The 56,467-nt window shown below is 68.8% G+C and carries 51 protein-coding genes (1 of these 51 cut by a window edge); 12 read left to right on the forward strand and 39 right to left on the reverse strand.

What is annotated here, in order from left to right; translation table 11 throughout:
• Positions 1-253: 253 nt before the first annotated feature.
• The 9 genes from JWQ81_RS07270 to JWQ81_RS07310 form a co-directional block, all read right to left on the reverse strand.
• Positions 254-1,420, reverse strand: coding sequence for an SGNH/GDSL hydrolase family protein (locus tag JWQ81_RS07270; protein WP_297538881.1), 1,167 nt, complete (start codon positions 1,418-1,420; stop codon positions 254-256).
• An 11-nt stretch (positions 1,421-1,431) separates the two neighbouring features.
• Positions 1,432-4,257 (reverse strand): hypothetical protein, encoded by a 2,826-nt coding sequence (locus JWQ81_RS07275; RefSeq protein ID WP_297538883.1) that lies wholly within the window; start codon positions 4,255-4,257, stop codon positions 1,432-1,434.
• A 108-nt stretch (positions 4,258-4,365) separates the two neighbouring features.
• Positions 4,366-5,271 (reverse strand): NUDIX domain-containing protein, encoded by a 906-nt coding sequence (locus tag JWQ81_RS07280; protein WP_297538885.1) that lies wholly within the window; start codon positions 5,269-5,271, stop codon positions 4,366-4,368.
• A 42-nt stretch (positions 5,272-5,313) separates the two neighbouring features.
• Positions 5,314-6,270 carry an ROK family protein gene (locus tag JWQ81_RS07285; protein ID WP_297539101.1) on the reverse strand — a complete coding sequence of 319 codons (957 nt, stop codon included), beginning with the start codon at positions 6,268-6,270 and terminating at the stop codon, positions 5,314-5,316.
• Between the two features lie 15 nt (positions 6,271-6,285).
• On the reverse strand, positions 6,286-6,768 hold the full coding sequence (locus JWQ81_RS07290) for a hypothetical protein (RefSeq protein WP_297538887.1): 483 nt from the start codon (positions 6,766-6,768) through the stop codon (positions 6,286-6,288).
• Positions 6,765-7,913: an ArsA family ATPase gene (locus tag JWQ81_RS07295; RefSeq protein ID WP_297538890.1), complete on the reverse strand. Its 1,149-nt coding sequence runs from the start codon at positions 7,911-7,913 to the stop codon at positions 6,765-6,767. Before JWQ81_RS07295 ends, JWQ81_RS07290 begins: the two co-directional genes overlap by 4 nt.
• A 3-nt stretch (positions 7,914-7,916) precedes the next feature.
• Positions 7,917-8,354, reverse strand: a complete 438-nt coding sequence (locus tag JWQ81_RS07300; protein WP_297538892.1) for an SRPBCC family protein — start codon at positions 8,352-8,354, stop codon at positions 7,917-7,919.
• 27 nt (positions 8,355-8,381) lie between these two features.
• Positions 8,382-9,170, reverse strand: coding sequence for a metallophosphoesterase (locus JWQ81_RS07305; RefSeq protein WP_297538894.1), 789 nt, complete (start codon positions 9,168-9,170; stop codon positions 8,382-8,384).
• Between the two features lie 10 nt (positions 9,171-9,180).
• The gene (locus JWQ81_RS07310) at positions 9,181-9,648 is read right to left on the reverse strand and encodes a polyketide cyclase / dehydrase and lipid transport (protein WP_297539103.1); all 468 of its coding nucleotides are present in this window, start codon (positions 9,646-9,648) and stop codon (positions 9,181-9,183) included.
• 73 nt (positions 9,649-9,721) lie between these two features.
• On the opposite strand from JWQ81_RS07310, the gene JWQ81_RS07315 reads away from it, so the two are divergent.
• Positions 9,722-11,530, forward strand: a complete 1,809-nt coding sequence (locus JWQ81_RS07315; RefSeq protein WP_297538896.1) for a long-chain fatty acid--CoA ligase — start codon at positions 9,722-9,724, stop codon at positions 11,528-11,530.
• Positions 11,531-11,533: 3 nt separating this feature from the next.
• On the opposite strand, the gene JWQ81_RS07320 is transcribed toward JWQ81_RS07315, so the two are convergent.
• The 15 genes from JWQ81_RS07320 to JWQ81_RS07390 all read right to left on the reverse strand — a co-directional run bounded on the left by JWQ81_RS07320 (position 11,534) and on the right by JWQ81_RS07390 (position 26,884).
• The gene (locus tag JWQ81_RS07320; RefSeq protein ID WP_297538898.1) at positions 11,534-12,640 is read right to left on the reverse strand and encodes an FAD-dependent monooxygenase; all 1,107 of its coding nucleotides are present in this window, start codon (positions 12,638-12,640) and stop codon (positions 11,534-11,536) included.
• 100 nt (positions 12,641-12,740) lie between these two features.
• Positions 12,741-13,712 carry a ferritin-like domain-containing protein gene (locus JWQ81_RS07325; RefSeq protein WP_297538900.1) on the reverse strand — a complete coding sequence of 324 codons (972 nt, stop codon included), beginning with the start codon at positions 13,710-13,712 and terminating at the stop codon, positions 12,741-12,743.
• Positions 13,713-13,802: 90 nt separating this feature from the next.
• Positions 13,803-15,044, reverse strand: coding sequence for an aminotransferase class I/II-fold pyridoxal phosphate-dependent enzyme (locus JWQ81_RS07330; RefSeq protein ID WP_297538902.1), 1,242 nt, complete (start codon positions 15,042-15,044; stop codon positions 13,803-13,805).
• Positions 15,045-15,386: 342 nt separating this feature from the next.
• A complete protein-coding gene (locus JWQ81_RS07335) occupies positions 15,387-15,896 on the reverse strand; it encodes a hypothetical protein (protein WP_297538903.1) in 510 nt (169 codons plus the stop codon).
• Positions 15,893-16,390, reverse strand: coding sequence for a hypothetical protein (locus JWQ81_RS07340; protein ID WP_297538905.1), 498 nt, complete (start codon positions 16,388-16,390; stop codon positions 15,893-15,895). The genes JWQ81_RS07335 and JWQ81_RS07340 overlap by 4 nt, the downstream gene beginning before the upstream one ends.
• On the reverse strand, positions 16,387-17,622 hold the full coding sequence (locus JWQ81_RS07345; RefSeq protein ID WP_297538907.1) for an MlaD family protein: 1,236 nt from the start codon (positions 17,620-17,622) through the stop codon (positions 16,387-16,389). Before JWQ81_RS07345 ends, JWQ81_RS07340 begins: the two co-directional genes overlap by 4 nt.
• On the reverse strand, positions 17,619-18,821 hold the full coding sequence (locus tag JWQ81_RS07350; RefSeq protein WP_297538909.1) for an MCE family protein: 1,203 nt from the start codon (positions 18,819-18,821) through the stop codon (positions 17,619-17,621). Before JWQ81_RS07350 ends, JWQ81_RS07345 begins: the two co-directional genes overlap by 4 nt.
• Positions 18,818-20,014, reverse strand: coding sequence for an MCE family protein (locus JWQ81_RS07355; RefSeq protein ID WP_297538911.1), 1,197 nt, complete (start codon positions 20,012-20,014; stop codon positions 18,818-18,820). The genes JWQ81_RS07350 and JWQ81_RS07355 overlap by 4 nt, the downstream gene beginning before the upstream one ends.
• Positions 20,011-21,042: an MCE family protein gene (locus JWQ81_RS07360; RefSeq protein ID WP_297538913.1), complete on the reverse strand. Its 1,032-nt coding sequence runs from the start codon at positions 21,040-21,042 to the stop codon at positions 20,011-20,013. The genes JWQ81_RS07355 and JWQ81_RS07360 overlap by 4 nt, the downstream gene beginning before the upstream one ends.
• Positions 21,039-22,088 carry an MlaD family protein gene (locus tag JWQ81_RS07365; RefSeq protein WP_297538915.1) on the reverse strand — a complete coding sequence of 350 codons (1,050 nt, stop codon included), beginning with the start codon at positions 22,086-22,088 and terminating at the stop codon, positions 21,039-21,041. Before JWQ81_RS07365 ends, JWQ81_RS07360 begins: the two co-directional genes overlap by 4 nt.
• Positions 22,085-23,425: an MCE family protein gene (locus JWQ81_RS07370; protein ID WP_297538917.1), complete on the reverse strand. Its 1,341-nt coding sequence runs from the start codon at positions 23,423-23,425 to the stop codon at positions 22,085-22,087. The genes JWQ81_RS07365 and JWQ81_RS07370 overlap by 4 nt, the downstream gene beginning before the upstream one ends.
• Positions 23,422-24,288, reverse strand: a complete 867-nt coding sequence (locus tag JWQ81_RS07375) for an ABC transporter permease (RefSeq protein ID WP_297538919.1) — start codon at positions 24,286-24,288, stop codon at positions 23,422-23,424. The genes JWQ81_RS07370 and JWQ81_RS07375 overlap by 4 nt, the downstream gene beginning before the upstream one ends.
• Positions 24,288-25,085, reverse strand: a complete 798-nt coding sequence (locus tag JWQ81_RS07380; protein ID WP_297538921.1) for an ABC transporter permease — start codon at positions 25,083-25,085, stop codon at positions 24,288-24,290. The genes JWQ81_RS07375 and JWQ81_RS07380 overlap by 1 nt, the downstream gene beginning before the upstream one ends.
• Before the next feature lie 107 nt (positions 25,086-25,192).
• A complete protein-coding gene (locus tag JWQ81_RS07385; RefSeq protein ID WP_297538923.1) occupies positions 25,193-25,972 on the reverse strand; it encodes a glucose 1-dehydrogenase in 780 nt (259 codons plus the stop codon).
• Positions 25,973-25,993: 21 nt separating this feature from the next.
• Complete coding sequence (locus tag JWQ81_RS07390; protein ID WP_297538925.1) at positions 25,994-26,884, reverse strand: 3-oxoacyl-ACP reductase; 891 nt, start codon at positions 26,882-26,884, stop codon at positions 25,994-25,996.
• 157 nt (positions 26,885-27,041) lie between these two features.
• Here JWQ81_RS07390 and JWQ81_RS07395 point away from each other — a divergent pair, with 157 nt between their 5' ends.
• Both JWQ81_RS07395 and JWQ81_RS07400 read left to right on the forward strand, forming a co-directional pair.
• Positions 27,042-28,223: an acyl-CoA dehydrogenase family protein gene (locus tag JWQ81_RS07395; RefSeq protein ID WP_297538927.1), complete on the forward strand. Its 1,182-nt coding sequence runs from the start codon at positions 27,042-27,044 to the stop codon at positions 28,221-28,223.
• Between the two features lie 9 nt (positions 28,224-28,232).
• Complete coding sequence (locus tag JWQ81_RS07400) at positions 28,233-29,315, forward strand: acyl-CoA dehydrogenase family protein (protein ID WP_297538929.1); 1,083 nt, start codon at positions 28,233-28,235, stop codon at positions 29,313-29,315.
• A 91-nt stretch (positions 29,316-29,406) separates the two neighbouring features.
• On the opposite strand, the gene JWQ81_RS07405 is transcribed toward JWQ81_RS07400, so the two are convergent.
• The 3 genes from JWQ81_RS07405 to JWQ81_RS07415 form a co-directional block, all read right to left on the reverse strand.
• Entirely contained in the window at positions 29,407-32,127 is a 2,721-nt protein-coding gene (locus JWQ81_RS07405) for a bifunctional GNAT family N-acetyltransferase/acetate--CoA ligase family protein (RefSeq protein WP_297538931.1), read from the reverse strand.
• A 2-nt stretch (positions 32,128-32,129) separates the two neighbouring features.
• Complete coding sequence (locus tag JWQ81_RS07410) at positions 32,130-33,302, reverse strand: acetoin utilization protein AcuC (RefSeq protein ID WP_297538933.1); 1,173 nt, start codon at positions 33,300-33,302, stop codon at positions 32,130-32,132.
• An 81-nt stretch (positions 33,303-33,383) separates the two neighbouring features.
• Complete coding sequence (locus JWQ81_RS07415; RefSeq protein ID WP_297538935.1) at positions 33,384-34,220, reverse strand: sulfurtransferase; 837 nt, start codon at positions 34,218-34,220, stop codon at positions 33,384-33,386.
• A 119-nt stretch (positions 34,221-34,339) separates the two neighbouring features.
• On the opposite strand from JWQ81_RS07415, the gene JWQ81_RS07420 reads away from it, so the two are divergent.
• From JWQ81_RS07420 to galE, 3 genes are all read left to right on the forward strand, one after another.
• Positions 34,340-35,065, forward strand: coding sequence for a metal-dependent transcriptional regulator (locus tag JWQ81_RS07420; protein ID WP_297538938.1), 726 nt, complete (start codon positions 34,340-34,342; stop codon positions 35,063-35,065).
• The gene (galK, locus tag JWQ81_RS07425) at positions 35,062-36,246 is read left to right on the forward strand and encodes a galactokinase (RefSeq protein WP_297538940.1); all 1,185 of its coding nucleotides are present in this window, start codon (positions 35,062-35,064) and stop codon (positions 36,244-36,246) included. The genes JWQ81_RS07420 and galK overlap by 4 nt, the downstream gene beginning before the upstream one ends.
• A gap of 135 nt (positions 36,247-36,381) precedes the next feature.
• Positions 36,382-37,374 carry a UDP-glucose 4-epimerase GalE gene (gene galE, locus JWQ81_RS07430; protein WP_297538942.1) on the forward strand — a complete coding sequence of 331 codons (993 nt, stop codon included), beginning with the start codon at positions 36,382-36,384 and terminating at the stop codon, positions 37,372-37,374.
• Here the strand turns inward: galE and JWQ81_RS07435 are convergent.
• Positions 37,343-38,416, reverse strand: a complete 1,074-nt coding sequence (locus JWQ81_RS07435) for a DUF4192 domain-containing protein (protein WP_297538944.1) — start codon at positions 38,414-38,416, stop codon at positions 37,343-37,345. The genes galE and JWQ81_RS07435 overlap by 32 nt on opposite strands.
• A gap of 257 nt (positions 38,417-38,673) precedes the next feature.
• Here JWQ81_RS07435 and JWQ81_RS07440 point away from each other — a divergent pair, with 257 nt between their 5' ends.
• Positions 38,674-39,810 (forward strand): sensor histidine kinase, encoded by a 1,137-nt coding sequence (locus tag JWQ81_RS07440; protein WP_297538946.1) that lies wholly within the window; start codon positions 38,674-38,676, stop codon positions 39,808-39,810.
• Positions 39,780-40,454, forward strand: coding sequence for a response regulator transcription factor (locus tag JWQ81_RS07445; RefSeq protein WP_297538948.1), 675 nt, complete (start codon positions 39,780-39,782; stop codon positions 40,452-40,454). The genes JWQ81_RS07440 and JWQ81_RS07445 overlap by 31 nt, the downstream gene beginning before the upstream one ends.
• A 91-nt stretch (positions 40,455-40,545) precedes the next feature.
• Here JWQ81_RS07445 and JWQ81_RS07450 read toward each other — a convergent pair whose 3' ends face one another.
• The 3 genes from JWQ81_RS07450 to JWQ81_RS07460 are packed head-to-tail and all read right to left on the reverse strand — an operon-like array spanning position 40,546 to position 43,009.
• Positions 40,546-40,974, reverse strand: a complete 429-nt coding sequence (locus JWQ81_RS07450) for a CBS domain-containing protein (RefSeq protein ID WP_297538950.1) — start codon at positions 40,972-40,974, stop codon at positions 40,546-40,548.
• Between the two features lie 44 nt (positions 40,975-41,018).
• On the reverse strand, positions 41,019-41,567 hold the full coding sequence (locus tag JWQ81_RS07455; protein ID WP_297538952.1) for a GNAT family N-acetyltransferase: 549 nt from the start codon (positions 41,565-41,567) through the stop codon (positions 41,019-41,021).
• Positions 41,568-41,581: 14 nt separating this feature from the next.
• On the reverse strand, positions 41,582-43,009 hold the full coding sequence (locus JWQ81_RS07460; protein ID WP_297538954.1) for a PLP-dependent aminotransferase family protein: 1,428 nt from the start codon (positions 43,007-43,009) through the stop codon (positions 41,582-41,584).
• An 82-nt stretch (positions 43,010-43,091) separates the two neighbouring features.
• Between JWQ81_RS07460 and JWQ81_RS07465 the strand changes: the two genes are divergently transcribed.
• Positions 43,092-43,676 (forward strand): TIGR03086 family metal-binding protein, encoded by a 585-nt coding sequence (locus JWQ81_RS07465; RefSeq protein ID WP_297538956.1) that lies wholly within the window; start codon positions 43,092-43,094, stop codon positions 43,674-43,676.
• On the opposite strand, the gene JWQ81_RS07470 is transcribed toward JWQ81_RS07465, so the two are convergent.
• Positions 43,669-44,676 carry a neutral zinc metallopeptidase gene (locus tag JWQ81_RS07470; RefSeq protein WP_297538958.1) on the reverse strand — a complete coding sequence of 336 codons (1,008 nt, stop codon included), beginning with the start codon at positions 44,674-44,676 and terminating at the stop codon, positions 43,669-43,671. The genes JWQ81_RS07465 and JWQ81_RS07470 overlap by 8 nt on opposite strands.
• Positions 44,677-44,840: 164 nt before the next feature.
• Between JWQ81_RS07470 and JWQ81_RS07475 the strand changes: the two genes are divergently transcribed.
• Positions 44,841-46,853 carry a prolyl oligopeptidase family serine peptidase gene (locus JWQ81_RS07475; protein WP_297538959.1) on the forward strand — a complete coding sequence of 671 codons (2,013 nt, stop codon included), beginning with the start codon at positions 44,841-44,843 and terminating at the stop codon, positions 46,851-46,853.
• 62 nt (positions 46,854-46,915) lie between these two features.
• On the opposite strand, the gene JWQ81_RS07480 is transcribed toward JWQ81_RS07475, so the two are convergent.
• On the reverse strand, positions 46,916-47,542 hold the full coding sequence (locus JWQ81_RS07480) for a maleylpyruvate isomerase family mycothiol-dependent enzyme (RefSeq protein ID WP_297538961.1): 627 nt from the start codon (positions 47,540-47,542) through the stop codon (positions 46,916-46,918).
• On the reverse strand, positions 47,539-48,204 hold the full coding sequence (locus tag JWQ81_RS07485; RefSeq protein WP_297538963.1) for a pyridoxal 5'-phosphate synthase: 666 nt from the start codon (positions 48,202-48,204) through the stop codon (positions 47,539-47,541). The genes JWQ81_RS07480 and JWQ81_RS07485 overlap by 4 nt, the downstream gene beginning before the upstream one ends.
• Positions 48,205-48,265: 61 nt before the next feature.
• Here JWQ81_RS07485 and JWQ81_RS07490 point away from each other — a divergent pair, with 61 nt between their 5' ends.
• Entirely contained in the window at positions 48,266-48,853 is a 588-nt protein-coding gene (locus tag JWQ81_RS07490; protein ID WP_297538965.1) for an ABATE domain-containing protein, read from the forward strand.
• A 57-nt stretch (positions 48,854-48,910) separates the two neighbouring features.
• Here JWQ81_RS07490 and JWQ81_RS07495 read toward each other — a convergent pair whose 3' ends face one another.
• From JWQ81_RS07495 to JWQ81_RS07505, 3 genes are all read right to left on the reverse strand, one after another.
• The gene (locus JWQ81_RS07495) at positions 48,911-51,724 is read right to left on the reverse strand and encodes a vitamin B12-dependent ribonucleotide reductase (RefSeq protein WP_297538967.1); all 2,814 of its coding nucleotides are present in this window, start codon (positions 51,722-51,724) and stop codon (positions 48,911-48,913) included.
• A gap of 34 nt (positions 51,725-51,758) precedes the next feature.
• Entirely contained in the window at positions 51,759-52,244 is a 486-nt protein-coding gene (gene nrdR / locus JWQ81_RS07500; RefSeq protein WP_297538969.1) for a transcriptional regulator NrdR, read from the reverse strand.
• Between the two features lie 285 nt (positions 52,245-52,529).
• Positions 52,530-53,066, reverse strand: a complete 537-nt coding sequence (locus JWQ81_RS07505) for a LysM peptidoglycan-binding domain-containing protein (protein WP_297538971.1) — start codon at positions 53,064-53,066, stop codon at positions 52,530-52,532.
• Between the two features lie 736 nt (positions 53,067-53,802).
• Between JWQ81_RS07505 and lexA the strand changes: the two genes are divergently transcribed.
• Positions 53,803-54,477, forward strand: coding sequence for a transcriptional repressor LexA (gene lexA / locus JWQ81_RS07510; protein ID WP_297539105.1), 675 nt, complete (start codon positions 53,803-53,805; stop codon positions 54,475-54,477).
• 25 nt (positions 54,478-54,502) lie between these two features.
• Here the strand turns inward: lexA and JWQ81_RS07515 are convergent, their stop codons facing one another.
• Entirely contained in the window at positions 54,503-55,510 is a 1,008-nt protein-coding gene (locus tag JWQ81_RS07515) for a hypothetical protein (protein WP_297538973.1), read from the reverse strand.
• 107 nt (positions 55,511-55,617) lie between these two features.
• Positions 55,618-56,467 carry the 3' portion of a GTPase HflX gene (hflX, locus tag JWQ81_RS07520; RefSeq protein ID WP_297538975.1) on the reverse strand. Its footprint extends 578 nt past the window's final position, so the window shows 850 of its 1,428 coding nt (coding positions 579-1,428); its start codon lies beyond the right edge, outside the window — the gene reads right to left on this strand; it ends in the stop codon at positions 55,618-55,620.

A 56,467-nucleotide genomic window follows, 5' to 3' on the forward strand; every position in this document is an offset into this window, starting at 1 on the left:
TGCTCTACCTGCTCAAACACCAACGCAACCGCGCGCTCACGCAGCTCACGAGGGTGCCTCGAAGACTTGGCCATAACTCCATCCTCACTCACACGATGGAGTCCCCGCCAAACCCGGGGCGGTTCAATACGACCGAAGAGCCCCATTTGTAGCGGCGGTAGCCCCTATTGAGGCTGCCAGGCGATGGCGTGTCATCACCACCATGGCATGCAAGAAGGGCCTTCCCCGCGCGGGGAAGGCCCTTCTTTCGGTTTCAGGGAAGGTCGACGGCGTTCGCGATCGCCTGGAGCCCCTCGGTGTTCGGATGCAGGTGATCACCGCTGTCGTAAGCGGGCAGGAAGCGGGTGGGGTCGGCAGGATCGTGGGTGGCGGTGTCCTGGTCGACCACGCCGTCGCAGCCGCTGCCCGGCCCGCGCACGAATGCGTTGTATACCTCCCGCTGCGTTTCTCCTTGCTGCGTCCAGTATCCGGCGCCCTGGTACGGGGTCAGGGTCGAACAGAGGAACTTGACGCCGGCCTGGTGAGCGCGGGTGATGAGGTGCCCGGCTGCCGCGATCAGCTGGTCCGCCGTCGGCGGGGGTGAGGTCGAGCCCAGGTCGTTGATCGGGTCGTCAGAGAAGATCACCCAACGCACGCCCGCTTGCGAAAGGACATCACGGTCGAAGCGGTTCAGCGCACTCTGACCGGCGCCGTCCACTAGCAGCCGGTTCCCGCTGATGCCCTCGTTGAGCACGCCGACCGTGCGCCCCTCCGACGCCAGGCGGGCGGTCAAATCATCCGGCCAGCGCCGGTTCGCGTCCGGTGACGACCCGACGCCGTCCGTCAGCGACGCGCCCAGTGCCACGACGGCGCCCTCGGCGACGGGATTCTGGACGTCGAGCCCGGCGAGGAAGTAGGACGAACCGTCGGTCCGCGCGTTCACCAGATCAGCGCTGCCGCTGCTGTCGCCTGACGCGACGTAGTTGGTCTGGTTCCCGAACTGGTGATAGGTCGTCGGGCCGGTCTCATCGGGCGTGTAGACGCTGACAGCGACGTCCGAACCCGCGGGCGCGGCGAAGTCCACCGGATCGCTGGTCGCCGTCCCACCGGCCGGAATGCTCACCGAACCCCCTCCGGAGAAGGTCACCGCGCGGTCCGTACCGGTGTCGATCGCGGAGCCCGAGGTCCGGCGCGCGATGTGCACGTCCTGAAGGTCCAGTGGCTGACCGCCGAAGGCGTTGGACAGCGTGATCCTGGCCGCGGAGCCCCCGACGCTGGTGTGCACGATCTCGCGGAGGGTCTGCTGGTCGAACGGTCCCCCGCCGCCCTGGGGCGCCGCCGCCCAAGTACCCGTCCATGGCGTATCCGCCTGAGCCGCGCCCGCGGCGACCAGCACCGACGCGAACACCGCACCGCAGAGGAAAAGACTTCGCCAAACCATGGTCAGCTCCTTCAGCCGGTAACGAGGTCGAATTCCTCCCAGGGGCCGATGGCGGTCCGGTTCGCGATGAGCGGAGCCGCGCCGGCGTTCTCGGCGGTGACGAAGTTGTTGTTCACCAAGGCTTTCAGGCTCACGCTGCCGTCGCCGTTGGTGACCAGCCGGAACTGCTCCCATGGGCCGACCGACGTCCGGTTGGCGATCAGCGATGCCGCGCCCGCGTTCTCCGCCGTCACGAACTGGTTGTTGGCATGCGCGCGCAGGGCGATCGCACCGTTGCCGGCGTCGACCTCGTCGAACTGCTGCGCGGTGCCGATGCTGGTTTGGTCCGCGATCAATGGCGACGCGCCCGCGGTGACGTAACGGCCGTTGGCGTGCGAACGAAGGCTGATCGCCGAGGAGGTCGAGGTCTGCTTGTCCAGTCCGATCGACGCGCTCCCCAGATGCCTGGCGGCCGTGGCCGGGGTGCCACCGACGGCCGCGAAGGGCAGCGCGTTCGACGGCGAGGACGTGCGCAACACGAGGTACGAAGCGCCTGCCTTGGCCGGGATGGTGAAGGTCGCGTTCGCTTGTGCCGCAAGCACAGTCGCCCCGGTCTTCCCGTCGACGACAGTCACGTTCTCGCCAGGCCACGGGGTGCGGACGGTGATCGGTGTGGCGGACCCGGACTCGATCGCGACGGTCACCGGAACTCCGCCGGTCACCTGGACGTGGACCTTCGAGTTGTGCTGGATGGGCACGGTTCCCTCGCCACTCCAGTCCGACGGCCACGCCGGCGCGACCCGAACCAGGCCGTCGTAGTCCTGCACGAGCGCCTCACTCACCGCACCGGCGAGGACACCGGATTGTTCGATGTAGGGCTGCGAGGCGGGTGCGCCGGTGAAACTGGCCAAGCCGGACGGGTAGGCCTGGTACTTCTGGATCGACGCGAGCATGGCCGCTTTGACGTCGCTCGCGAGGCCGAGCCGTGCTGCCTGTAGGGAATCCATCGACCAGTCGGCGGAGTTGACGAACCGGCGGGACTGGTAGGTCCGCTTGGCCAGATCGCTCAGCGGCCCGGTGTCGCCGATGAGCCCGTACGGCCAGACGGCCTCGAGGTCGAGGTTCTCACTGTTGTGCAAAGTCGCGGTCGGCTGCGTGGAGAGGCCGAACATGTCCTTGCCTGCCGCGTCGTCCGCCGCGGTCAGCAGCTGCGACTTCGTGGCGATGTCCGTGCGGGGCAGCGGCGGGATCTTCGGAATCGCGGCATTGAGCTGCGAAACGAGGTCCGGGTCGACGCCGAGGGTCTGCGCGGCCTTGACGACGATCGGGAACAGCGCCTGCCGCGCGACGATGTCGGTCACCGGGTCGGTGACATCCCACTGCGTCTCGTGCGCGTTGGACTTCGTGTGCAGGAGCCCGTCGGACCCGGAGGTTCCCGCGGACAGCAAGAATCGTGCGGCACCGCTCATCAGTGAGTAGCCGTCGCGGAGGGCGGACACGTTGTCCGTGTTCAGATATTCCTGCCAGATCCACGCCGCGATCTCGGCGCCGCTGGTGATGGTCAGCGAGTTGTACGACGGCGAGATGGTCGAGTCGCAGGAGGCGTTCGAGGCCGCGTCACCGCCGGCGTAGTAGCCGTTTCCGTTGAAGCGCATGGTTTCCGGAACGCAGAGTCCCTGCTTGCCCGGCATGTGCGCGGAGGTCCAGCTCCCGATGTTGCCGGTATTGCCTTCGTACAACCGGAAAACCGGGTCGTTCAGCGCCGGCACCCCGGCGTTCTGGTTCGCCTGGACCTGCATCCGCAGGTTCCAGAACCAGTAGCCCGCCGGATACCAGTCCTGGTGGTCCTGCGAGAACGTGAAGAGGTCGGCGACCCCGGCCTGCGAACCGGGCAGGGCGCCGCGACTCTGGGCAGCGGAGTCGTAGAGGTACAGCGTGCGCAGGTTTTCGACGTAGTCGCCGCTGCCGTCGGCCGAGGTGATCTTGATCAGCCCCGCGCCTGCCCAGTAGTTGTGCCACCAAGCCAAATGTGCCGCCGAGATGGCGGATGCCGGCTTGGTGACGTCGCCGTTGATCGTCGCGGTGGCCTTGGCGAGCGCGTCACCGCCGGTCCAGGTCGGCGCCACGGCCATGACCCGGAACGAACCGTCGGTGTTGGGCTGGAACGATACCTGCCCGGTCAGGCCGTCCGGGTTCGACGCGACGACCCCGCGTCCGCCCGCGGTCACTCCCGCGAGCGAGCCGAACGTCTGGCCCGACCCACCCGTCGCCGTGTTATCGGCCCACGTCTCGGCCAACGTCGCGACGCCGTTGGCGGCCGATGCCGACGGCGACCGGCCACTCCACAGCTTGACCTGCGCGGTCTGGGTGCTGTTCGGGTCCGCTCCCGTCACGTCGACGACCAGCTGGTCGGTGTCGGCGCGGAGGTACGCCGTGAGCGACATGCCGCCGCCGGACTCGCGCAACGTTCCGTCGTACGGGTCGAGGTAGCCGGCGAAGTCCGCGGCTGCGGTCAGCTTCGCGAGACCGGGGATGACCACCTGGCCGGGCGACTTGCGGTCGGGGAAGGTGTCGGTGCGGTTGAGCTGCGCGGTGAACCCGTTCGCCGCCCACACCGCGGCACCGAGGGTGCCGTTGCCCAGCGGCAGGGACTGCGTGGGATCGGCGTTCGCGCGGCCGAGCACGATGTCCGACCGCCGCACCACGCCGGCGGTGTCGACGGCGAACTGGCCGTTCTGCCACGCGGTGGTGCCGGTCGCGGCGGTCGCCGACGAGACCGAGGCAGCGCACACACCAGCCACGAGGGCAGTGGTGAGAAGGAGAATCCGCGCGCGGGAGGCTGGGATGCGTCGAGGCATGGGGTTCTCCTGGAGCTTCGTTGCTCTCGGCTGCTCGATCTTTAGTTCAGCTTGTGAACTAATACCAGGACAGTAGGGCTACGTCACCCCGGCGTCAAGGGTTGTTCGTTACCCGCCAACAGTTCCGGAGTCTCCGACAGCCCCAGCGTCAAGCATGGCCAGCAGGGCGCCCGGCCCGAGCGTGGCCGCACCCTCGGCGGCGACCCTGCCCCGCAGCTCCCGATCCGCCGTCACGACCACGATGTGGTCCCCCGGCTGCCGCACGCCGGCTGCCTTGACCACCTCGACGATCGCGGAATCGCCGTCCGCCTCGGCGGCGACGACTTCCACCCCGTCGACGGAGTCCGTACCGCGTGCCTGCCCCTCGACCACGAGCACGATCTTCGGCCACCATACCCAGTCGGCGCCGCCCGGAATCGACTGGTCGCCGCCGCGGACACCGGACAGCGCGAGCCCGGCGAGCCTGTCCCGAAGCCGCGCGGCGGCCCCGGCCCGGTCACGCCACCAGCCGTCCGGCCGCGATCCGACGACGTTCGCGCCGTCGACGACGAGGACCAGCTCACGACCGGCCTGGACACGCAGCGCGGGCCAAGCCGCGGCGAAGTCGTTGTGCAGCCGATACCCCGCGACGTCGTCCAGCGGCACCCACCGGAGTTCCGCGCTCTCCGCGTTGGCCACCTTCGCCTCCACCGGATGCGTGGTCGACGCGAGCACGGTGGTGTACCGCCAGTTCCCGTGGTCCACAACGGATTCCGCGATCGGCCGAACCAGTTCGGGAGCGACGGCGGCCTCTTCGAACGCTTCTCTGGTCGCCGCCTGCCGAGCGGTTTCCCCTGTTTCGACCGCACCACCCGGCAACGACCACGTGCCGCCGTGATGGACCCACCAGGACCGGCGTTGGAGCAGGATCCCCCGGCCGGGATCGCTGAGCAGCAGCCCGGCCGCGCCGTAGCGGCCCCAGTGGCGATGCCCGAGCTCGCAACGGACGAACACATTGCCGTTGTCGAGCACCATGCCTCCGACCCTACCCAGGAAAGCGCCTCCCCCGGGAACGTCTCAGCCGATGACGCCGACCTGCGTCTCGGCCGCCGCCTCTTCCATCGCCACCGCGGCCGCGCCGACGATCGCCGCGTCGACACCGAGCTGTGCGGTACGGATCCGGGCCAGTGGCCGGTGGCCGGCTCCGGTGATCATGCCGGTGTAGTGCTCGCGTGCCTCGTCGAGGAACAGCGGCGCCGACTCGGACACGCCACCGGCAATCACGATGACCTCGGGATCGAAGACGTCGGCCACCAGCGCGAGCCCTTCGCCGAGCCATTTCGCCAACTCGCCCATCGCGCGCAGCGCGACCGGGTCGCCGTCGCGCGCCGCTCCGGCGACGCGCCGGCCGGTGACCGATCCGGGGTCGCCGTGGGTCTCGCGCCGCAGGACGGTCGAGCGGCCGGGGTGGCGGGCGAGCATTTCGACGGCCGTCGCGGCCAGGGCGGTCCCGCTGCAGTAGCGCTCCCAGCAGCCGTACTTGCCACACGGGCAGGCCCGGCCACCGGGAACCACGGTCAGATGGCCGAGTTCGGGAGCGACCCCGTGCGCACCCCGGTAGATCGTGCCGTCGAGCAGCAGCCCGGCGCCGATCCCGGTGCCGACGGCGACCAGCACGGCGACCCCCGCACCACGCGCGGCACCGAAGCGGTGTTCGCCGACGGCTGCGGCGTTGGCGTCGTGCTCCAGGGTCACCGGAAGGCCGACACGCTTGGCGATGCGGTCCGCGACCGGCGCCGCCCGCCAGGGCAGATGCGGCGCGAACATCACCGAACGGCGGTCCGTCGCCACGAAACCGGCCACGGCGAGGCCCACGGCGGCGGCCTCGTGCCGGTTGCGCAGGTCCTCGATCACCCCGGCGATGGCGTCTTCCAGCGCCGCTTCGCCGCTCGGCGTACCGACCCTGGCCGTGTCCAGCAGCGTGCCCTGCTCGTCGACCACGCCGGCGCGCACGCTGGTTCCGCCGACGTCCACACCTATCGCGAGCACTCAATTCTCCTGATCGGGCTGCCACTCGGCGCGCTTGCGCACGGCGATGTGCTGCACTCGTACCGACGACGCCCGAGTGGGCGTCGGTTCATCCTGGCGTGCTCCTGACCTCGGCGCCGGATGGAAACCGGGCATGTGCACACCTTCTTCGGGCTCCCAGCGGTCCGCGAGCACGGCGCGCAGCAGCGCGATCAGCTGCGCCGCCTGCTCCAGCAGCCTCGCCACGAACTCCGGGGGTTCGCCCTTGGCCACCGCGACCAGCGCGCAGAGCGGGCACCAGCCGCACGCCCGCTCGCCGGTTTCTCCCGGCACGGGCACCGCGCGGGCGTCGGGACCGTGTCCGGCGGAAACCACCCCTTCGAGCCACGGGGCGGCTCGCTCGACGACCATCTCGACGAGCAGCCGGATCTCTTCGGTCAGGCTCGCGCCGTCGTAGCCGGCCCGCGGCTCTTCTTGTTCGCCTGGGGTGCCCTGTGCGGTCATCGGAGACCTCCATCAGGCGCCAACGACACGAGCAGGCCCTCGGCGTCGGATTCCGCGCCGGTGATGTGGCAGGACCGCAGGAGCGCCGGGAGCGCGATCAGCCGACGGAAGCCGTCGACCGTGATCGCCAAGTCGTCGTCGACCCTCGCGAGGTCCAACGGAGTGTCGCGGCCGAGCGGCAGCGCGACCCGCAGCCGGTAGCCGCCGTCGACCTCGGACACCTCGAGCAGCGGCGTGACGCCCTTGCCGCGGCCCACCAGGGGGTTTGCCCCGCCATAAAGCTCGTCCGCGATCTCGAGCAGCGCGGCGAGGCCGACCGGCTCGACCGCGCGGTGCTCGACCGGACGGACGACATCGGGCCCGAGCCCGGCGGCCGCGAGCTCGGCGAGCACTTCGTTCTGCTGGTTGCGGCGGGCGCGGAGCCAGGCCGCGGCCGAGCCGCGCCAGATCCCCGGCGCGGGCATCAGCCGGTTCGCGATCAGGCCGTCGACCTTGATCCCCCGCAGCGCCAGCGAGCTCAGCGTCCGGCGGGCTTCGGCGACGACCACCCGTTCCGGGGTCAGCACCAGCCGCACGGTGGTGATGGTGGGATCGGTCAGCAGGACGCGCAGGGATTCCAGGTGGGCACCGAGGCGCCGCACCGAGTCGGACACGCCGCCCCAGCGACGACCACGGCCGAACAGCTTGCCCAGATACCCCGACAGTGCCTCGGGCAGCGCGAGCAGGCGCAAGGTCTCGGCCGTCGGCCCGCAGTCGACGACCACGGTGTCCCACGGGCCGTTCTCGGCAAGCCGCTGGACCTCGGTGAGCGCGAGCACCTCGTCGACCCCGGGGAGCACGGTCAGTTCTTCGGCGTCGAGCGAGTCGATGCCGGCACCGGCGAACGCCGAACGCAGCTGCCCGCGCAGGTCCTGCCAGACGCTGTCGACGAGCGAACGCGAATCCACCTGGACCGCGTGCAGGCAGGTATCGACCTCGGTGGGCTCACCAGTCAGCAGCAGGCCGAACGCGTCGCCCAGCGAGTGCGCCGGGTCGGTGGACACGACGAGCGTCTTCCTGCCGCGACCGGCCACCGCGACGGCGGTGGCCGCGGCGAGCGTCGTCTTGCCGACGCCCCCTTTGCCGGTGAACAGCAGGATACGCATGGCTCAGGCGCTCTCGACCCGGCGCTTGAGCTCCTTCAGCGCGGTGTCCATGACCATCTTCTCCGCCTTGCGGCGCAGGAGCCCGATCATCGGCAGGGCGAGCTCGACGGACAAGGTGTAGGTGACCTTGGTACCGCTCGAGACCGTTTCGAGCTGGTAGCGGCCGTTCTGCGCCTTCTGCATCTGCCCCTTGACCAGGTGCCAGCTGACGCCGTGGCCGTCGGCATCCCAGTCGTACTCCAGGGTGTAGACGTCCTTGATCGGACCGGCGTCGAGGGTCAGCCGGACCTGCTTGGCGCGGCCGTCGTCGTTCTCGGCCAGTACCTCGGTCTCACGGACGGCTTTCGCCCACTCCGGGTAGGAAGGGAAGTCGGCGATCACCGCCATGACCCGCTCCGGCGACGCGTCGACCTCGATGGACTGCGTGGACTGCTCGGCCATGGAGGGAAGGGTAGCCGGAGGCGGTGCTCACCAGCGCAGCACGTAGGGCTGCCCCGTCTCCTTGAAGTGACCCACGTTACGACACTCGGTGCGGCCGATCCGGCGACGGCGGGATAACGGCTGGTGTACGTGCCCGAACACCGACCACCTCGGCTGCGCGGCGGTGATCGTCTCCAGCAGCGCCGGCGAGCCGATTTCGGACCGGCGGGCCACCACGTCGTAGGTCAGGTCGGGCACCGCGGGCGGGATGTGGCTGCACAGGACGTCCGGCGCCTTGAGACCGCTCACGGCCTCGTTGAACTCGGCGGAGGTCCGCAGATAGGGCCGCCAGACGCCGTTGCGGCGCGGGACCACGCCCTCGGGCAGCAGCGCGCCGCCGACGAAGCCGAACTTGAGGCCGCCGATGTCGACCGTCTCGCCGTCAACGATCCGGACGCCGTCACGGGCGAACCCCGGCCACAGCGCGGGGGCGTCGACATTGCCGGGGATGGCGAACGTCGGGGTGCTCAGTACGGAGAACAGCGTCGTGTACTGGTCGCGGATCGCTTCGTCGACGGCGGCGCCGGGGTCTTCCAGGCTGGCCCAGAGGGACCGGGAGAAGGCGATGGTCTCCTCCCGGGTGCCCTCGCGGCGCAGCTTCGCGAACACCCCGACCCGCTCCGCGCCGAACAAGGTGCCCATGATGCCGCGGTCGTGCTGGCGGTAGTCGACGAAATCGAGCAGGTCACCGAGCACGACCAGCGCGTCGGCGCCTTCGCCGGCATGGGCGAGCGCTTCGGCGTTCCCGTGTACGTCGGAGACGACATGTACTCGCAAGACCCGGCCCCTATTCCGCGGGCCGCGGCGGGATACCCGGTTCGCGGCCGTCTTCGAGGATTTCCTTGAGCCCGAGCGCCACGGCCTTGGCCGCCCGCGCCCGACGGTCGAACTCGTGCCGCAGCTCGCGCGGAGAGAGCGCGACCGGGGTGCCGGTCGAATCGGCCGGCGCCGCCCGCAGGAAGTAGTGCAGGATCGTGCCGTCGAGCATCGGCTCCAGCCAGACCTCCATGGTGCCCACCAGTGCGCCGCGAACTGTCCAGCGCAGGCCCTTCTCGCCGCGGTCGGTGTAGACCTCGAGGACCAGGTCGGGCCAGTATTTCGGCCACGAGCGAGGGTCGGCGTAGACCGCGGCGATCGTGCCTGGCGGTACCGCGATGAAGGTCTCGTCGACTATGTCCAGCGCGGAGGGCTCGGCGTTCGAAGCGGGCACGGCGAGCAGAATGTCATGCCCGCCCCACCAACCGGCGATCAGCATGGTCATACAGTGGATGGCAAGCTAAGTTGACTGGCGGGTAACACACTTTCCCGCGCTGAACTCGGAGGTCCACGTGCGCGAATACAGCGCTCCCGCCACTCGTCCGGTCTCCGACAAGGAGAACCTCGCCGACGTCGTGTGGGCTAATGCCGAGCGCTTCTCCGACGTCGTCAGCTTCCGGCGCCAGGTCGACGGCAGCTGGCTCGACGTGACGGCGAAGGACTTCGCCGACCAGGTACTCGCGATGGCCAAAGGCCTGGTCAGCGCCGGGGTCGAGGCGGGTGACCGGATCGGCCTGATGTCGAAGACCCGCTACGAGTGGACGCTCATCGACTTCGCGATCTGGGCCGTCGGCGGCGTCACCGTGCCGATCTACGAGACGTCATCGGCCGAGCAGGTGCACTGGATCCTGTCCGACTCCGCGGCCAAGGGCGTGTTCGTCGAGACCGACGGGCACCGGGCGAGCGTCGACGAGGTCCGCGACCGGCTCGACGTGCTCGAACACACCTGGCAGATCGAGCCCGGAGAGTCCGCCGGCACGCCGGCGATCGACGAGCTGACCAAGCTCGGCGCCGACGTCACCGACGACGAGCTGCACGCCCGGCGGCGTTCCGTCGCTTCGAGCGCGCTCGCCACGATCGTTTACACCTCCGGCACGACCGGGCGGCCGAAGGGCGTCGAGCTGACGCACCGGAACCTGCTCTCGGAGATCCGCGGCGCGGTCGAGGCGTTCCCGGAGCTGATGGAGCAGGGCAACTCGATGCTCGTCTTCCTCCCGCTCGCGCATGTCCTGGCCAGGGCGATCGCGGTGACGGCGTTCAGCAGCCGGGTCACCCTCGGGCACACCGCGGACGTGAAGAACCTGGTCCGCGACCTCGGCGCGTTCCGGCCGACGTTCGTCGTCGCCGTGCCGCGCGTGTTCGAGAAGGTCTACAACACCGCTAAGCAGACGGCCCACAGCACCGGGAAGGGCAAGATCTTCGACGCCGCCGAGGCCACGGCCGTCGCCTTCAGCGAGGCGCAGGACCACGGCGGTGCCGGGCTGGCGCTGACGGTCAAGCACACAGTGTTCGACAAGCTGGTCTACGGCAAGCTCCGTGCGGCCCTCGGCGGCCGCTGCATCGCCGCGGTGTCCGGCGGCGCGCCGCTCGGCGCCCGGCTGGCCCACTTCTTCCGCGGCATCGGCGTGCCGGTGTTCGAGGGCTATGGCCTGACCGAAACCTCGGCGGCGGCGAACGTCAACACCAAGGCGGCGTTCCGCGTCGGCACCGTCGGCAAGCCGGTCGCCGGGACGTCGGTCCGCATCGCCGACGACGGCGAGATCATGCTCAAGGGCGACGTCGTGTTCGGTGCCTACTTCAACAACGAAACGGCCACCAAAGAGTCGCTGACTGACGGCTGGTTCCACACCGGAGATATCGGGGAGCTCGACGACGAGGGCTTCCTGAAGATCACCGGCCGCAAGAAGGAGATCATCGTCACCGCCGGCGGCAAGAACGTCGCGCCGTCGGGCCTGGAGGACTCGCTCAAGGCGAGCCCGCTGGTCAGCCAGGCGATGGTCGTCGGGGACCAGCGCCCGTTCATCGGGGCGCTGATCACCATCGACGAGGAGTACTTCCCGAGCTGGAAGTCGCAGCACGGCAAGCCGGCGGACGCCACCGTCGCGGACCTCGCCATGGACGCGGATCTGCGCGCCGAAGTCCAGACCGCCGTCGACGAGGCGAACAAGGCCGTCTCGCACGCCGAGGCGATCAAGAAGTTCACCGTGTTGGCGAACGACTTCACCGAGCAGAGCGGCGAGATCACCCCAAGCCTGAAGCTCAAGCGCAACGTCGTGACGAAGAACTACTCCGACACCATCGACACGCTCTACAAGAAGTAACGCCTACGCCGTGACGGGCGCGTCCCAGTCGATGTGATGGTCGTAGAGCCAGGTGCGGTAGCCCTCGCCACCTTGGCCGGCTCCCGCCGAGACAATCCGTTCGACGCGCCCCCGTCGCAGGCGCTCGTACGCGGCGAAGGCGTCCGGGATCTTGGGTAGGTCGCGCAAGCACTGGGCGAGCACAACACTGTCCTCCAGCGCCATCGACGCACCTTGGACCGAAGCGGGCGAAGCGGCGTGTGCGGCGTCGCCGACCAACACCATCGACTCCGTCGACCAGACCTCCGTCGAAGGGATGTCGTAGGCCTGGCCGCCGTAGAGGTCGTCGGTCGCGCGCACGATCTGCGCGGCGGGCGTCCGGTCGCCCGCCAGCTGGTCGGCGGTCTGGTCGCGCCACTGGCTCGGCGTCATCGCGGCCAGTTCGGCGCGATCGCGTTCAGGCCAGGAAATCCGCGAGAACCAGTACGTCTGGCCGTCGGGATCAGTGGTGTAGCCGAAGGCCGCTCGCGAGCCCTGGATCATCCGGTACCGCTCGGGCGCCGCGGGGAACCCGGTGTCCCGGGTGTAGCCGTATACAACGTTGAGCCCGGTGTAGCGCGGACGCGGTGACTCGGGGTCGATCAGCCCGCGCACCGCGGAGTGGACGCCGTCGGCGCCGATCAGCAGATCGCCCGACGCCGTGCTGCCGTCTTCGAACTTCGCGACCACCCCGGAACCGGATTGGGTGACACGGACAAGCCGCTTTCCGTGCTCGAGCCCGATTCCCCGCCGCGCGGATTCGTCGTGCAGCGCGGCGTAAAGCTGCGCGCGCGTGACCGTGCGGGGGCTCGTGACGCCGTCATACCCGAAATCCCGCAGACCGACCGTCTCACCTTCGCCCGTGACAAGCTCGATTCCGTTGGCGGGGAAGGAATGCCGGATCACGCAGTCGTGCGCGTCGATGGCCCGCAGCGCGTCCATACCGTTGTGCATGATCGTCAGGAAGGCGCCGATGTCGGCCGCGCCAGTGGGGTACGCCTCGTAGATCACCGAGTCGATCCCGGCCCGGCGCAGCGCCATCGCCGTCACCGCCCCCGAGATCCCGCCACCGATGATCAAAGCCCGAGTCATCTTCCGACCTTATCGAGATCACCGTCCGGCCCGGCGGGTTTTGCGCCGCAACACCTCGCCGCCGACTCGCGAGCGCAAGTCGGCGGCGAGGTGCCGGTGGTCAGGCGCCGGCGCTGGTGTTGATGTCGCCGTTGACGCCATGTGGGAAGAATCCGCCCGAAGTCGCCTTCTTCGGGTTCAGGTACACGACGTTGAGCACCTGGCCGGCGCTGCGGCTGTAGGTGATGCCGTTGGCGTCGGTCGGCACGAGGTTGGCCTTGCCGTCCTTGACGACGCCCTGATCGTCGTCGCTCGGGCCGTCGAGGCTGTCGCGCGCCGCCGAAATCTTGACCGACGCGTCGCCCAGTTCACGCTCGAACAGCGCGCTGCGGACGATCCCAGCGTGGTAGGCCTCGACCGAGAGGATGCCGGCCGCGGCTTCCAGGTACGTCTTGTTCGTGATGAGCGGAGCCGCGCCCTTGTAGGCCGTCACACCGACGTCTTCGAAGATGAACGCGGCGAGCAGGAAGTTGTTCTCGTTCGCGTAGGGGTCGAACGTCTGGTGCTGGTTGATGAGCCCCGCTGCCCTGGCCGCCGCGGTGAAGCTGGTCTGGATGTCGATCTGCGGCTGTGCGACGGCCGCGCTCCCCAGCGCCGTCCGCAGGAACTTGACGTGCGCGAGCTCGTCACCGGCGATCTCCTGGGCGATCTGACGCAGGCCGCGGCTGCGGAACGGCACCCGCTTGCCGCCGGTGACCCCGCCGTGGAGCCCGGTGCCGGTGGTCAAGGAGCCCGAGAGGCCGCAGCCGTTGACTGCGTGCGAGTAGAACTGGGCCTCGAGATACTCGAGGTTGAGGGCGAAGTTCAGGACCGCCCCGTCACTCGGGGCACCGGCGTCCGCGGCGGCCCCGGTCGAGGCCGCGCTCTTGCGCTCCGCTGCCCCGGCCGACGGCGCGAGAACGCTGCCGCCGATGGTGGCCGCTCCGACTACGCCGAGACCAGCGAGACTGGCGCTCTTCAGGAAGCGGCGCCGGTCTGTGTCGTTCTCGGCACTTCGGCTGATCAGTTCCCGTACAAAAGGCTTTCCGAACACGAGTGGTTCCTCTCGTCTGATGCATGCGGTCGCCCGACATCAGTCATTCGGAACCACTCGTGCCCGGGGTTGGCCACGAACGGAGGAGGCTCAGCGGCTCGCGGCGGCGAGTCGCACACAGACGGTGAGACCGTGGATGGCGGCCTCGATCTCGGACAGCACCGGGAAGGTCGGGGCGATCCGGATGACTCGGTCCTCGGGGTCGTCGCCGTACGGGTGGGTGGCCCCGGCCGGGGTCAGCGCGATGCCCGCGGCCTTGGCCAGCCGGACGACCTCCTTGGCGCAGCCCGGGGGCACGGTCAGGCTGATGAAGTACCCGCCGGCGGGCTTCGTCCAGGAAACCAGGCCGGAGTCGCCGAGCTCCTCGGTGAGGATGCGGTCGACGGCGTCGAACTTCGGGCCGATCACGTCGCGGTGGGCGCGCATGTGGGCGCGGACGCCGGCTTCGTCCTTGAGGAACATGACGTGCCGGAGCTGGTTGGTCTTGTCGGGGCCGATCGTGCGTTTGGCGAGCAGGCCGAGGAACCACCGCACGTTGGTCTCCGACGCGCCGAGGAAACCGACGCCGCTGCCGGCCATGGTGATCTTCGACGTCGAGCCGAACACGAGAACCCGGTCCGCGTGGCCGTTCTCCGCGGCCAGCGCCAGCATGTCGGCGATCTCGACCTCTTCGTCGGTGAGGTGGTGCACGGCGTAGGCGTTGTCCCAGAAGATGCGGAAGTCCGGAGCGGCGGTGGGCATCGCCGCGAGCCGCCGAGTGGTCTCGTCGCTGTAGGAGACGCCGGTGGGGTTGCTGTACTTCGGCACGCACCAGATGCCCTTGATCGCCGGGTCCTCGGCGACGAGCCGCTCGACGACGTCCATGTCCGGACCGGTTTCGGTCATCGGCACGGGGATCAGCTCGACGCCGAAGCGCTCGGACAGCGCGAAGTGGCGGTCATACCCGGGCACCGGCGCGAGGAACGCGACGCGGGGCTCGTCGGCCCAGCGACGCTCGGCGCCCGGAACCGGGCTGAGCAGCGCCTGCACGAACGAGTCGTGCATGAGCTCGAGGCTAGAGTTCCCGGCGGCGATCAGCTGCTCGACCGGTACCTGGAGGAACCCGCTGAACAAGCGGCGCAGCTCGATGAGGCCCTGCAGGTTGCCGTAGTTGCGGATGTCCGCGCCGTCTTCGGACTTGAGGACGTCACCGGGCAGCTTCAGCATCTCCGACGCGAGATCGAGCTGGCGGGGCGACGGCTTGCCCCGCGTGATGTCCAGGGAAAGGCCGCGGCCGACCAGGGCCTCGTAGTCGAGGCGCGCGCGCTCGGTGTCAACTGAAAGAGACGTCATCACTCAACGCTAACTCCGTGACCCAGCGTAATCCTGCCGGGGCCGCCGTCGCCCGCGACCGTCGAACTCACGCGCGTGAACGTGGGACTCGCGCCGCCCCACGCGAGTCCCACGTTCACACCGGGCGAGTCCCCCGTTTACGTTGGCGAGTCCCACGTTCGCAACACCAGAAGCCTCAGCAGTCCCACCTGCGCCACCGGCACCACCTGCCCGACGAAAGTGGCCCTCGGATCCGCTCCGAGAACCCACGTCGGCCCCGGTCCTCGCTGTGGTAAGCCGGAACCCACCGCCTAACGTCCCCGCGGACGTCGAACTCGCGCCCCCGAACGTGGGACTCGCGGGTCAGAGGGGGATCAGAGTGGCGAGTTTCCAGCGGCCGTCGACGCGTTTCGCGGTGACGAGGAGTTGCGCGCCGGTCGAGTCGTGCTGGTTGCCGACGGTGTGCAAGGTCTGCTGGTCGAGGAACAGCAGCACGGTTGCCTGATCCCCGCTCAGCTCGCGGACGCCGATCGACCGGATGGTGGTCGTCCGCACGAGTTTTTCCGACGTCGACTGCTTTTCGGCCGCGGCGAGACTCGCGTGGTACGTCGTGGCGGCCGAGTCGACGAGTACGTCGGCGGCGGCGCGTTCGGTGCGGGCCAGATCGCTGTAGTCGTAGGAAAAAACGGCCTTCACCGCGGCGCCGACCTGGTCGGTGACCTCGCCGGTGGTGGCCGTGTCGACCAGTGCCGCGTTGGCCGTCGGGTCACCCGAAGTCAGCGCGTGCGCTTGGAATCCGAACCACACCGAGCAGCCGAGCGCGAGCACGACCACCCCTGTCAGCACCGACACGAGATCCACGCGCGGGCTCATGCCGTACCCGCCTGGACCGCGCTGACCTTCCAGCCGTCGACCGTCCGGTTGGTCTCGACGGTGAGCCGGCTCAGTTTCGACGCGGGCGCGCCGCCACCGGTGCTGACGCGGACAGTGAGCACGGCGATCAGCTCCGCGGTGCCGGCAGCGGAGTTCAACTGCGTCACGGCGGCCTGGTCAAGTGTCGCGGTGGCCACGGTCTTCGTGGTGTTCGCGCGGTCGAGCTGGCTCTGGCGGTCACCGCCGAGGTCCTTGCCCAGCTGCCCGGTCGTCACCTGGAGCCAGCGGTCCACGTCCTGCGGGCCGGTGCGGTAGTCGATCGTGTAGAGCACGACCAGTGCGTTCCCGGCAGCCGACAGCAATCCGTCACGGTCCCGGGCCACTGCCAGGCCGTCGTCGTGCGCCGCGCTCCACCACGACCAGCCGAACCAGGCCGCCAGGAGCACCGAAACCACCGCGGCGACGACCAGTCCCCTGCGCGCTGTCCCGGTCACCCCGGCAGCCCCAGCAACTTGCCGACACTGCCCGCCTGCGGCCCGCCCGAAGGCAGGTCCAACACGCCCGGAAGGCTCTGCCTCTCGGTCGCCGGAGCGGGCGCCGAAACCGGGATCGCCGGCGGCTTTCCCGCGTACGGCGCGTTTTGCGCGCCTCGGACGCCTGTCTGGCTGCCCGGCGGCTCCGCGCAGTACGCGTTGAGGTTGACCGGCGCCTCGGTGAGGTCGTTGGCCGGACGCTCTTTCGTGCCCTCGTAACCCTTCGTGCACGACGCCGGGTCGAAGAAGTTCAGCACCAGCCCCAGATGCCCGGTTCCATCAGGCGACGTCGTCGGCGCGAACGCCGAGATGATCGGGTACGCCACGAGCAGCTCTTCGATCGAGTCGGTCCGCACGGAGGTGATCTGCGCGGTGGTCAACAGGTTGGCCAGCACGATCCCGAGGTCCGAACCCGAGGTCGCGAGCACGTCGGTGACCTGGCGGCTCAGCTGCGGCGCCTCGTCGATGACCTGACGCAGATCCGGATCCGACGTCTTCAGCTGCGCCGCGATCGTCTTCAGCCCGGCCGACAACGACCTGATATTGTCCGACTGCCGCTGCTGGGTGTCGAGCACGACGCGCGCGTCGGCGAGAAGTCCCGTGGTCTGCGGCAAGAACTGCGTCGCCGTCGACGTCAATGACTGCGTGCTGTCCAGCAGCTGCCCGAGCGCGGGCCCCGAGCCTGCGAACGCGTCGTAGGCCTCGTCGACGACGGTCTGCAGCGACTGCGGGTGCACGCTGGACACGAGCTTGTCGAGGTTGCCGAGCACGGTGTCCGGGGACAGCGGGAGCGACGTCTTGCCGGCGTCGATCACCGAACCGTCGTGCAGGTACGGGCCGTTCTCGTTCTGCGGCAACAGGTCCACGAACTGCTCACCCACCGCCGACCGGTCGGACACCGCCGCGTTCGTGGCCGCCGGGATTTTCGGGGCGTTGGAATCGATGTCGAGCCCGACGTCGACGCCGCTCTTGGTGACGGTCATCGAGCGCACCCGGCCGACCGCGACGCCTCGGTAGTCGACCTCGGCGTTGACGAAGATGCCGCCTGACTCGGTCAGGTTCACCGTCACGACGTAACCGCGCGCGCCGAACAACCTGTCCAGCCCCGCGTACTTCCCGCCGGCGTAGCCCACCGACAGGACCGCGATCAGTACAAACAGCAGCAGCTGGACGCGGTGCTTGCGAGTGATCACTTGCCACCTCCCAGCAGCGTGCCCAGAATCCCGCCGACGGTGCCGAGCAAGCCGCCCGTCGCCGGGGTCTGCGGGTCAGGTGCCGTGGCCGTGGTCGGCAGGGGCAGGATCGGCGGCGCCGACCCGTTGGTCAGGCCGATCCCGCCCGGCGTGCCGGGTCCCTTCGGCAGCGAGATGATCGGCTGCGAGGAGTTGTTCAGGTTCTGCAGCAACGTGTCCAGGTCGAGGTCCACGGTCGCGTCGACGTTCGCGTAGTCGCCTTTGATCACATTCCCGGCGTAGTCGGGTAACGGGTAGGTCAGCAGGATCTGCAGCGCGTTCGGCAGGTTCTGGCCCGCCTCGACGAGTTTGTGCAGCGTCGGCCGCAACGCTGTCAGGTTCGCGACGAGCTGGTCGCGGCTCTTGTTCACCGTGTCCACCGCGACCCCGGAAAGCTTCGTCAGCGCCTGCAACATCGCGACGAGCTGGTCACGCTGATCGGTCAGCACCTTCAGCCCCGGCGCGAGCCCGTCGAGCGCGGTCGTGAGATTCCCGGTCTGCTTGACGAGCGTGCCGGACAGCTTGTCGAGCCCGTCGATCGCACGGAGGATCTCACCCTTCTGCCCGTCCAGTTCGGTGGCGATCCGGTCCACATGCGACAGCAGCGCGCGCACGTCGGCTTCGTTGCCGGACAACGCGTTGTTGAGTTCGCGGCTGATATTCCGCAGTTGCTCAACCCCGCCACCGTTGAGCAGCAGCGACAACGCGCCGAGCACTTCTTCGACCTCGGGGTTGCGGCTGGTCCTCGCCAGCGGGATGTTCGCGCCGGTCGCGAGCCGCCCGGTCGGCGGCGTGCCCACCGGCTGCTCAAGCTCGATGTACTTTTCGCCGAGCAGACTGGATTGGCGCAGGCCGGCGTCCGCGTTCGCGGGCAGCACGACGTCCCCGTTGACGAGCACGGTCACCAGCGCGGAGTGGGTGTCCGGCGCCAGATCGATCTTGTCCACCCGGCCCACGGCGACGTCGTTGACCTTGACACTCGCCTGCGGCACCAGGTCGAGGACGTCCGAGAACTGCGCGGTGAGCCGGATCGGATGGTTGCCGACGTCGGCGCCACCCGGTAGTGGAGTGTTGTACAGTCCCGAAAACCCGCTCCCGCTGCAGGCCGCGAGCAACATGACACCGGCGAGTACACCGGCGAGGCGCCGTTGGGAACTCATTTCCCACCGCCCGTGAGCTGGCTCAGCACGTTCACCAATGGCAGCGGCAACGGCGGCAGCTGTCCTTGCTGCAGCGAGGAAATCGTCTGCGGAATCGACGGCAGTTTCAACGCCCCGGCGAGCACCGGCGCCAGCTGCTTGCAGATGTCGGCCAGGGTCGCGGGGACCTGTTTGGGGGTGAACGCGCTGATCAGGCGGCAGACGGTCAGGATCGGCGGGTTGGTGATCTCATTGAGGTTGTCCCGCACGGCGATCGTGCCGGACGCGGCGTCGTAGGAGTTGATGAAGTTCGTCGCCCCGACCGGCGCGACGTCGAGCACCTCCGCGAGCGACGACCGCTGGTCCACCAGCACCTTCGTGATCCCGGCCAGCTTGTCCACATTGGACGCGAGGAGGTCCTTGTTCTCCGCGACGAAATCCTTGACCTCACCGAGCGAGCTCGCGAGCGACGACAGCGCCGCGCCGACGTCTCCGGAATCCGCCGCCAGGAACTTGCCGACGTCGGCCGCGCGGCCGTAGAACTCGTTGAGCTCGGCGTCGCTGTCGGCGAGGGCCTTGGTGAAGGTGTTGAGGTTGGTAACCGTGGCGAAGAGGTCGTCCTTGGAACCGTCGAGCGTCTTGGCCAGATCCGACAGCTGCGTGATGGTGTTGTTGATGTTCTTGCCGTTGCCGTCGAGGTTCGCCGCCGCGGTGTCGAGCACGCCGGACAGCGCGCCGTTCTTGTTCGCGCCGTCGGGCCCGAGGCTGGTCGAGAGCTTGTCCAGGCTGCTGTAGAGATCGTCGAGCTCGACCGGGGTCGCCGTGCGCGACTGCGGGATGACGGTGCCGGTCGCCATCACCGGGCCGACGTCGTAGGCCGGGGTCAGTTGCACGTACCGGTCGCTGACCAGGCTCGGCGCGACGACGACCGCGCCCGCGTCCGCCGGGATCTGGACGCCCTCGTCGACGGTCAGATCGACCCGCACGGCGGCGCCCTGCGGCTGGACCGACGTCACCTCACCGACCTTGACGCCCAGCACCCGCACGGACGAACCGGCGTAGAGACCGACGGTCTTGCCGAAGTACGCGCTGAGCTTGGTGCTCTTGTCCTCGTGGAACACGAAGTACAGCGCGCCGGTGAGCACCAAAGCCACCACACACGTGAACGCCACCCACGTGGCGACACTGCGTCCCGTTCGAGTCTGCATGCTCAATTCCCGCCCACCCCCTGGTTCGGCGCCGCGATGGGCGGCGTGCAGCCCTCGGGGTTGATCTGCAGCCCCAGCGCGGTGATCGACGGCGGCAGCAGCCCGCACAAGTAGCCTTCGAACCAGCGGCCGTTGCCGGTCGCGTTGGCGCCGACACGCGCGAACGGCGCCATCAGCTGCAGGCTGCGTTCGAGGTTGTCCTGGTTACGCTGCAACACATCGGTCACCTGCCCGAGCTTCTCCAAAGTCGGTTTGAGCTGCTGGCGGTTATCCGAGACCAGTCCGGTCAGTTGCGCGGACAACTGCTGCGCACCCTTCAGCAGCGTGCTGATCGCGTCCTTGCGGTTCTGCAACTCCCCGAGCAGCAGGTTCCCGTCGCTGATCACCTTCTGGAGCTGGGTGTCACGGGCGGCGAGCGTTTTCGACACCCCGCTGGTGTTGGCCAGCAGGTTCCGCAGCTGTTCGTCGCGGGACGAGACGGTTTTGGACAGCGACGACAAGCCGTTCAGCGCGTCCTTCATGTACTGCGGGCTGTCCTTCAAGCTGTCGGAGAGCACGGTGAAGCTCTGGGCGAGCTGCTGGGTGTTGATGTCACCGACCGTGGTCGACAGCTGCTGGAACGCGTCCTGCAGCTCGAACGGCGTGGTAGTGCGCTGCACCGGGATCGCGTTGTCCGGCTCCTGCGTGCCGGCGCCCTTCGGCACCAGCGAAAGGTACTTCTCGCCCAGCAGCGTCTTGATCTCGATCGACGCCGTGGTCGCGTCGCCGACGCGGACGTTCTTCACCCGGAACTTGACCAGCACCTTCTTGCCCGCCAGCGAAACACTGGTGACCTGCCCGACCTTGACCCCGGCGACCTCGACCTCGTTGTCCGCGGCCAGCCCGGCCGACTCGGCGAAGTACGCCGAGTACGCCGTACCGTTGCCGAACAGCGGCAGGTCGTTGGAGTAGTACGCGGTCAGCACGGCCAGCAGGATGAGCACCAGGGTCACCCCGCCGACAGCCGCCTGGTTGCGGTCTTTGAGACGCTTCATGGCCCGCACCTCGCAGGTTGCCGGGTGGTGGGCAAGGGAACGATCGGCACCTCGATGTTGAGCGAGGAGATGCCGATCCGGCCGGTGATCCCGCAGAGGTAGTAGTTGAACCAACTGCCGTAGCTCAGGGTCCTGGTGAACTTCTGCAGGTTGCCCGGAAGCACTTGAAGCAGGTGATCGATCAGCTGCTGGGAGTCGTCGAGGTTCGACGAGAGCGCCCCGAGCTGGCCGATGTCATCCTTGAGCGCCGGCCGCGCGTCCGCGAGCAGCCCGGACGTCGTGGTGGCCAGGTCACCGAGCGCGGACACGGCGTCGCCGATGGGTTTGCGTTCCTGCGCGAGCCCGGTCACCAGCTGCTGGGTCTGGTCGATCAAGCCCGACAGCTCCGGGGCGCGGCTGTTGACCGTGCCGAGCACCGAGTTGAGGTTGTCGATGACCCGGCCGATCACCTGGTCCTTGCCCGCGATCGCCGACGTGAGCGACGCGGTGTGGTCGAGCAGGCTCGAGATCGTGCCGCCTTCACCTTGGAAGACCTGGATGATCTCGTAGGACAGCTTGTTGACGTCGTCAGGGTTGAGCGCTTGGAAGAGCGGCTTGAACCCGTTGAACAGCACGGTCAAGTTGAGCGCCGGCTGCGTGTGGTTCGGCGGGATCGTGCCGCCTCCGGGCAGCGTCTTGCTGTCGCCGACATCGGTTCCGAGCGAGAGATAGCGCTGACCGACGAGGTTGCGGTACTTGATCGTCGCGGTGACCGACTCCGGCAGCTTGTACTGCGACTCGACGTCGAACCGCACGTCGGCGAGCGTCGCGTCAGTGTCGCCCGCCACCTCCGCCACCGAGATCGCCGAAACCTGACCGACCTTGACCCCGACGATCCGGACGTCGTCGCCGACCTTCAGCCCGGACGCGTCGGTGAAACGCGCGGTGTAGCCCGAGGTCGTGCCGAAGTTCGTGTTCGCGATCGTCGCGCCGAGCAACCCGGTGAGCACGATGGTGACCACGGCGAAGATGAGGATCTTGATCAGCGAAGGCAGGGTTTTGCTCATTTGAGGTCCACCTCCGCGCCGCGGTAGAGCGGTCCGACGAGCAGGCTGCTCCAGTTCGGCACGTCCGACGGCGCCACCCCGAGTGCCGGCGCGGTCAGCAGGTTGATCAGCTGCTGCTCACCCGGCGAGTTCACCAGCGACGGCGCGCCGCCCGTCGAGCCGCTGCCCGAAGCGATCGGGCCGGGCAAAGTTCCGTCGGGCGAACGCGGCGGCGCGGGCTTGGTCGACCCGTCCTTGATCGCGCCGTCCGGCGGATACTGCGGCCAGGTGCCTGGCTTGGGCACCTGCGGATAACACCGCGGACCGCGTTTGTCGTCGTACTTCGGCTCGTCGACCCCGGGCAGGTACTTACCGCGGCTGGAGGTGAACTCGATGGTCACGCGGCTGACGTCGGGATGCGCTGTGCCCTTGCCGAACGCCAGTTCGGCTGCGGGAACCGAGGCCGCGAGCTGCTGGAGCAGGCAGGGGTATTCCGGCGCGTACTTGGCGAGGACGTCGAGCGTGGGTTGGACGTCGGTGGTGAGCCCGATCAGGTTGTTCTCGTTGACCGCCAGGAAGCTGGTGAGGTCGACCGACGCGGTGGACACCGACGAGTACAGGTCGGCGAGCCCCTGTTTCTTGTCCACCAACGTCTTGCTCGTGGTCGTCAGGTCCGCGAGCGCGTCCAGCAGATCCGGCGCGGCCTTGGTGTAGGTGTCCGAAACGTTCGCGAGCCCGGTGATGTCGGCCTTGACGTCCGGCAGCGACGGGTCGAGCTTGCCGAGGTAGTCCGAGAGCCGCGCGAGGGTCTGGCCAAGCTGCGTGCCGCGCCCGTTCAAGGCTGTCGACACCGCGTTCAGCGTGCTCGACAGCTTCTGCGGCTGGACGGCCTGAAGCAGCGGCATGACGTCGTCGAGCACCTTCTCCAGCTCGATCGCGCTGCTGCTGCGGTCCTGTCCGATGACGTCCCCGGCGGCGATGTGGGCGGCGGACGGGTCCGGCGGGATCTGCAGGGCGACGTACCGCTCACCGAAAAGCGTCTTCGGCAGCAGGCGGGCGGAGACGTTGGCGGGGATGACGTCGATCTTGTCCGGATCGAGCGCGAGGTCGAGCGCCGCGTGGTCACCGTCGACCTCGATCGACCGCACCTCGCCGACGAGCACCCCGCGGACCTTGACGTCGGCGCCCTTGCGCATCTGGTTGCCGACGTGGTCGGTCTCCAGGCGCACCTGAGTGACCGGGGTGAAGTCCTTGTTGTAGATCGCGACAGTAGTCACGAAAAACAGCGCCGCGACGACCAGGAACACCAGCCCGAGCAGCTGGAAACGCAGGCGCCGCAGCAGGATCCGCCGGTTCATCCGGAGATCCTCACCGTCGTGGTCGCGCCCCAGATGGCGAGGCTGAGGAAGAAGTCGAGTACCGAGATCAGCACGATCGACGTCCGCACCGCGCGGCCCACCGCCACGCCGACCCCGGCGGGACCGCCTTCGGCCGTATAGCCGTAATAGCAGTGCGAAAGGATCACGAGAACGCTGAAGATGAGCACCTTCAGGAACGACCAGAGCACGTCTTCGGGCGGCAGGAACAGGTTGAAGTAGTGGTCGTAGGTGCCGGCCGACTGCCCGTACAGGAAGATCGTGATCTCGCGTGACGCCAGGTACGAAGACAGCAGCCCCACGGCGTAGAGCGGGATGACCGCGGCCACTCCGGCGATGACGCGGGTTGTCACCAGGTACGGCAGGCTCGGGATGGCCATCACCTCGAGCGCGTCGATCTCCTCGGAGATGCGCATCGCGCCGAGCTGCGCGGTGAACCCGCAGCCGACGGTCGCCGAAAGCGCCAACCCGGCCGAGAGCGGCGCGACCTCACGGGTGTTGAAGTAGGCCGAGATGAACCCGGTCAGCGCCGCCGTGCCGAGCTGGTTCAGCGCCGCGTACCCCTGCAGACCGACGATCAGCCCGGTGAACAACGTCATCCCGATCATCACGCCGAGCGTGCCGCCGATGACGGCCAGGCCACCGCTGCCGAAGATGACCTCGGTCAGCAGGCGCAGCACTTCCTTGCCGTAGCGGCGCATGGTCCGCGGTGCCCAGGCGAGCGCACGCGCGTAGAACCAGAGCTGCTCGCCGAGACCCTCGAGACTCGCCCCCGGACGCGCGATGATCTCCAGCGTCCGGTCGATGGACTGGACGGGCTCCTGGTCCTCGGCTAGTGCAGTCATTACAGCGCCTTGGCCGGGACGATCTGCAGGTAGATCGCCGTCAGCACGACGTTGATCAGGAACAGCAGCAGGAACGTGATCACCACGGCCTGGTTGACCGCGTCGCCGACGCCCTTCGGCCCGCCGGCCGGGTTGAGCCCGCGGAACGCCGCGACCACCCCCGCGACGAAGCCGTACAGCAGGGCCTTGATCTCACTGACCCACAGGTCCGGCAGCTGGGCTAGAGCGTTGAAGCTGGCGAGGTACGCGCCCGGGGTGCCGCCCTGCATGACGACGTTGAAGAAGTACCCGCCGAGCACCCCGACCACGCTGACCAAGCCGTTGAGCAGCACCGAAACCACGATCGCGGCGAGCACCCTGGGCACGATGAGCCGCTGGATGGGATTGACGCCGAGCACTTCCATCGCGTCGATCTCTTCGCGGATCTTGCGGGCGCCGATGTCCGCGCAAACGGCGCTTCCGCCCGCACCGGCCACCAGCAACGCCGTGATCAGCGGCGCGGCCTGCTGCACGATCGCGAGCGCGCTGGCCGCACCGGTGAACGACTGCGCGCCGATCTGCTCGGTCAGCGAACCCAGCTGCAGCGCGATGACCGCGCCGAACGGGATCGCCACCAGCGCCGTCGGCAGGATCGTCACACTCGCGAAGAACCACGACTGCTGGATCCATTCGCGGACCTGGAAGGGGCGTTTGAAGATCGCCCGCAAGACCTCCCAGGCAAGCGTCGACAGCCTGCCCACCTGGGTCAGTGCGGCGATTCCCGGGATTCGGAACGATCCGCTCTCCTCGCCGGCCACCACACCTCCGCGTCGTTTCGCCCCCAGTACCCCGACCGAGTCTTACGCATACCTCACAACCGCGTTCCGTTAGCGGTGTTCACTAACTACCCTTCGGCAGTGAGCCTTCAGAACTTGAGGGCGTGGGTGGCCGTGGCACCTCCGTCGGCGACGAATTCCGCTCCGGTGCAGTACGAGCTGTCGTCGCTGGCGAGGAACACGACCAGCTGCGCGATCTCCTCCGGCCGCCCGACTCGGCCGAGCGCGACCTTCTTCCCGGCCGGCGACAGATCGACGTCGTGCCCGCCCACGGCGTCGGAGACCATCTTCGTGTCGATCATGCCCGGGTGCACCGAGTTCACCCGGATGCCGCGCGCGCCCAGCTCCAGCGCGGCGACCTTGGTCATCCCGCGGATCGCGAACTTGCTCGCGGTGTAGGCGACGAGGTACGGCATGGCGGCCAGACCCTCCACAGAGGACACATTGACGATCGACCCGCCACCGGCGGCGGACAAGGGTTCAACGACCGAACGCATCCCAAGAAACGTACCAATCTGGTTTACCCGGATGACGCGCTCGTAGTCGGCGAGCGCGGTGTGGGCGAGTTCGGCGAAAAACAGGATCCCGGCATTGTTGACCAGCACGTCGAGTCGGCCGAACGTCTCCCCGACCTGCTTGACCGCGGCCGCCCAGTCGTCTTCGTCGGAAACGTCGAGATGCTGGTACACCACGGCGTCACCGAGTTCGGCGGAAAGCTGCTCGCCGCCGGCGTCGTCGATGTCCGCGATCATCACCCGCGCGCCCTCGCCGACGAACGCCCGCACGGCGGCTTCGCCCTGGCCGCGCGCGGCACCGGTGATCAGCGCGACCTTCCCGGCCAGCCGTCCCACTCGCACAGTGCGTGTCATGACTCTCCTATCACGCGACACTTAAGGGAGGGAAAGGATTTCCTGGCTGGCGAACATGCTTTGCGGATCGCGTCCGGCGAAGTACGCGCCGACACCCGTTTCGAGTTCTTCCGCTGTCCAAAAGCCGTTGACGGTGTCGAATCGCCGTTCGACCGACGGAGGCCGCAGGAGCGCGACCATGCCGCCGTGGACGACGAACACCTGGCCGTTGATCGCTTCCGCGGCCGGCGAAGCGAGGAACGTGACGAACGGCGCGACGTGACCAACGGACAGCGGGTCGACGCCTTCGGCCGGTGCGTCGCCGAAGACGTCCTCGGTCATCGCTGTCCTGGCGCGCGGGCAGATCGCGTTGGCTCGCACGCCGTATCGCGCAAGGCCTCGGGCGGTGGAAACGGTCAGGGCGGCGATGCCCGCCTTCGCGGCGGCGTAGTTGGGTTGGCCGGGCGAGCCGATCAGGAACGCCTCGGACGCGGTGTTGACCACCCGTCCGTACACCGGCGCGCCAGTCGCCTTGGCGTTGTTTCGCCAGTAGGCCGCCGCGCCGCGCGAAAGCAGGAAATGCCCGCGCAGGTGGACCTTCAGCACGAGGTCCCAGTCTTCGTCGGACATCCCGAACAGCATCTTGTCCCGCAGAACGCCGGCGTTGTTGACGAGGATGTCGAGCCCGCCGAAATGCTCGACAGCGGCGGCTATGAGCGCATCGGCTATGGAGCGCTCCGACACGTCCCCGGCCACGGCGAGCGCTTTGCCGCCGGCCGCTTCGATCTCGCTCACGACCGATGCGGTGTCCGCGACGTCGTTGACGACCAGGGCCGCTCCCGCTCCGGACAACGCGAGGGCCTCGGCGCGGCCGAGGCCCGCCGCGGCGCCAGTGACGATCGCGGTCCGGCCGTCCAGGCGGTTCACTCTCACACCGACTGCCTCCTCACTGGGGCTCGACCTCGTTGTCAGGGCAAGACTAGAATCTGTTCTCGTTCTTAACAAGGCCCAGATGAGCGGGCCTAGCCTTTTGCTATCCCGGCAGAGCCTGCTACAACTAGAACGAGTTCTATGACACGGGAGGTCGCGGATGCGGATCGACTACACGCCGGAACAGCAGGCGCTCCGCGAGGAACTGCGCACCTACTTCGCCAGGTTGATGACCCCGGAACGTCGTGAGGCGCTCGCCGGCGCGGGCGGCGAATACGGGGACGGCACGGTGTACAAGGAGATCGTCCGTGAGCTGGGGCGCGACGGCTGGCTCGCGATCGGCTGGCCCACCGAGCACGGCGGCCAAGCCAGGTCGACGCTCGACCAGCTCGTCTTCACCGACGAAGCCGCCGCCGCGGGCGTGCCCGTCCCGTTCCTGACGGTGAACACGATCGGGCCGACCATCATGCGGTTCGGAACCGAGGAACAGAAGGCGTTCTACCTGCCCAAGATCGCCGCGGGCGAGCTGCACTTCTCGATCGGCTACTCCGAGCCCGGGGCGGGCACGGATCTCGCGTCGCTGCGCACCCGCGCGATCCGCGACGGCGACGACTACGTGGTCAACGGCCAGAAGATGTGGACGAGCTTGATCGAATACGCCGACTACGTCTGGCTCGCCGTCCGCACCGACCCGGACGCGCGCAAGCACAAAGGGCTGTCGATGCTGATCGTGCCGACTTCGGCCGACGGATTCTCCTGGACCAAGGTGCGCACCGTGGCCGGCCCCGGCACCAGCGCGACCTACTACGACGACGTCCGCGTGCCCGTGACCTCCCGGATCGCCGACGAGAACGCGGGCTGGCCGCTGATCACCAACCAGCTCAACCACGAACGCGTCGCGCTGACTTCGGCCGCGCCGGTCCAGTCCGCGCTCGCCGAGGTCCGCGCGTGGGCGCAGACGACGAAACTGCCTGACGGCGGCCTGGTCGTCGACGCCGAATGGGTCCGCCTGCACCTCGCGCGGGTCCACACCAACGCCGAATACCTCAAGCTCCGGAACTGGAAGATCGCCTGGGCCGCCGCCCACGGCGAACTCGGACCGGCCGAGGCGTCCGCGTCGAAGGTGTTCGGCACGGAGACGGCGATCGAGTCCTACCGGCTGTTGATGGAGGTCCTCGGGGCCGGCGCGATCCTCCGGCAGGGCTCACCCGGCGCCCCCTTGCGCGGCCGGGTCGAGCGGCTCTACCGGTCGTCGCTGATCCTCACCTTCGGCGGCGGCGCCAACGAGGTCCAGCGCGACATCATCGCCGCCACCGCCCTCGGCCTGCCCGTCACCCGCTAGGAGTTGGTTGTGGACTTCTCGTTGACCGAAGCGCAGCACGATCTGGCCGAACTGACCCGCCGGATCCTGAGTGACCGCGTCACGCCCGAGTCGTTGGGTCCGTGCGGGGAGGGCGGATTCGACGCCGATCTGTGGTCGGGGCTGGCGAAGGCGGGGATCGTCGACGCCGCGCTGCCCGCGTCGGTCGGCGGTGGCGGGTTCGGGCTGCTGGAGCAATGCTCGGTGCTGATCGAGGTCGGCCGCGCGGTGGCCCCGGTCCCCTACCTGCCGTGCGTCACGATGGCGGCCGCCGCGGTCGCCGAGTTCGGCACGCCTGACCAGGTCGAGCGATGGGCCGTGCCTGCCGTGCGCGGGGAACTCGTGCTCACCGCGGCGCTGGCCGACGCGGGCGCGCCATGCGGGTTCGCGGCCGAACGCTCCGATACCGGCTGGCGGATTTCGGGCGCCCAAACCGCGGTCCTGTCCGGTGCGTTCGCGGGAGCGTTCCTCATCCCCGCGTCGACGGAGGATGGCGTCGCGGTGTTCCTGATCGACCGTGAGCAGACCGGCGTCACGGTGTCGACGCAACAAGCCGTGGACCACGCCGACGCGGCACTGGTGGAGTTCGACGGCGTCGAGACGTCGTCCATGCTCGGCGGACCAGGTGTCGACGAATGGCTGCGCCTGAGGGGCACGGTGGGGCTGTGCGCGCAACAGCTCGGTGTGCTCGAACGCGCGTTGGAGCTGACGGCTGAGTACGCGCGAGAACGTGAACAGTTCGGCCATCCGATCGGCGCGTTCCAGGCCGTCCGGCAGCGGCTCGCCGACGCCTACATCGACGTCGAAGCCGTCCGGCTCACCCTGTGGCAGGCTGCCTGGAGACTCGCGGAAGGCCACCCTGCCGGCGAAGAGACGGCATGCGCGAAGTTCTGGGCGGCCGAGGCCGGACACCGCGTCTCACACACGGCCGTGCACATCCATGGCGGCGTCGGCATCGACGTCGAGCATCCGCTGCACCGGTACTTCGCGGCGGCCGGGCGGCTCGAGTTCGCCCTCGGTGGCGCGACCGCCCAGCTACGTACCCTCGGCGAACTCCAACGCCATGCCCCCTGATGCTGAGCCTGCCCAAGCGTCGCAACTCGCCGTCGAGTTGCGGTCTCTTAGAAACTGAGAGACCCCGCAAAAGCACAAAAGTGCGAGCAGGTCAGCCGGGTTCGGGGATGGGGCGGAGGCGGCGCGGGCCGCTGTCGGGTCGCGACGGAGTCGGACCGAGGACGACACGCGCGTTCGCGACGAACGCGCCGGACGGCGAAGCGAGGATCGGGTCCAGCGCCAGTGACCGCACCTCGGGGTTGTCCTCGGCGAGCGCGGCCACCCGCTGCACCATGTCCTGCAACGCCCCGAGATCGACCGGTTCGTCACCGCGGTAGCCGGTCAGCAGCGGCGCGGTACGCGGCTCGCGGAGGAGCGTGGCCGCGTCGACGTCGGTCAGCGGGAGCGCGCGGTACGCCCGGTCGCCCAGCAGCGTGCTGATCAGCCCGGACAGCCCGAACGAGACCAAGGTGCCGAACGACGGGTCGTCCTGGAGCCCGATCACGCAGGACAGACCCTTCGGCGCCATCTGCTGGACGTAGAGGTCGTCCTCGCCGGAGACCTCGCAGAGATCTCGATAGCTGGTGCGGACGGCGTCCTCGGAGGTGAGGTCCAGCCGGACCCCGGCCAGGTCCGGCCTGCCGCGCAGCCGCTCGTCGACCGCCTTCAACGTCACCGGGTAACCAAGCACTTCGGCGGCCGACACGGCGTCGTCCGCGGAGGAGACGACCCGGAACGGCACCACACCGACGCCGTAACAACCGAGCAGCCGCACCGAATCCTCGTCGGACAGGACGACGTGCCCCGAGCTCTCACTGTCCGCCAGCAGCTCCCGCACGATCTCCTGCGCCTGCTCGACGTGGATCCCGCCGGGACGCCGCAACGAGCCCTGCGGCCGCTGGCGCCACGCCGCATACCGGACGACCTTCGCCAGCGCGTACACCGCGCGCTCCGGGCTCGGGTAAGACGGGATGGAACCGCGGGTCGGCGAGCCGTCCTCGGACAACACCGCGAGCTCCGCCGGAACACCTTCGGCCGCCAGGAAAGTCGACACGATCGGCTTGTTCTTGTCCAGCTCCACGACCGCTTCCCGCAGCGCCCGCGCGTACGTCGTCCCGGGAATGGCCAGCGGTGGCACGAAAACGACCACCAACGCGTCGACCTCCGGCGAGTTCAAGGCTTCCCGCACGGCGGCCGCGAACTCGTCGGGCCCAGCCTGCGGCCCGACGTCGACGGGGTCGACGGCGACCCGAAGCCCCTGGTCACGGGCCGCGTCGGCGGCGAGCAGGCCGATCGCGCTGGAGTTGCCGACGATGCCCACCCGCGGTCCCGCCGGCAGCGGCTGGTGGGCGAACACGAGCGCGGTGTCGAACAGCTGCGCCAGCGACTCGACCCGGACCACGCCCGTCTGCTCGAACAGAGCCTGCACACTCGGTTCGTCGATCTCGGTCGAGGTCGCGGCCAACTGCGGGCGGACGGCGTGCCGGCCGGACTTCACCACCACCACCGGTTTCGTCCGTGCGAGCCGCCGGGCGAGCCGGGCGAACTTGCGCGGGTTGCCGAACGATTCGAGGTAGAGCAGCACGAGGTCGGTGTTGGGGTCGGTTTCCCAGTACTGCAGCAGGTCGTTGCCCGAGACGTCGGCCCGGTTGCCCGCCGAGACGAAGGTCGACATGCCCAGTCCCCTGGCCTCGGCGTCGGCGAGGATCGCCGTGCCGAGCGCACCCGACTGGCAGAAGAACCCGGTCCGCCCGCGTGCCGGGAGGCGCGGCGCGAGAGTGGCGTTGAGCCGGATCGCGGGATCGGTGTTGAGCACGCCGAGCGCGTTCGGCCCGACCACCCGCATCCCGTGCGCCCTCGCCTCGCCGACCAGCCGAAGCTCGGCGTGCAGCCCGAGCGGGCCCGCTTCGCCGAAACCACCGGACAGGATCAGCAACGTCTTGACCCCCTTGGCAAGCGCACCGTCCAAAACGGACTCGACGACGTCCGCGGGCACGGCGACGACAGCGAGGTCCACCGGATCGGGGATGTCCAGGACGGACGCGTAGGCGCGTACCCCGCGGACCGAGCGGTGCTCGGGGTTGACCGGGTAGACCGTGCCGGCGAAGTCGGCCGCCAGCAGGTTGGTCAGCACGACATAACCGACCTTCGCCGGATCCGTCGACGCGCCGATCACCGCGACCGAAGTCGGATGCAGGAGGTTGTGCACGCTGCGTGCTTCGGCGGCCTGCTCGCGCGACCGCGCCACGGCGAGGGACTCCTCGGTCGGGTCGATGTCGAATTCGAGGTGCAGCACGCCTTCCTCGATCTCGCGGCTGACCTGGTAACCCGCGTCGCGGAACACACGCACCATCGGCGAGTTCTCCGCGAGCACCTCGGCGACGAACCTGCCCAGCCCGCGCTCAGAGGCCGCCGCGGCGAGGTGCTCCAGCAGAATCGAACCCAGCCCGCGGCCCTGGTGCGCGTCGTCGACCACGAACGCCACCTCCGCGGACGGGCCGTCGTCGAGGCGTTCGTACCTCCCGACCGCGACGATGTCGTCCCCGAGCAGCGCGACGAAGGCGACGCGGTCGTGGTGGTCGACGGTGGAGAACCGGATCAGGTCCCGCGGTGGTATCCGGGGGTAGGCACCGAAATACCGGAAGTAGCGGCTGCGGTCGGACAACCTGCCGTGCAGACCCACCAGTCCGTCGGCGTCCTCGGGCACCACCGGCCGCAGGTGCACGGTGCCGCCGTCGGACAGCACGACGTCCGCTTCCCAGCGGCGCGGGTAGTCGTACGGGTCGGGCTTGTCGGTCTTGTGGGGTACGTCTGGTGCGCCGGGCTCGCTCACGGTCAATCCCTCGGATCGTCCGGGTCGAGGCCGTACAGCGGGAAGACCGCGCGACGGGTGTCCCGGATCGCGATGTCGACCGGGTCGTCCTCGCCGTCACCCCAGGGCTTGAACGTGGTGTCGTCGCCGTCGGCCAGCGCCGCGGGCACACTCGCGCTGGGCGCGGCCTTGTGCACGGTTTCGAGCCAGCCGGGCGGCATCAGGGTCTCCGGCGCGACATCCCGGTTCAGCACGGTGGCGATCAGATGCGTCCACGACCGCGGGACCACGCGGATCAGCTGGTAGCCTCCACCGCCGACGGCCAGCCACCGGCCTTCCGCGTAGCGATCGGCCAGCTCCCGAAGCGTCTGGTAGATCGTCCGATGACCGTCGACGGTCAGTGAGAGGTCGGCGAGCGGGTCCTCGACGTGCGAATCGACGCCGCACTGGGTGAGCAGGATCTGCGGCCGGAACTCGGCGAGCAGCGACGGCACCACGGCGTGGAACGCGCGCAGCCAGCCGGAGTCCGACGTCTTCGGCGGCAAGGGGATGTTGACCGCGGTGCCTTCCGCCCCGCCCTCGCCGATCTCGGCCGAATACCCGGTGCCCGGCCACAACGTGAACGGATGCTGGTGCAGCGAGACGGTCAGCACCCGCGGGTCGTCGTAGAACACCTTCTGGACACCGTCACCGTGGTGGACATCGGTGTCGACGTAGGCGATCCGGTCGAACCCGTGGTCGAGCAGCCAGGAGATCGCCACCGCGCAGTCGTTGTACACGCAGAACCCGGACGCGTGGTCGGGCATCGCGTGGTGCAGCCCGCCGGCGATGTTGACCGCGCGGGTGACCTCGCCGTCGGCGATCTTGCGCGCCGCGAGCAGCGTCGAGCCGACTACCAGCGCCGACGCCTGGTGCATGTCGCTGAACACCGGGTTGTCGGAAGTGCCCAGCCCGTGGCCGACGTCCCAGCTCGCCATCGGCGCCTCTTTGACGGCGTCGAGGTACTCCTGCACGTGCACTCGGCGCAGCTCGGAGTCGCCCGCGGTGTCGGGCACGAGCAGCGGGACGCCGTCGAGCACGCCGAGCTCGGTGGCCAACCGGATGGTCAGTGCGAGCCTGACCGGGTTGAAGGGATGTTCACTGCCCAGGTCGTAGCCCAGCAGCGAGGAGTCCCAGACGACGGCCGGTTCCAGCATGGCCCCGACTGTAATCCCCGCGCCCGGCCGGCGCGTGTCCCAGCGTTGTTGTCCCAGCGGTGTTGTCCCAGCGGTGTTGTCTCAGCCGGGCTCGCCGCCGGTGGCGACGGGCCGCTCGGGGTCGCGAGACCAGTGCGACCAAGAACCGGTGTAAAGCGCGGCGGGTTCGGACCGCCCGGAGACCTCGAGGGCGAGGACCACCGAACTCGCGGTGACCCCGGACCCGCAGTACGCGCCCACCGGGTCGCCGGAGACGCCCAAGTCGGCGAAGCGCGCCGCCAGCTCCGACGGCTGCTTCCACCGCCCGTTTTCCCCGAGGTGTTCGGCGAAGGGCGCGTTGATCGCGCCCGGGATGTGCCCGGCGCGCGGGTCGATCGGCTCGACCTCGCCGGCGTAGCGCGGAAACGCCCTGGCGTCGAGCAGGACGCCGTCTCGTGCGAGGTCAGCCGCCTCAACAGCGTCGAGCACGGGCATCCCGCCCGGACGCACCTCGATGTCCCCCGGCACGGCCGCTGGAACCTCGGTCGTCACAGGGCGTCCCTCGCCGACCCAGGCCGCGAAACCGCCGTCGAGCACGGACACCTCTGCGTGGCCGGCCCAGCGCAGCAGCCACCAGCCACGGGCGGCGACCGAGCCGTCACCGTCGTCATAAACCACGACCGGGTGACCCGCCCGGACACCGGAAGCCCGCAGATACCGCTGAAGCGTGGCAGGCTCAGGCAACGGATGACGGCCGCCTTCACCGGGTTCACCGGCGAGTGCCTCGTCGAGGTCGACGAAAACAGCGCCGGGCAGGTGCCCGGCGAGGTAGGACTCGATCCCGGGCGGCCCGGCGAGCCGCCACCGGAGGTCCAGCAGGGTCGGGGCGGAATCCTCCGCTTGGGCGGCCAGTTCGGCCGGCGTCGTCAAGGGGCGCATGCGGCCATCCTGCCCCGCCGACCCCGCCGCCCGCTGTCCACCCAGGTGGAGAGGACTTTTTGCAGGTTCGAGCTTGTTAGACCATCGCACGGGCGTCGCTGTCGGGCCCAGCGACTACGATGGGTGACGCGGATGAAGGGGACAATGTGAACGATCTCATCGACACCACAGAGATGTACTTGCGTACCATCTACGAGCTCGAAGAAGAGGGTGTCGTCCCACTGCGCGCGCGGATCGCGGAGCGACTGCAGCAGAGCGGTCCCACGGTGAGCCAGACGGTTGCCAGGATGGAGCGCGACGGCCTCGTCGTCGTCGCCGATGACAGGCACCTTCAGCTCACCGACCACGGCCGCGAGCTGGCCATCGCGGTCATGCGCAAGCACCGGCTCGCCGAGCGGCTGCTGGTGGACGTGATCGGGCTCGAATGGGAGCACGTGCACACCGAGGCCTGCCGTTGGGAACACGTGATGAGCGAGGCCGTCGAGCGCAAGCTCGTCAAGCTGCTCGACCACCCCACCACCTCGCCGTACGGCAACCCGATCCCCGGCCTGGACAAACTCGGCGAGGGCGGCAAGCCGGCGCCCCCCGCCGAAGCCGACCTCGTCCGGTTGGACGAGTTCTCCCGCGCGGGCGGCGGCAAGGTCGAAATCCGGCGGATCGCCGAGCACATCCAGCTCGACGAAGCCGTCATGACCGAGCTCAAGGCTGTCGGGCTGCTTCCCGGCCGCACGGTGAGCGTGGCGAAGTCCAGTGGTGGCGGCTCCACCATCGAGGTGACCGGAGACAGCTCAAGCATGCACGTCGCGACGTCTGTGCTGCACGCGGTGCTGGCGCAAGCTCGGTGAGCCCCGCCGCAGAAGCCGCGGCCGCCTTCGCGACCGTGCACTCCAGCGCGCCCTCGGGTGTGTGGTCCGCGCCGGGCCGGGTCAACCTGATCGGTGAGCACACCGACTACAACGACGGTTACGTCCTGCCGTTCGCGCTGCCACACCGACTGGCCGCCGCCGCGACCCGGCGGTCCGACCAGGTGCTGAACGTGGCCACCCTCGGCTCGGACGGCAAGTTCCAGTACTCCGGGAACCTGCGGATCGCCGACCTGAGCCCGTCCGACATCGAGGGCTGGGCCGCTTACCCCGCCGGTGTCGCCTGGGTCATGCGGGACCACGGTTTCGACCGGGGTGCCGACGTGGTGATCGCCGGTGACGTTCCCTCCGGCGCGGGCCTGTCCTCCTCGCACGCGCTGGAGTGCGCCGTGGCGCTGGCGCTGCTCGGCCTTTCCGGCATCGAGCTCGACGGCGACGCGCCCGGCACCCCGACCAGGCCCGAGATCGCCCGCTGGGTGCAGCGTTCGGAGAACGACTTCGTCGGCGCGCCGACCGGCCTGCTCGACCAGACCGCGTCCCTGTGCTGCACCGAGTCGAACGTGCTGTTCCTGGACGTGCGGTCCGGCGAGATGGAGCACGTGCCCTTCGACGCGGCCGCCGCCGGGATGCGGGTACTGGTGATCGATACCCGCGCCAAACACTCCCACGCCGAAGGCGGCTACGGCGAGCGCCGGCGGGGTACCGAACACGCCGCCGAACTTCTCGACGTCAAGGCGTTGCGCGATGTCGAGCTCGCCGATCTGCCCTCGGTGCTGAAGACCCTGCCCGACGAGCTGGGCCCCCTGGTCCGGCACGTCGTGACGGAGAACCAGCGGGTCCTCGACACGGTCGAACTCCTGCACGCCGACCGGCTGGCCGAGATCGGGCCGCTGCTCGACGCCTCGCACGAAAGCCTGCGCGATGACTACCGCGTGTCCTCGGTCGAGCTCGACCTCGCCGTCGACGCCGCGCGTGAGGCCGGCGCCCTCGGCGCCCGGATGACCGGCGGCGGTTTCGGCGGTTCGGCGATCGCCCTGGTCCGTGCGGGCGACGCGGCTCGGGTCGAGGAGTCCGTCAGCCTGGCGTTCGAGCGCGGCGGCCTGCGCCGCCCGCGCGTGTTCTCGGCAGTGCCTTCGCGCGGCGCGGGGCGCGACAAGCTCTGAAAGACGCAGCGGTGAAAGACGACGGTGCCGGCCCGGGGGCGAACCACCCCCCGGGCCGGTCGCACGTCCAGGTGAGGGAAGACTGGACCCGGATACCGCTTCCTTGGCGAAACAGCTGACGAGAAAGGCCCGAACGTGACCGACGAGCAGAACAAGCCCCTGAAACTGATCGTCACGGGCGGCGCCGGTTACGTGGGCAGCGTCTGTGCGGCCCGCCTCGTCGAGGCCGGTCACGAAGTCACGGTCATCGACGACCTGTCCACCGGGCACGCGGACGCCGTCCACCCGGGCGCCCGGTTCATCCAGGAAGACGCGGCAGAGGGAGCCGAGGCTCTGCTGGGTGAAGGCTTCGACGGCGTGCTGCACTTCGCGGCGAAATCCCTGGTCGGCGAGTCCATGCAGGATCCGGCCAAATACTGGCACGGCAACGTGGTCACCTCGCTGAAGCTGCTCGACGCGATGCGCAGCCACGGCACGCCCCGGCTGGTCTTCTCCTCGACCGCGGCGACCTATGGCGAGCCCGAGGTGTCCCCCATCCCGGAATCCGCCCCGACGAGCCCGACCAACACCTACGGCGCGACGAAGCTGGCCATCGACCACGCGATCACGAGTTACGCGCGGGCGCACGGACTCGCCGCGGTCAGCCTGCGGTACTTCAACGTCGCGGGCGCCTACGGCACCTACGGCGAGCGGCATGCCACCGAGACCCACCTCATCCCGCTCGTGCTGGGTGTGGTGACCGGTGCCAGGGAGCAGATCAACATCTACGGCGAGGACTACCCCACCGAGGACGGCACCGCGATCCGCGACTACGTCCACGTTTCGGACCTCTCCGACGCGCACCTGCTGGCGCTGCGGCACGCCAAGGCCGGCGAGCACCAGATCTTCAACCTCGGCAACGGCACCGGGTTCTCGGTCCGCCAGGTGATCGACGCCTGCCGCGCCGTCACCGGGCACCCCATCCCCGCCGCGGCCGCGCCGCGGCGCGCGGGTGACCCGGCGGTACTGGTGGCCGCCAGCGACCGGGCCCGTGAGGTGCTCGGCTGGAAGCCGGAGCACGCCGAGCTGACCGGGATCGTCTCCGACGCGTGGGAGTTCACGCAGCATCGGCTGACCGCCCAGGGCTGACGTCACCGGTGAACCGGAGGCTTTCCACCCCTTCGTTCCGGCCAAGGTCCGCCAATCGCGACGGCTCGATACCGCTGCCCAGCGCGGCCTGCAGCAGTTGGGCGAGCACGTGTTTCGGGTCGGCTCGCAGCGCGTTGGCCAAGGCCATTCCGGCGAAAGCCCCATCGCCGCGAGCGTAGGCCGTGTAGCCGAGCAAAGCGGCTGCCTCAGCCCGCTCGGGTGCGGGCAGCTCACGGACGAGTGTGAGCCACAACCGCTCGGCTTGTCTGGCCACGCCTGTCCCCGGCGGAACAGCGGCGGCGAGGCAGGCGTCCCGAACGCGGGTGACGGCCAGCGCTTGCCCGAGTCCGACGACTTCGTCATCGGTCAGGTGAGCACCGGACGCCGCGAGCTTGACGAGTGCCTGCTGGACAACGCGACGGTGGCGGCGAACCGAATCAGCCGACGAGTCCGGGCCGGGCGCGGCTTTCAGCAGCCGCGCACGCCGCCTGAGCGCCGCTTCGCCGACGGGCTCAAGCAACTTCTCCATGGCTTCGCGGCTGTCGAACGTGACAGCGCCCTTGCTCGCCATGGTCGCCGCCGCGACAGTGCTGTCCACCGCCGGCAGCACTCCTCCGCAGTCCTGCTCGAAATAGCACTCCCACGGGGCACCTGAGCTGATCTCGGACACCCACATCGCGTGCATCGGCGGCACGCCGACGTCCCTGAGCAACTCCGCCACGATCGTGACGAACTCCTCGTGAGCCTGCTTCGGCCCGCCGCCGACCACGACGATCGTGGCAGCCATGGCGCCGCTGGTGACCAGGGTGGTCACCAGGTTCTCGGCCTGCGGGGCCCGCAGGTCGGACGGGGGCAAATCGCCCCGGACGACGAGTCCGATGAGAGTGCCCCGGGGCGGGCGGTGCCCGATGAGCAGGACGGAGTCGGCCGGCCGGAAGCCGACGACATACGGGATGGCGGCGAGCAGTTGGCCCGGGTCCCTGAGGTTGATCCGGGTCTGGCCGCCGTTGCCGGTCGCACCGGCTGTCTGGGATGAGGTCACTCACCCACCTTGCGGCCGGCCGGGACTCGATGGGGGCGCCGGAGACGATCTGTGGACAACTCCGCAAGACGAGGAACAACTCGTCCCGACCGGACCAGAACACGCGCTTCCCGTCGGTGGGATGCGCTATCTTGCCCGGCCGCGTCCACCCTGGGGTCGAGGCGATCTCCACCTCCGCACTGATGCCCCGGCGCCCGAAAACGGTCAGCATGGAAGACATGGAAGGTTCGGGTGGGCCGCCGGGCCAGGTAAGGCGCATGCTGAACGCCATGACGGCGCACGGCGGCCGGCCAGAGGCCGCGATCCTCACCCCGCTCGACTGGGTTCGCTGGGGCCTGGTGGCAATTCCCGTCTTCACCGTCATCCCCCCGTCGAAGCCGTGGCTGTGGCCGCTGATCGTGCTCGCGCTGATCGCTTCGATCCCGCTGCTGCGGCTTCCCCGGACGCACCCCTGGATGCTCCCGGTCGCGATGTGGCTGGTGGTCGCCTGCACCGGCACGATCTGGATCGTCGCCCCGATCGGGTGGTCGACGGTGGCCATGTTCAGCACCACTTTCTACGGTGTCCGCACGCTGTCGCGCGCCCAAAGCGCCTTCCTGGTCGCCATCACCGCGGCCGCCATCACCGTGAACATCCTTTATCGGATCGACAACTGGCGGGACTCGTCGCTGCTTTACGCCGTCCTCGTCGTGCTCGTGTTGCTCGGGCTCAACCGCGAATCGAGGGCAGCGCGGCTGGAACAGGCCGAGCTCGCGCTGGCGCGGGCCCAAACGGCGACCGAGGAACACGCCCGCGCGGCGGCCTTGGCCGAACGGACCAGGATCGCCCGTGAACTCCACGACGTACTCGCCCATTCACTCGCCGGTCTGGCACTGAACCTGCAGGGAGCGCGGCTGATGCTGGTGCGCGACGGCGCGAGCCCCGACGCAGTCGCCCAGATCGAGCGGGCCCAGAAGCTCGCCGCCGACGGCCTCAGCGAAGCCCGAAGCGCGGTCGCTGCGCTGCGCGACGACCTGGTCCCGGTGACGAAGGCCGTGGCCGACCTCGTCACCGGCTACCGCATGGACACCGGCGCGACCGCCGAGCTGACCGTGGAAGGCGAGCCGCGCGAGCTCGCCGCGGCCGCCGGGACCACCGTGGTGCGGGCGGTGCAGGAGTCGCTGTCGAACACCCGCAAGTACGCGCAGTCGGCCGAAGTCCGCGTCACCCTGATGTTCGGCCAGGACCACGTCGAGGTGACGGTCCAGGACAAGCAGGGCAGGCGACCGCCGGAACCGGTGGCCGCAGGCTACGGTTTGCGGGGGATGCGCGAGCGGGTCGAACTGCTCTCGGGCGAACTGGACAGTGGGCCGGTGGAGGACGGATGGCGAGTACACCTGACAGTGCCGGCGTAGCGGGGACGCTGCGGGTGGTGCTGGCCGATGATCAGGCCGTGGTGCGCGAAGGACTGGTGACGCTTCTGGGCCTGTTGCCCGGGGTCGAAGTCGTCGGCGCGGCTTCGGATGGCCTCGAAGCGGTCGAGTTGGTCGCCGAACACCGCCCGGACGTGCTGCTGGTCGATCTGCGGATGCCGCGGTGCGACGGCGTCGAAGCCACCGCGAAGGTCCGCGCCCAGTACCCCGAAACCGAGGTCGTCGTCCTGACGACCTACACCGACGACGACTCGCTACTGGCCGCGCTGCGGGCGGGTGCCCGGGGGTTCCTCACCAAGGACGCCGACGCCGAAGCCATCGCCAGGGCACTGCGGTCCGCCGCCGACGGCCAGTCCACAGTGGACGCCGAACTGCAGCAGCGGCTGGTTGCCGCGGCAACCAGGGCCGCGCCTGTCCGCAGCGAAGAGGTCGAGGGACTCACCGCACGCGAGGTCGAGGTGCTGCGCCTCATCGCGACGGGGATGTCCAACACCGAGATCGCCCGCACCCTCGTGGTCAGCGAGGCGACCGTGAAAACCCACGTCAACCACCTGTTCGCCAAGGCAGGCTTGCGTGACCGCGCACAGGCGGTCGCCTTCGCCTACAAGGCAGGCATCGCCGGCTGAACCTAGCGTCCGCAAGCAGGGCACTTGTGTACAAAAGTGCCCTGCTTGAGACGTCAACCAGGGCACAAATGGAGAAAAGTGCCCGCGTCGGTCAGCCTTGGGCGATGTAGGCCTCGAGGTGTTCCTGGGTCTTTTCGAGCTCCTGCATACGGCTCTTCACGACGTCACCGATGCTGACGATGCCCGCGAGTTTCCCGGCGACGACCACGGGGACGTGGCGGATGCGCCGCTCGGTCATCAGCACGCTGAGGTGGTCGACGGAGTCCTCGGGGGTACAGCTGGCGACCATTCTGGTCATGATGTCCGACACGGGCCTGGTCAAGAGGTCCGGGCCGAAATCGTTCAAGCGGCGGACGACGTCTCGTTCGGAGACGATGCCGGCGATCCCGTCGGGGCCGACGACGACCATGGCCCCCACGTTGTTCTCGGCTAGTCCGCGCAACAAGTCGGTGACCGTGGTGTCCGGTTCGACAGTGGCCACCGCCGTACCCTTGCTCCGCAGCAAATCGGAAATGCGCATCGCGACCTCCCGGTTCGGTGAGCTGGCTCACACCAGGTTATGGCCTAGGCGCCGAGTGCGAAAGTCGCGAATCCGGCACGTCGGTCGTCCGGGTACCTCCGGACGCCCTGATCGACGCTCTGAGCAGGCCTGCGCAGCACGACGCGCGGTCCAAGATCGTCTAGCCCCGCAGCCCGTTCGCCGGCCACCAGCTCCCTGAGTTCAGGTGACCAACCGCCCGAATCGAACCGTTCGAAGCCTCGCGCCAGGTACCAAGGCTCGTTCCACGGGACGTGGGCGAAGGTGGTCAGGGTGACCGGCACGACAGCCTCGGCGACGGCGGCTTCCAGCAATACCGAGCCGACCCCGCGACGGCCGTGCGCAGGGTCCACAGAGAGCTGGTGGACGTGCAGATCAGGCCCGAGCGAGCCGATCACGATGAACCCGATCGGCGGACTGCCGGCGGCGAGCACCGTGTGCGTCGCGTCGATCCCGTCGAGGACGCTGCCCGGCGGGAACACCATGTCCGCGAACATCATGTCCGACGCCAGCTCGACCTCCCGGAGCCGCGCGAACTCCACCGGCAAGGCGGTGCGAACCCCCGCAGTCCCCATCCTCAACCCCGTCCTCAATCCCCACCCTTGTCTGCCATGACCTCGCGCAGCCGGCACAGTCCGGCCTCGATCCGGTCTGCCGCGATCGCACCGTAGCCGAACACGAACCCGGCCGTCGTGCGCTTTTCCACGGCGAAGTCACCGAGCGAGTACAGCGTCACCCCAGCCTGCCGGGCGGCCCGCCGGACAGCCGCACTGTCACCGTGGCCGAACGCGCTCAGGTGAAGGCCCACCGAGGACGGGATCACGTCCAGCATCCCGGCGAAGTCGCGCTTGAGGATGGCCGCGACGAGGTCGTGTCGCGTCTGGTACTCCCGCCGCATACGGCGAATGTGCGCGGCGAACCCGCCTTCGTCGATGAACTCCGCGAGCACCGCTTGCGCCGGCGCGGCCGAATGCCAGTCGGTGAGGTACTTCGCCTTCGTCAGCACGTCGCGCAAAGATGGTGGTGCCACCAGGAAACCGAGCCGGAGAGCCGGGGAAAGCACCTTGGAGAACGAGCCGACGTAGAGCACACGACGTCCGGTATCGAGGCTGTACAAGGGTTCCAGTGGACGTCCGGTGTAGCGGAACTCGGTGTCGTAGTCGTCCTCCACGATGGCGGCGTCATGACGCTCGGCCCACGCGAGCAGCTCGAGCCGTCGGGCGAGCGACATCGACACGCCGAGCGGGTACTGGTGCGACGGCGTCACGTAGACGACGCGGCAGTCGTCCGGAAGAGCGTCGACAACGAGCCCTTCCGAGTCCACGGGGACGGCTGCCGTCCGAACGCCGAGAGTGTGCAAGAGCAGCCGCGGCGGCGGGTATCCGGGGTCTTCGACCGCGGCTACGTCACCCGGCTTCAGCAGCACACGCGCGACCAGGTCCAATGCCTGCTGCGCGCCGCTGGTGACGAGGACGTCCGCGGGTGCCGCCCGGACATCGCGCGAGACCCCCACGTGGCGCGCGATCGCCTCGCGCAGGGCAGGGTGGCCGCCGGGATCGGCGTAAGTCATCAGGTCGGCGTTCGAGATCCGTACCTGCGCGGCAACGAGCCGCCGCCAGGCGGCGAACGGGAACCGGCTGACATCGGGGACCCCGGCGCGGAAGTCGAACTCCGGCGAAGGCGCGAAGCCTCTCGGCGCCCTGGGCACGTCGTCCCACACCGCGGTGCCACGGAGACTCGCGACCGGCTCGCCCGGCGGCGGCGTCAGATGGCGCCCAGCGCCGACGCGCACGAATGTGCCGGAACCGACCTTCGCGGCCAGGAAGCCTTCGGCAGTCAGCCGGTCGTACGCCGCGCTGACCGTGGTGCGGGAGATCGCCAGCCGCCGCGCGAGCTCCCTGGTCGGCGGCAACGACTCGCCTTCGCGGATCCGGCCGTCGAGAATCGCCGCCCGGAGTTGCCGGTAGATCTCGTCGCGGTGGCCCCGGCCGCCGGAGAACTCGATGTGCACGTCCACCGCGCCGAGCTTAATTGGCCCATCAGAGTTGGGCGGTGTTTGGCTCTTCAGGTGGACCGATCCTGCCCTTACCGTCATGGACATGGACATCCGAGAACTGGACGGCCGCGCCCTCGCCGTCGTCGACAAGCTCGTCGGCACGGTGACCCCGGCCGACCTGCACCGGCCGACCCCTTGTGCCGGTTGGACGCTGAGCGACCTCCTCCAACACCAGATCAGCGAGAACCGCGGCTTCGCGGTCGCCGTGCGCGAAGGCGCCGCGACGGATTGGCACAGCGGTTCGATCGGCCACGACCCGTACCGCTCCTACGCCGAGTCGGTCACCACCGTGCTCGACGCGTTCGCCGAGGACATGCTCGAACGCCAGGTCACCCTCCGAGAGTTCGGCACGTTCCCCGGGATCGTCGCGGTCGGGATGCACCTGATCGACACGGTCGCCCACGGCTGGGACATCGCGAAGTCGCTGGGTCTGCCTTACGAGCAGGACGAGGACGTCGTGGCGGCAGCGCTCTGGGGCGCGCAGCAGATCCCCGCCGACCCGGCCGGGCGCCGCGAACGGGGAACATTCGACGTCGTCGTGCCGGTTGTCGAGAACGCGTCCGCGTTGGACCGCTTTCTCGGTGTGCTCGGCCGTTCACCCGGCTGGACTCCGAGCAGTCTCAGCTGACCTCGTCCGGCGACGCCGACCACGTGTTGCACGAAGCCGGGGTCTTGCCCGCGAAGCCGGTCTTCGCCCAGCCGAGCTGGTGCTTGCGGCTGCCGTGGGTGTCGCTGTCGTCGGTGTTGCCGTAGTCAGCGATCGTGGCGTTCGCCAGCGACGTCGAGATCGCGCCCCGGCCCTCGGCGTCGGCGATGAACAACGCGCCGAAGCAGTTAGCCTGCAGCTCGATCCGCCTGCTGATCTCGAGGTCCGCCGGGCCGGCCCCGCCCGGCGACGACGTGTCCTCCTCGGCGGCGTCCAGGATGCCGCTTTCGTTCTGCACGTGGTGGCCGTACTCATGGGCGATGGTCGCCAGGTGCGACGCCTTGTTCAGGCCGACCGCGGCGAGCATCCAGTCCGACGGCGCGTAGATGGTGAGGTCGCCGGCGCAGTAGTAGGCCAGCGCTTCCTTGCTGTCGGGGGCTTTCCCGCACGCGCTGTGCGCCGGGACGCTCACCGCCAGCAACGACGAGAACGTCGGCTCGTGCACCCCGGTCAGCGCCGGGTTCCACGCCTCGTCGAGACATTTCATCTCCGCCTGGTAGAACGCGGTGAGCTCCGCCGGCGCGCGGCCGATGCGCGGCAACTCGCAGGTCACCGGGGTGAGGGCGACGCCTTTCGCCAGCAGCGGGTTCGTGGCGAGCGCGTGCACGCGGGACGCGGGCCTGGGGCTGGGCGGCTGCCCCTGCGCGTCGGACGTCGAATCCGCCGGGGTGACGGCCGCCTGACCGGCGACGGTCTGCTGGATCCCGCCGCTCGCGGCGCCGGCCACCACGAGCACCAGCATGGCGACCACCACGCTGATGAGCACCTTTGCCGCCGTCGGCATCGGGCGGGACATGTCCTGGACGGCGTAGGCGGGAGTCGCCCACACCGAGCGCTCCGCGTCGAGAGCGGAGACAGGCATGGGCGATTCGGCCGCGGGCAGCTCCCCCGAGCGCCCGGCCTCGTCTTCGAAATCCGTCATGGCTCCCCCGCTGGTACTGAAGCGTCCTGGTCCCCCGACCGGCGCTCGAATCAGCATACGGCCAGGCTGAATCGCGAAAGATCACGAAAGGGGTACGCCGCGCGCGGCGCCGGAAACCGCCGATCCGGTAGCACGCGGGTGGCCGGACGGGGAAGACTACGGACATGACCGAAGAGGACCCGTATCTGTGGCTGGAAGACGTGACCGGCGAGCGGTCGCTCGACTGGGTGCGCGCCCGCAACGACGAAAGCGCAGCCGAGCTGACCGGCACCGAACGGTTCGCGGCTCTGCGTGACGACATCCGCGAGGTGCTCGACGCCGACGACCGCATTCCGTACGTCCGTCGGCGCGGTGAGTACGTGTACAACTTCTGGCAGGACGCCACCCACCCTCGTGGACTTTGGCGCCGAACGACTCCGGAGGACTACCGCAACGACGAGCCGGCTTGGGAACTCCTGCTCGACGTCGACGCGCTCGCCGCAGCCGAAGACGAGAACTGGGTGTGGCAGGGCGCCGCGGTCCTCCGTCCGGGTTACCGGTTCGCGCTGGTCGAGCTGTCCCGCGGCGGCGCCGACGCGACCGTCGTCCGCGAGTTCGACCTCGACGAACGGCGATTCGTCGAAGGGGGGTTCGAGCTCCCCGAAGCCAAGAGCAACATCGGCTGGATCGACGTCGACCGCGTGTACGTCGGGACGGACTTCGGCGAAGGCTCGCTGACCGACTCCGGCTACCCGCGCATCGTGAAGGAATGGCGCCGAGGTACTCCGATCGAGGAAGCCGTCACGGTCTTCGAGGGCAAGCCGGAGGACGTGTCGGTCCGCGGATCGCACGACCCGACCGAGGGTTTCGAGCGCGACTTCGTCACCCGGAGTCTCGACTTCTACCGTTCGGAGCGCTACCTGCGCACCGCCGCCGGGCTTGTGCGCCTCGACGTCCCGGACGACGCGAACACGTCGATCCATCGTGAGTGGCTCCTGGTCCGTGTGAAGTCACCTTGGCAGATCGGCGGCGCCGAATACCCCAGTGGCGCACTGCTCGCGATGAAGCTCGACGCGTTCCTCGAGGACGGCCGCGAGTTCACGATGATCTTCGAACCCGACGAGCACACGTCTCTCGAGTACTACACCTGGACGCGCAACCACCTGCTGCTGGCCACGCTGTCGGACGTCAAGACCGAACTGCACGCGTTGACGCCGTCCAACGGGTGGCGAAGCGAGCCCTTGCCCGGCGGGACAGCGCTGGGGGCGGCGGAGATCCTGGACACCGACCCGGACGTCAGCGACGAATACCTGCTGAACACCAGCGGGTACACCGAGCCGGCCACCTTGACCTGCGGCGAGGTCGGGGGCACGACCGAAGTGCTCAAACAGGCGCCGGCGTTCTTCGACGCCGACGGAATGTCCGTCGAGCAGCATTTCGCGACGTCCGCGGACGGCACACGGATTCCGTACTTCGTCGTGACGCCGTCAGGCAGCGAAGCGGGCCCGACCCTGCTGACCGGCTACGGCGGCTTCGAGGTCTCGATGACCCCGGGCTACAGCGGGGTCACCGGCCGCAGCTGGCTGGCCAGGGGCGGCACCTACGTCATGGCCAACATCCGCGGCGGCGGCGAGTACGGGCCGCAGTGGCACACGCAGGTCATCAAAGCCAAGCGGTACAAGGTGTACGAGGACTTCAGCGCAGTGGCCGCGGACCTGGTCGAGCGCGGCATCACCACGCCGGCACGGCTCGGCATCCAAGGTGGCAGCAACGGCGGCCTGCTGATGGGCGTGATGCTCACCCGGTACCCCGCGCTGTTCGGCGCCATCGTCAGCCAGGTCCCGCTGCTGGACATGAAGCGGTACCACAAACTGCTGGCGGGGGCATCGTGGATGGCCGAGTACGGCGACCCGGACGAGCCGGAGCAGTGGGCGTACATCGGTGAGTACTCGCCGTACCAGAACGTCCACAGTGGACGGGATTACCCGCCGACCCTGTTCGTCACCTCGACCAGGGACGACCGGGTGCACCCGGCACACGCCCGCAAGATGATGGCCAGGATGGTCGAGCAGGGGCACGACGTCCGCTACTACGAGAACATCGAGGGCGGCCACGGTGCGGCGGCCGACAACGAGCAGCTCGCGTTCAAATGGGCGCTCGTGTTCGAGTTCCTCTGGGAGAAGCTCACCGCGAGCTGAGCCGAGGGTCGACGGACTCGTGAGCGTTCCGGCCGTTTGAACGGCCGGAACGCTCACGAGTCCTAAGGCCAGGCCCCGAGTTCCGGAAGGGCGCCAACACCGCCGGCCACCGTGAGCATGCCAATGGTTTCGCGGCCGGCCATCCAGGCGGCGATGTCGGTCAACGCCCCTTGGACTTCGACACCTTCGGGCACCCGCGGAGCGGTGAATTCCACCAGATAGTCGCAGAACTCCGGCGCCCAGTCCGCGGACGTATACCCGAGAAGCAGGTCGGCGGTGTGGATTTCGACCTCGCGCCACCGGCTGGACACCGTGTCGAGCACCGTGCCGTTCCGATACCGGACCGGGCTCGCCCACCCGTCAGGGCGCACCCGCGCCCAGGCACTTTCCAATGCTGCACTGAGGCTCACGACGTCAGCCCGCAACTCGGCAGCGGGACGGCCGGAGCCCGCTTCGATCACGGCGTTCCGACCGGCCGCGCCGCCGTCGTAGAAGTCGACAAGTCTCCCCTCGATCGCGAACTCGACCTGGCGGGTAAGCGCTCGCGCGTGTTCCGCGAGATGCGTGAGAACGTGACCCCGAGTCCAACCTGGCAACGCCGAAGCCTGCCGCGCCCCGACGTCGTCAAGATCGTCGAGGATGACACCCAGTCGTGCATGGCCGGCATGCACGTCGTCGAGCTGGCTCACGGCCACAGCAGACCTCGCGTCCATGCCGCGTCGGCACGGCGATAGCTCAACCGGATGTGCCGCCGTTGTTCGTCCCCTTGCCAGAACTCGACTTCGTCGGCGTCCACGGCATACAGCGTCCAGTCGGGGGAAACCAGTCCTGGCTCGGCCTCGACTTGGTCGGCCGTCCGCACCAGCGCGAGGTCGAGCTCGTTCCGGTTCACCATGCGCTCGCTCTGCTTCGCGATCAGCGCGGCTGCGCGGGCACTGACCGATCGGCTCAGGAAGTCCCGCGCGCTCTCAGCCTCGCTGACCGGAGCGACCGCACCGCGGACGCGTACCTGCCGGCCGAGCGCGGGCCAGTAAAACGTCAGTGCGGCCCATGGCGTGTCGGCCAGTTCCTTGCCTTTGCGACCTGAGGCGCCGGAAGCGAACTGCCAGCCGTCGTCGCCGACGTTCTTCAAGATCAGCACCCGTGCCGACGGCCGCCCCTGGGGGTCCACAGTGGACAACGTCATCGCGTGCGGTTCCTTGATCCCGGCATTGACAGCGCCCGTCAGCCACTCGACGAACAGGTCCACCGGGTCTTCGGGAACGTCGGTCGGATCGAACGCGGCAAAAGGGCCGGCGAGTGAAGGCACCCGACGAAGCAGCTCTCTAACGGACTTTGCAGCCTGGATCATTAGCCGAAACTAGCGAGGCCAGCCACATGGCGTCAAGCACAATGTCCATTAGGATGAGCGCGTGACGTACCGACACCTGGCGCTGGAACTGGCCAGCACGATCCGGCACGATGGCCACGGCGGCGTCGCCGACGACCTCGACACCGACGACGCCTTCAGGGCCTGGCTGGACAAACAAGCCGACCTGCTCGAGGTCAACGCCAACGTCGACCCGACGACCGAGGCCCGCGAGCAGGTCGTCGCGCTACGACGCGCTGTCCGCTCCCTGTTCGCCCGAGCTGTTCGACCCGGTCCGCCGAGCAGTGCGGATGCTGCCCGCCTCCTCGATCCGGCCGTCGCCCGAGACCAGCTGAACACCGCATCGGCAGCCGTGTTCAGGGCACCGCAGCTGAACTGGCCCGACAACGCCGACCCGTGGCTGGATCACGACGGGACCGACGCCGACACCACGACCAGACTGCTCGCCGAGCTGGCCCGCGCGACCATCGGTTTCCTGACCGGCGACGACCGCGAACGCCTGAGAGCCTGCCCCGCGCCGCGATGCGTGCGGTACTTCGTGAAGCAACATCCACGTCAGGAATGGTGCAAACCCTCGTGCGGTAACCGGGCCCGCGTCAGCCGCTACTACCAGCGGCACCACGAAGCCTGAGACGAAGGAACCGATTCCTGGGCAGAGGGCACGATCGCGCCCCCTGCCCAAGAACGATCAGCTACAGCCGGAAGTCGCTCCACAGCCTTCGCACGCGTAGCAGGAACCAGCCGGACGCATCTTGGTGCCACAAGTCAGGCACAGGGGTGCGTCGGCGGCTTTGCCCATCTGCAACTCCACCAGCTCGGCGGTGCTGTGCGCCTCCTGGCGGTCTTCGGGCGGAGACGGGTTTGTAGCGTCCACACCGGTCCGCAGCGCCTCGAGGTCAACGCTGTCACCAGGGGAAACCGCCTGAGTCCCATAGTCCGCCTCGACTTGCGCGGTCCGCTCGTCGGCAGTGAAGATGCCGAGTTGCGCACGCTTTTCGACGGGTAAGAAGTCCAGCGCGAGCCTGCGGAAGAGGTAGTCCAGCACGCTCGTCGCGATGCGGATGTCCGGGTCGTCGGTCATCCCCGCCGGCTCGAACCGCAGGTTGGAGAACTTGGAAATGTAGAACTCCAACGGGATCCCGTACTGCAGGCCCACCGAGATCGACATCGAGAACGCGTCCATCACGCCGGCCAGGGTCGACCCCTGCTTGCCGAGCTTGATGAAGATCTCGCCGAGCCCGTCGTCCGGGTACGAACCGGCGTGCAGATACCCCTCCGCACCACCGACGGTGAACGAAACCGTTTGGCTGGGCCGTTTCTTCGGCAGACGCTTGCGAACGGGCCGATACTCGACAACCGCCGCTTCTTCGGTCTCCTTCTTGACCGTCGACAGCGGCTGGCCGACCTTGCAGTTGTCACGGTAGATCGCGAGCGCCTTGAGGCCGTACTTCCAGCCCTGGAAGTAGATCTCCTCGACTTCCTCCACGGTGGCCGACTCCGGCATGTTGACCGTCTTGGAGATCGCGCCGGACAGGAACGGCTGAACCGCGGCCATCATCCGCACGTGCCCCATCGGCGCGATCGACCGCGCGCCGACCGCGCAGTCGAACACCTCGTAGTGCTCCGAGCGCAAACCAGGCGCGTCCACCACATGCCCGTGCTCGGCGATGAATTCGACAATCGCTTCGACCTGCTCGGGCTGGTACCCGAGCGCGGTCAGCGCCCGCGGCACGGTCTGGTTGACGATCTGCATCGAACCGCCGCCGACCAGCTTCTTGAACTTCACCAGCGAGAAATCCGGTTCGATTCCCGTGGTGTCGCAATCCATCATGAAACCTATGGTGCCAGTCGGCGCGAGTACACTCGCCTGCGAATTGCGCCAGCCGTTCACCGCACCGATTTCGAGGTTGCGTTTCCATTCCTCGGTAGCCAAAGTCCGGACGGCGGCATCATTCGCGTGATGGGTGCGGACGACATCATTGGCGGCGGCGTGTTTGCGCATGATTCGCTGGTGCGCCTCGGCATTGCGGGCGTACCCGTCGTAGGCGCCCACCACGCCGGCAAGTTCGGCTGAGCGACGGTAGGAAACGCCGGTCATCAGGGAGGTGATTGCCGCGGCAAGCGCGCGGCCGCCTTCGGAGTCATAGGCGTGACCGAGCGCCATGAGTAGCGCACCGAGGTTGGCGTAGCCGATTCCGAGCTGACGGAACTTCCGCGTGGTGTCCCCGATCGCTTCCGTGGGGAAATCCGCGAAGCAGATCGAAATATCCATTGCGGTGATCACGAATTCGACGGCCTTGGCGAACAACGGCGCGTCGAACGTTCCTTCATCGGTGACGAACTTCAGCAGGTTCAAGGACGCGAGGTTGCAACTGGAATTATCCAGATGAAGGTATTCACTGCACGGGTTGGACGCGGTGATGCGGCCGGATTCCGGGCAGGTGTGCCAGTCGTTGATCGTGCCGTCGTACTGGATTCCGGGATCCGCGCATTCCCACGCGGCGGTGGAGATCGAACGGAAGAGAGTCTTCGCATCAACGGTGTCGAGGACTTCGCCGGTCATCCGGGCCCGCAGGCCGAACTTGTCCCCGGCTTCGACGGCGCGCATGAACTCGTCCGAGACGCGGACCGAGTTGTTCGCGTTCTGGTACTGCACCGAGGTGATGTCCGCGCCGCTGAGGTCCATGTCGAACCCGGCGTCGCGCAGGACTTTGATCTTGGCCTCTTCGCGGGCCTTCGTCTGGACGAACTCCTCGATGTCGGGGTGGTCGACGTCGAGCACGACCATCTTCGCCGCGCGGCGGGTCGCGCCGCCGGACTTGATCGTGCCGGCCGAGGCGTCCGCGCCGCGCATGAACGACACCGGGCCGGACGCCGTTCCGCCGGAGGACAGCAGCTCGCGTGACGAACGGATCCGCGACAGGTTCAGGCCCGCGCCGGAGCCGCCCTTGAAGATCAGGCCCTCCTCGCGGTACCAGTTGAGGATCGACTCCATGGTGTCATCGACGGCCAGGATGAAACAGGCCGAGACCTGCTGCTTCGACTTCGTGCCGACGTTGAACCACACCGGGGAGTTGAAGCTGAACACCTGGTGCAGCAACATCCAGGTGAGCTCGTGGTCGAAGATCTCCGCGTCGGCGGCGGACTCGAAGTAGCCGTGCTCGACACCCGCGGCTACATAGGTCTTGACGACGCGGTCGATGAGCTGCCGCAACCCGCGCTCACGCTGGGGCGTACCCACCGCGCCGCGGAAGTACTTGCTGGTGACGATGTTGGTGGCATTGACGGACCAGGAGTCGGGAAATTCGACCCCGCGCTGCTCGAAGTTCACCGTGCCGTCGCGCCAGTTGGTCATCACGACGTCACGCTGTTCCCAGGTCACCTCGTCGTAGGGGTGGACGCCCTCGGTGGTGAACACGCGCCGCATGACCGGCCCGCGTCGGGACTTCTTCTTGCCCGGTTCGTTGGCCGCCCGCGCGTCGGCTCCCACGGTCTCTGTCATGGGTTTCCCTCACTCCCGCGCGGCAGCGGCGACCTCAATCGTCGACGGCGCGCTTTTCGCTCTCATCCGGACCGGCCATGGCCTCTCGTAGGTCCGAGATCTCCTTTTCGAAGTCCTCGACCGAGGAAAAGGAGCGGTACACACTGGCGAACCGGAGGTAGGCGACCCCGTCGAGTTCCCTGAGCGGGCCGAGAATCGCCAAGCCGACCTCGTGGCTCGGGATCTCCGCCAGTCCGGCCGAGCGGATCGACTCCTCCACGCGCTGCGCGAGCTGCTGCAACGCGTCGTCATCGACCGGCCTGCCCTGACACGCCCGGCGCACTCCCCGAACGACTTTGTCCCTGCTGAACTGTTCGGTGACCCCGGAACGCTTGACGACGGCGAGCACCATCGTCTCCGAAGTGGTGAACCGGCGACCGCATTCGGCGCACGAACGCCTCCGGCGGATCGCTTGACCCTCATCCACCTCTCGGGAATCTACGACCCGAGAGTCCGCATGCCGGCAGAACGGGCACCTCATCCGCCGATCACCTTCCCCTCCGTGCCGGTCGTTCCCGAGGACAGCCACCTGACGCCCACCAGCGCACCGCCACGCGCGGTGCGGACCTGGTGATCGACATGTGGATATCCGGTGGGTGAACACCGACCAGCTGTGGACAACTAGGTCGAGTCTACCCCTACTTGTGGACCAACTACAGCCATGTAACTACCACATATAGCGGTGGACCCTAGAACGCGTCCGGGTCGGGCGCAACCTCCACAACCGGGTGAACACGGTCGGCATGCGAGCGAACGAGAAGCGTGCTCAACCCGCGTCGGGAACGGCCGCGCCACCGGGTCCGACCGGGACCGAGAGCGGCAGTCCGGGCACCAGAGTGGCGTCATCCAGGCCATTGAGCGCTTTGATCCGGGCGACAACCGCGCCAGGATCGCTTTCCGGCGCGAACCGAGCGGCCAGCTCCGACAGGGTCTCACCCGGGGTCACCGACACCGTTGCGGTCTGAGAGGGCACGTCGGTGGGCGACATGGCACCCGCAAGTAGACCCAAACCGGTGACAGCCATCGCCGACGCGAGCGCCAGCCCGACCAGCCACGGCCAGTGCAGCGACACCCGACGCGGGCCGCACGGGGCGACCGACGGCGCGCGGTGCCCGGCGATGACCCTCGCCCTGGTGGGCGGCCGCCGGGTCTCACCGAGCGCCCGGCGGCTCCGGCCGCCGGGCCGGACCGGCCTCAGCGGCCGGGGCGGCGCCTGCCGCGCGGGCGCTTCGGGCCCGGCGGCCATTGCCGGCCCGGCGGCGACCCTTCGCGTACCCGACCTGCCATCAAGTAGAACCGACATCACGGACCTCCTCGCAGTCCCTGCACCACTTCGCGCTACCTTTGCTCCGGCGGCCGGTCCCGAAGGGCCTGGCCGGGCTCTCGCCCCACCGCTCTCCACCCGCCGCCGGGTCGAACAAGCGTTCTATCGAACGCCCGTGCGAATGTCTACCACCCCGCACCGACAAAATCGAGCGACCACGGCGTGTCGTTCGAACAAATGTTTGATATGGTCGCTACTGCGAGCTAACGTCGGTTACCAGGACGTCAACCTCGTTCAAGTCGAGGTCGGTGAGCAGGACAACCGTGGCAGGTGTCCGGCAGGTTTCCGGTGCGGTCCCCGTGTCGACAGGGGCTGGACCAGGAACAACGCCGGGAATCCCGCCGGGGCGGCCGCGCTGGGAACAGTGCGGCCGGCGCGGCGGGGTGCCAGGTGGCGACAACGCTGTGCAGGGCCAGCAGGACTCGGCAAGTCGGCCGGGAGGCCGGTTTCGACCGGTTCCGGCAGACTCTCGAACCAAGCCTGGTCCAACCAGGCTCGGTCGGACCAGGCTTGGTCCAACCGGGTCCGGTCAAACCAGGTCCGGTCAAACACAGCGGCGGAGCTCCCGAATGCCGCCACGGGCGAAAAGCAGTACCGGCAGAGCAACACTGCCGCATGCGGGCGTACCACCTCGGTATCCCGTACGCGGGCAGTGACCATCTGGGAGGCAATGCAAGTGACAGCGGACAACAAGCCCAAGGGCTTGGAGAAGGCGATGGGCAAGGTGCACCCCCTGCCCGATATCGGTGAGGTCGACGACATCCTCACCGTGCGGCAGCAGCAGGTCCTCGAAGTGATCCGGGCCTGGGTCGCCCGGTTCGGCTACCCGCCGAGCGTGCGGGAGATCGGGGAGGCGGTGGGCCTCACCTCGACCTCTTCGGTGTCGCATCAGCTTCGAGCCCTGCAGCGCAAGGGATACCTGCGCCGCGACGCGAACCGGCCCCGCGCCGTGGGCGTGCTCAGCGCGGGCCTCGACGACAACCCGATGGGCATCGAACAGGAACCGGACCTGCCGAAGGCGGCCTACGTGCCGCTGGTCGGCCGGATCGCCGCCGGTCGGCCGGTGCTGGCCGAGCAAGCCGTCGAGGACGTCTTCCCGCTGCCGCGGGAGGTGGTCGGCGAGGGTGAGCTGTTCATGCTCAGCGTCGCCGGTGACTCGATGATCGACGCGGCCATCACCGACGGTGACTGGGTGGTCGTGCGCCAGCAGCCCACCGCCGAGAACGGCGACATCGTCGCGGCGATGATCGACGGCGAGGCCACGGTCAAGACGTTCAAGCGCAAGGACGGCCACGTCTGGCTGATGCCGCACAACGACGCCTACCAGCCGATCCCCGGCGACGACGCGAGCATCCTCGGCAAAGTCACCGCCGTCCTGCGTCGAATCTGACACGGCTTCGGAGAACTGACGAGGTTCACCGCCGGCGGCGAACCCTGCTGAATGCGTACCAGCCGACGATCGCGACCACGAGCGCGACGGCGATGCCGAGTACGACGGGCAGGTCGAATCCGTCGGCGGTCGCGGCGGTCGCGGCGGTCTGCGGCGCGGCCACCGCGCCAGTGCCTCCGGATTTTTCCGTGTCAGCGCCTGTGTTCGTCACCGCCGGCTGGACCAGCGAGGTGGCCGCGCGGATCGCCCGGATCGGCTGCCCGACCGCTTCCCCGCCGGAAAGCAGCGTGCCGTCCGGCTCGAAGGCCAGCGCCTCACCCTGCTTTTCGTCGGGCAGCGGTACGCGGACCGGAACCCGCTTCAACGCGGCCACCACATCTCCGTCCGGTGCCGAGTACAGGTAGGCATCGGTGTAGGTCCGCAGCGCGATGACCTTGCCGTCCGCACTCGACGCGCCCCCGGTCACCAAAACTGAGCCGAACTCGCCGACCGGGCCACCAGGGGTGTCGGTGGTCTTGAAAGCCAGCGACCCGACCTTCACCAGCGCGGTCGGGCCCGGGCTCGCCAAGGCACCGGCCGGCCGGTAGACCTGGGCATCACCGAGGATCTCCTTGGTGATCAGATACGGCGTGCCGGAGGGGTCCAGGATCAACGCCTCGGTGTCGTGCGGGCCGTCCGGATAGCTCAGCCGGTGCAACGTCGTCTTGCCCTGCGTGGTCATCGCCAGCAAGGCGATCGTCTTCCGGGACTTCCGGTTGTCACCGGTGTCGGACAGCCACAACGTCCCGTCCGCCGCCCGTGCGAGGTCCTCGACGTCGTACGGATCCAGCGAGTTCGTGATCACCTTCTGCACTGCACAGTTGCGACCGAAGACGAACACCTCGACCTTCGTACCGCCGTCGTTGATCCCGTACCAGTGCGCGCCGTCCGACACGAGGCCCGACAGCTCGGTGATCCGGGGATCGGTGATCCTGCACAGCGTTTCGGGTGCCGGCGGCGGGGTCGCCGCCGCCGGCAGCACCGGAACGAACATCGCGCACAGGACCATTACCGAGACGATTCGTCCCGCTGACCGCACCGGCCGCACTCGCCACCTCCGAGTCGGGGACCCGGCGGGTCCCGTTGTCCTCGGAGGACGTTTCAGAGCGGTGATCCGTTGGTCTCGTACTCGCGTAGCGGAGCCGCGAGGTCCGGGTGGACGCGGACACGCAGCCGCGTGCCCTCCGGCGTGTGCTCCTCGACGAGCACCTCGCCGTCCCCGTGTGCCCGGGAAACGAGGTCACCCCGGGTGTACGGGATGACAACCTCGATCACCACCTCCGGCCTGGGCAGCCGGTTCGAGATGACTTCGGCCAGCTTGTCGACGCCGAGTCCGGTGCGGGCGGAGATCTCGATCGCGCCGGGCATTACGTGCCGCAACCTGGCCAGCGCCACGGGATCCGCCGCGTCGGCCTTGTTGATCACGAGCAGCTCCGGCGGGAGCGGGTCCGAACGGCGCTGGGTGATCTCGGTCAGTACCTGGCGGACCGCGTTCACCTGGTCCTCGGGCGCCGGGTCCGCGCCGTCCACCACGTGCACCAGCAGGTCCGCGTCGGCGGCCTCCTCGATGGTCGACCGGAAGGCGTCGACCAGCTGGTGCGGCAGGTGCCGGACGAACCCGACGGTGTCGGTGAGCGTGTACGTGCGGCCGTCCGTGGTGGCCGCCCGGCGGGTGGTCGGGTCCAGCGTGGCGAACAGCGAGTCGTCGACGAGCACCCCGGCGCCGGTCAGCGCGTTGAGCAGGCTCGACTTGCCGGCGTTGGTGTACCCGACAATCGCGACGCTGGGGACCTCGTTGCTGACCCGCCGTCCGCGCTTCGTCTCGCGGATGGTGTCCATCGCGGCGATCTCGCGCCGGAGCTTCGACACGCGCTTCGCGATGCGCCGCCGGTCGGTCTCCAGCTTGGTTTCACCGGGACCGCGCAGGCCGACGCCGCCGTTGGCACCACCG

This window comes from Amycolatopsis sp. (genome assembly GCF_025464955.1).
In the GTDB taxonomy this organism is placed as follows: Bacteria; Actinomycetota; Actinomycetes; order Mycobacteriales; family Pseudonocardiaceae; genus Amycolatopsis.

What these genes read in the sequence shown, in the direction of transcription:
- JWQ81_RS07395 (WP_297538927.1), top strand. Translation starts at nt 27,042, where the DNA reads ATGCGGATCGACTACACGCCGGAACAGCAGGCGCTCCGCGAGGAACTG.
- JWQ81_RS07275 (WP_297538883.1), bottom strand. Translation starts at nt 4,257, where the DNA reads ATGCCTCGACGCATCCCAGCCTCCCGCGCGCGGATTCTCCTTCTCACC.
- JWQ81_RS07280 (WP_297538885.1), bottom strand. Translation starts at nt 5,271, where the DNA reads ATGGTGCTCGACAACGGCAATGTGTTCGTCCGTTGCGAGCTCGGGCAT.
- JWQ81_RS07270 (WP_297538881.1), bottom strand. Translation starts at nt 1,420, where the DNA reads ATGGTTTGGCGAAGTCTTTTCCTCTGCGGTGCGGTGTTCGCGTCGGTG.
- JWQ81_RS07365 (WP_297538915.1), bottom strand. Translation starts at nt 22,088, where the DNA reads ATGAGCAAAACCCTGCCTTCGCTGATCAAGATCCTCATCTTCGCCGTG.
- lexA (WP_297539105.1), top strand. Translation starts at nt 53,803, where the DNA reads ATGGGCAAGGTGCACCCCCTGCCCGATATCGGTGAGGTCGACGACATC.
- JWQ81_RS07450 (WP_297538950.1), bottom strand. Translation starts at nt 40,974, where the DNA reads ATGCGCATTTCCGATTTGCTGCGGAGCAAGGGTACGGCGGTGGCCACT.
- JWQ81_RS07370 (WP_297538917.1), bottom strand. Translation starts at nt 23,425, where the DNA reads ATGAACCGGCGGATCCTGCTGCGGCGCCTGCGTTTCCAGCTGCTCGGG.
- JWQ81_RS07495 (WP_297538967.1), bottom strand. Translation starts at nt 51,724, where the DNA reads ATGACAGAGACCGTGGGAGCCGACGCGCGGGCGGCCAACGAACCGGGC.
- nrdR (WP_297538969.1), bottom strand. Translation starts at nt 52,244, where the DNA reads ATGAGGTGCCCGTTCTGCCGGCATGCGGACTCTCGGGTCGTAGATTCC.
- JWQ81_RS07475 (WP_297538959.1), top strand. Translation starts at nt 44,841, where the DNA reads ATGACCGAAGAGGACCCGTATCTGTGGCTGGAAGACGTGACCGGCGAG.
- JWQ81_RS07300 (WP_297538892.1), bottom strand. Translation starts at nt 8,354, where the DNA reads ATGGCCGAGCAGTCCACGCAGTCCATCGAGGTCGACGCGTCGCCGGAG.
- JWQ81_RS07385 (WP_297538923.1), bottom strand. Translation starts at nt 25,972, where the DNA reads ATGACACGCACTGTGCGAGTGGGACGGCTGGCCGGGAAGGTCGCGCTG.
- JWQ81_RS07415 (WP_297538935.1), bottom strand. Translation starts at nt 34,220, where the DNA reads ATGCGCCCCTTGACGACGCCGGCCGAACTGGCCGCCCAAGCGGAGGAT.
- JWQ81_RS07375 (WP_297538919.1), bottom strand. Translation starts at nt 24,288, where the DNA reads ATGACTGCACTAGCCGAGGACCAGGAGCCCGTCCAGTCCATCGACCGG.
- JWQ81_RS07465 (WP_297538956.1), top strand. Translation starts at nt 43,092, where the DNA reads ATGGACATCCGAGAACTGGACGGCCGCGCCCTCGCCGTCGTCGACAAG.
- JWQ81_RS07410 (WP_297538933.1), bottom strand. Translation starts at nt 33,302, where the DNA reads ATGCTGGAACCGGCCGTCGTCTGGGACTCCTCGCTGCTGGGCTACGAC.
- JWQ81_RS07310 (WP_297539103.1), bottom strand. Translation starts at nt 9,648, where the DNA reads ATGCTGATCGCCGGTTGGTGGGGCGGGCATGACATTCTGCTCGCCGTG.
- JWQ81_RS07485 (WP_297538963.1), bottom strand. Translation starts at nt 48,204, where the DNA reads ATGATCCAGGCTGCAAAGTCCGTTAGAGAGCTGCTTCGTCGGGTGCCT.
- JWQ81_RS07440 (WP_297538946.1), top strand. Translation starts at nt 38,674, where the DNA reads ATGCTGAACGCCATGACGGCGCACGGCGGCCGGCCAGAGGCCGCGATC.
- JWQ81_RS07360 (WP_297538913.1), bottom strand. Translation starts at nt 21,042, where the DNA reads ATGAAGCGTCTCAAAGACCGCAACCAGGCGGCTGTCGGCGGGGTGACC.
- JWQ81_RS07505 (WP_297538971.1), bottom strand. Translation starts at nt 53,066, where the DNA reads ATGTCGGTTCTACTTGATGGCAGGTCGGGTACGCGAAGGGTCGCCGCC.
- JWQ81_RS07445 (WP_297538948.1), top strand. Translation starts at nt 39,780, where the DNA reads ATGGCGAGTACACCTGACAGTGCCGGCGTAGCGGGGACGCTGCGGGTG.
- JWQ81_RS07515 (WP_297538973.1), bottom strand. Translation starts at nt 55,510, where the DNA reads ATGTTCGTTCCGGTGCTGCCGGCGGCGGCGACCCCGCCGCCGGCACCC.
- JWQ81_RS07295 (WP_297538890.1), bottom strand. Translation starts at nt 7,913, where the DNA reads ATGCGTATCCTGCTGTTCACCGGCAAAGGGGGCGTCGGCAAGACGACG.
- JWQ81_RS07455 (WP_297538952.1), bottom strand. Translation starts at nt 41,567, where the DNA reads ATGGGGACTGCGGGGGTTCGCACCGCCTTGCCGGTGGAGTTCGCGCGG.
- JWQ81_RS07335 (WP_297538903.1), bottom strand. Translation starts at nt 15,896, where the DNA reads ATGAGCCCGCGCGTGGATCTCGTGTCGGTGCTGACAGGGGTGGTCGTG.
- JWQ81_RS07420 (WP_297538938.1), top strand. Translation starts at nt 34,340, where the DNA reads ATGGGTGACGCGGATGAAGGGGACAATGTGAACGATCTCATCGACACC.
- JWQ81_RS07350 (WP_297538909.1), bottom strand. Translation starts at nt 18,821, where the DNA reads ATGAGTTCCCAACGGCGCCTCGCCGGTGTACTCGCCGGTGTCATGTTG.
- JWQ81_RS07330 (WP_297538902.1), bottom strand. Translation starts at nt 15,044, where the DNA reads ATGACGTCTCTTTCAGTTGACACCGAGCGCGCGCGCCTCGACTACGAG.
- JWQ81_RS07290 (WP_297538887.1), bottom strand. Translation starts at nt 6,768, where the DNA reads ATGACCGCACAGGGCACCCCAGGCGAACAAGAAGAGCCGCGGGCCGGC.
- JWQ81_RS07470 (WP_297538958.1), bottom strand. Translation starts at nt 44,676, where the DNA reads ATGACGGATTTCGAAGACGAGGCCGGGCGCTCGGGGGAGCTGCCCGCG.
- JWQ81_RS07320 (WP_297538898.1), bottom strand. Translation starts at nt 12,640, where the DNA reads ATGACTCGGGCTTTGATCATCGGTGGCGGGATCTCGGGGGCGGTGACG.